Origin of the sequence: Streptosporangium lutulentum, from assembly GCF_030811455.1 — a bacterium.
Lineage (GTDB): Bacteria > Actinomycetota > Actinomycetes > Streptosporangiales > Streptosporangiaceae > Streptosporangium > Streptosporangium lutulentum.
The window spans coordinates 7,614,222-7,670,321 of the sequence record NZ_JAUSQU010000001.1; the positions used below are offsets into that span (position 1 = coordinate 7,614,222).

At 68.8% G+C, this 56,100-nt stretch carries 55 protein-coding genes, 1 tRNA gene and 1 riboswitch (2 of these 57 running past the window's edge); of the genes, 32 read left to right on the forward strand and 24 right to left on the reverse strand.

Annotated features, from left to right (window positions below):
* Positions 1–1,652: the 5' portion of a nucleotide-binding protein gene (locus J2853_RS34245; protein WP_307564838.1), read on the reverse strand. 922 nt of this gene lie to the left of the window's left edge; only the first 1,652 of its 2,574 coding nucleotides appear in the window; the start codon lies at positions 1,650–1,652; the stop codon falls past the left edge of the window.
* A gap of 117 nt (positions 1,653–1,769) precedes the next feature.
* On the opposite strand from J2853_RS34245, the gene J2853_RS34250 reads away from it, so the two are divergent.
* Positions 1,770–2,726, forward strand: a complete 957-nt coding sequence (locus J2853_RS34250; protein ID WP_307564839.1) for an NAD(P)H-quinone oxidoreductase — start codon at positions 1,770–1,772, stop codon at positions 2,724–2,726.
* A gap of 4 nt (positions 2,727–2,730) precedes the next feature.
* The gene (locus J2853_RS34255; protein WP_307564840.1) at positions 2,731–3,246 is read left to right on the forward strand and encodes a bacterial proteasome activator family protein; all 516 of its coding nucleotides are present in this window, start codon (positions 2,731–2,733) and stop codon (positions 3,244–3,246) included.
* A gap of 58 nt (positions 3,247–3,304) precedes the next feature.
* Here the strand turns inward: J2853_RS34255 and J2853_RS34260 are convergent, their stop codons facing one another.
* Entirely contained in the window at positions 3,305–4,102 is a 798-nt protein-coding gene (locus J2853_RS34260; RefSeq protein ID WP_307564841.1) for an HAD family hydrolase, read from the reverse strand.
* Between the two features lie 236 nt (positions 4,103–4,338).
* Here J2853_RS34260 and J2853_RS34265 point away from each other — a divergent pair, with 236 nt between their 5' ends.
* The 3 genes from J2853_RS34265 to J2853_RS34275 all read left to right on the forward strand — a co-directional run bounded on the left by J2853_RS34265 (position 4,339) and on the right by J2853_RS34275 (position 7,098).
* Positions 4,339–4,542: a cold-shock protein gene (locus J2853_RS34265; protein WP_012886943.1), complete on the forward strand. Its 204-nt coding sequence runs from the start codon at positions 4,339–4,341 to the stop codon at positions 4,540–4,542.
* A gap of 207 nt (positions 4,543–4,749) precedes the next feature.
* Positions 4,750–6,516 (forward strand): hypothetical protein, encoded by a 1,767-nt coding sequence (locus J2853_RS34270; protein WP_307564842.1) that lies wholly within the window; start codon positions 4,750–4,752, stop codon positions 6,514–6,516.
* A 219-nt stretch (positions 6,517–6,735) separates the two neighbouring features.
* The gene (locus tag J2853_RS34275; RefSeq protein ID WP_307564843.1) at positions 6,736–7,098 is read left to right on the forward strand and encodes a hypothetical protein; all 363 of its coding nucleotides are present in this window, start codon (positions 6,736–6,738) and stop codon (positions 7,096–7,098) included.
* Between the two features lie 60 nt (positions 7,099–7,158).
* On the opposite strand, the gene J2853_RS34280 is transcribed toward J2853_RS34275, so the two are convergent.
* Positions 7,159–8,802 (reverse strand): IS1182 family transposase, encoded by a 1,644-nt coding sequence (locus J2853_RS34280; RefSeq protein WP_307564844.1) that lies wholly within the window; start codon positions 8,800–8,802, stop codon positions 7,159–7,161.
* 41 nt (positions 8,803–8,843) lie between these two features.
* On the opposite strand from J2853_RS34280, the gene J2853_RS34285 reads away from it, so the two are divergent.
* A complete protein-coding gene (locus tag J2853_RS34285) occupies positions 8,844–9,005 on the forward strand; it encodes a hypothetical protein (protein WP_307564845.1) in 162 nt (53 codons plus the stop codon).
* Here the strand turns inward: J2853_RS34285 and serS are convergent.
* The 3 genes from serS to J2853_RS34300 all read right to left on the reverse strand — a co-directional run bounded on the left by serS (position 8,998) and on the right by J2853_RS34300 (position 12,621).
* Positions 8,998–10,260, reverse strand: coding sequence for a serine--tRNA ligase (serS, locus tag J2853_RS34290; RefSeq protein ID WP_307564846.1), 1,263 nt, complete (start codon positions 10,258–10,260; stop codon positions 8,998–9,000). The genes J2853_RS34285 and serS overlap by 8 nt on opposite strands.
* 105 nt (positions 10,261–10,365) lie before the next feature.
* Positions 10,366–11,286, reverse strand: a complete 921-nt coding sequence (gene pheA, locus J2853_RS34295) for a prephenate dehydratase (protein WP_307564847.1) — start codon at positions 11,284–11,286, stop codon at positions 10,366–10,368.
* A 99-nt stretch (positions 11,287–11,385) separates the two neighbouring features.
* Positions 11,386–12,621 (reverse strand): glycosyltransferase 87 family protein, encoded by a 1,236-nt coding sequence (locus J2853_RS34300; RefSeq protein WP_307568920.1) that lies wholly within the window; start codon positions 12,619–12,621, stop codon positions 11,386–11,388.
* Between the two features lie 68 nt (positions 12,622–12,689).
* On the opposite strand from J2853_RS34300, the gene J2853_RS34305 reads away from it, so the two are divergent.
* Positions 12,690–15,116: a hypothetical protein gene (locus J2853_RS34305; RefSeq protein ID WP_307564848.1), complete on the forward strand. Its 2,427-nt coding sequence runs from the start codon at positions 12,690–12,692 to the stop codon at positions 15,114–15,116.
* Here the strand turns inward: J2853_RS34305 and mptB are convergent.
* The 3 genes from mptB to J2853_RS34320 form a co-directional block, all read right to left on the reverse strand.
* The gene (mptB, locus tag J2853_RS34310) at positions 14,998–16,428 is read right to left on the reverse strand and encodes a polyprenol phosphomannose-dependent alpha 1,6 mannosyltransferase MptB (RefSeq protein WP_307564849.1); all 1,431 of its coding nucleotides are present in this window, start codon (positions 16,426–16,428) and stop codon (positions 14,998–15,000) included. The genes J2853_RS34305 and mptB overlap by 119 nt on opposite strands.
* A 286-nt stretch (positions 16,429–16,714) precedes the next feature.
* Positions 16,715–17,395, reverse strand: coding sequence for a glycosyltransferase (locus tag J2853_RS34315; RefSeq protein WP_307568922.1), 681 nt, complete (start codon positions 17,393–17,395; stop codon positions 16,715–16,717).
* On the reverse strand, positions 17,395–17,745 hold the full coding sequence (locus J2853_RS34320) for an STAS domain-containing protein (RefSeq protein ID WP_307564850.1): 351 nt from the start codon (positions 17,743–17,745) through the stop codon (positions 17,395–17,397). Before J2853_RS34320 ends, J2853_RS34315 begins: the two co-directional genes overlap by 1 nt.
* A 226-nt stretch (positions 17,746–17,971) precedes the next feature.
* Here J2853_RS34320 and J2853_RS34325 point away from each other — a divergent pair, with 226 nt between their 5' ends.
* The gene (locus J2853_RS34325; RefSeq protein WP_307564851.1) at positions 17,972–18,514 is read left to right on the forward strand and encodes a hypothetical protein; all 543 of its coding nucleotides are present in this window, start codon (positions 17,972–17,974) and stop codon (positions 18,512–18,514) included.
* Here J2853_RS34325 and J2853_RS34330 read toward each other — a convergent pair.
* Both J2853_RS34330 and J2853_RS34335 read right to left on the reverse strand, forming a co-directional pair.
* Entirely contained in the window at positions 18,501–19,658 is a 1,158-nt protein-coding gene (locus J2853_RS34330) for a sensor histidine kinase (protein ID WP_307564852.1), read from the reverse strand. The two genes, J2853_RS34325 and J2853_RS34330, sit on opposite strands and share 14 nt — an antisense overlap.
* Positions 19,655–20,350 (reverse strand): response regulator transcription factor, encoded by a 696-nt coding sequence (locus J2853_RS34335; protein WP_307564853.1) that lies wholly within the window; start codon positions 20,348–20,350, stop codon positions 19,655–19,657. Before J2853_RS34335 ends, J2853_RS34330 begins: the two co-directional genes overlap by 4 nt.
* A gap of 145 nt (positions 20,351–20,495) precedes the next feature.
* Here J2853_RS34335 and J2853_RS34340 point away from each other — a divergent pair, with 145 nt between their 5' ends.
* The 3 genes from J2853_RS34340 to J2853_RS34350 all read left to right on the forward strand — a co-directional run bounded on the left by J2853_RS34340 (position 20,496) and on the right by J2853_RS34350 (position 21,718).
* On the forward strand, positions 20,496–20,690 hold the full coding sequence (locus J2853_RS34340; protein WP_307564854.1) for a hypothetical protein: 195 nt from the start codon (positions 20,496–20,498) through the stop codon (positions 20,688–20,690).
* Positions 20,687–20,953, forward strand: a complete 267-nt coding sequence (locus tag J2853_RS34345) for a DUF6412 domain-containing protein (protein ID WP_307564855.1) — start codon at positions 20,687–20,689, stop codon at positions 20,951–20,953. Before J2853_RS34340 ends, J2853_RS34345 begins: the two co-directional genes overlap by 4 nt.
* A gap of 69 nt (positions 20,954–21,022) precedes the next feature.
* Complete coding sequence (locus tag J2853_RS34350; RefSeq protein ID WP_307564856.1) at positions 21,023–21,718, forward strand: YidC/Oxa1 family membrane protein insertase; 696 nt, start codon at positions 21,023–21,025, stop codon at positions 21,716–21,718.
* 152 nt (positions 21,719–21,870) lie between these two features.
* Here the strand turns inward: J2853_RS34350 and J2853_RS34355 are convergent, their stop codons facing one another.
* Positions 21,871–22,335, reverse strand: coding sequence for an ATP-binding protein (locus J2853_RS34355; RefSeq protein ID WP_307564857.1), 465 nt, complete (start codon positions 22,333–22,335; stop codon positions 21,871–21,873).
* A 156-nt stretch (positions 22,336–22,491) separates the two neighbouring features.
* A complete protein-coding gene (locus J2853_RS34360; protein ID WP_307564858.1) occupies positions 22,492–24,387 on the reverse strand; it encodes a sensor histidine kinase in 1,896 nt (631 codons plus the stop codon).
* Positions 24,388–24,513: 126 nt separating this feature from the next.
* Here J2853_RS34360 and J2853_RS34365 point away from each other — a divergent pair, with 126 nt between their 5' ends.
* Entirely contained in the window at positions 24,514–25,098 is a 585-nt protein-coding gene (locus tag J2853_RS34365; RefSeq protein WP_307564859.1) for a methylated-DNA--[protein]-cysteine S-methyltransferase, read from the forward strand.
* 90 nt (positions 25,099–25,188) lie between these two features.
* On the opposite strand, the gene J2853_RS34370 is transcribed toward J2853_RS34365, so the two are convergent.
* The 3 genes from J2853_RS34370 to J2853_RS34380 form a co-directional block, all read right to left on the reverse strand.
* Complete coding sequence (locus J2853_RS34370) at positions 25,189–26,532, reverse strand: purine-cytosine permease family protein (protein WP_307564860.1); 1,344 nt, start codon at positions 26,530–26,532, stop codon at positions 25,189–25,191.
* Positions 26,523–26,661, reverse strand: a riboswitch (TPP riboswitch). It overlaps the preceding gene by 10 nt.
* A 181-nt stretch (positions 26,662–26,842) precedes the next feature.
* Positions 26,843–27,166: a rhodanese-like domain-containing protein gene (locus J2853_RS34375; protein WP_307564861.1), complete on the reverse strand. Its 324-nt coding sequence runs from the start codon at positions 27,164–27,166 to the stop codon at positions 26,843–26,845.
* Between the two features lie 149 nt (positions 27,167–27,315).
* On the reverse strand, positions 27,316–27,921 hold the full coding sequence (locus J2853_RS34380; protein ID WP_307564862.1) for a TenA family protein: 606 nt from the start codon (positions 27,919–27,921) through the stop codon (positions 27,316–27,318).
* A 155-nt stretch (positions 27,922–28,076) separates the two neighbouring features.
* Here J2853_RS34380 and J2853_RS34385 point away from each other — a divergent pair, with 155 nt between their 5' ends.
* Entirely contained in the window at positions 28,077–28,739 is a 663-nt protein-coding gene (locus J2853_RS34385) for a GOLPH3/VPS74 family protein (RefSeq protein ID WP_307564863.1), read from the forward strand.
* Positions 28,740–28,906: 167 nt separating this feature from the next.
* Here J2853_RS34385 and J2853_RS34390 read toward each other — a convergent pair whose 3' ends face one another.
* Positions 28,907–30,223, reverse strand: a complete 1,317-nt coding sequence (locus J2853_RS34390) for an LCP family protein (protein WP_307564864.1) — start codon at positions 30,221–30,223, stop codon at positions 28,907–28,909.
* Positions 30,224–30,516: 293 nt separating this feature from the next.
* Between J2853_RS34390 and J2853_RS34395 the strand changes: the two genes are divergently transcribed.
* Both J2853_RS34395 and J2853_RS34400 read left to right on the forward strand, forming a co-directional pair.
* Positions 30,517–31,971, forward strand: a complete 1,455-nt coding sequence (locus J2853_RS34395) for a hemolysin family protein (RefSeq protein WP_307564865.1) — start codon at positions 30,517–30,519, stop codon at positions 31,969–31,971.
* Positions 31,968–33,002 carry a hemolysin family protein gene (locus J2853_RS34400; RefSeq protein ID WP_307564866.1) on the forward strand — a complete coding sequence of 345 codons (1,035 nt, stop codon included), beginning with the start codon at positions 31,968–31,970 and terminating at the stop codon, positions 33,000–33,002. The genes J2853_RS34395 and J2853_RS34400 overlap by 4 nt, the downstream gene beginning before the upstream one ends.
* A gap of 394 nt (positions 33,003–33,396) precedes the next feature.
* On the opposite strand, the gene J2853_RS34405 is transcribed toward J2853_RS34400, so the two are convergent.
* Positions 33,397–33,479: transfer RNA gene (locus J2853_RS34405), tRNA-Leu, on the reverse strand.
* Between the two features lie 237 nt (positions 33,480–33,716).
* Between J2853_RS34405 and J2853_RS34410 the strand changes: the two genes are divergently transcribed.
* The 7 genes from J2853_RS34410 to pknB all read left to right on the forward strand — a co-directional run bounded on the left by J2853_RS34410 (position 33,717) and on the right by pknB (position 42,524).
* Entirely contained in the window at positions 33,717–34,457 is a 741-nt protein-coding gene (locus J2853_RS34410) for an FHA domain-containing protein (protein ID WP_307564867.1), read from the forward strand.
* A gap of 17 nt (positions 34,458–34,474) precedes the next feature.
* A complete protein-coding gene (locus tag J2853_RS34415; protein ID WP_307564868.1) occupies positions 34,475–34,942 on the forward strand; it encodes an FHA domain-containing protein FhaB/FipA in 468 nt (155 codons plus the stop codon).
* Positions 34,939–36,231 carry a Stp1/IreP family PP2C-type Ser/Thr phosphatase gene (locus J2853_RS34420; protein ID WP_307564869.1) on the forward strand — a complete coding sequence of 431 codons (1,293 nt, stop codon included), beginning with the start codon at positions 34,939–34,941 and terminating at the stop codon, positions 36,229–36,231. The genes J2853_RS34415 and J2853_RS34420 overlap by 4 nt, the downstream gene beginning before the upstream one ends.
* Before the next feature lie 9 nt (positions 36,232–36,240).
* Complete coding sequence (locus J2853_RS34425) at positions 36,241–37,623, forward strand: FtsW/RodA/SpoVE family cell cycle protein (protein ID WP_307564870.1); 1,383 nt, start codon at positions 36,241–36,243, stop codon at positions 37,621–37,623.
* Positions 37,620–39,077 (forward strand): peptidoglycan D,D-transpeptidase FtsI family protein, encoded by a 1,458-nt coding sequence (locus tag J2853_RS34430; RefSeq protein ID WP_307564871.1) that lies wholly within the window; start codon positions 37,620–37,622, stop codon positions 39,075–39,077. Before J2853_RS34425 ends, J2853_RS34430 begins: the two co-directional genes overlap by 4 nt.
* Positions 39,074–40,570: a serine/threonine-protein kinase gene (locus J2853_RS34435; RefSeq protein ID WP_307564872.1), complete on the forward strand. Its 1,497-nt coding sequence runs from the start codon at positions 39,074–39,076 to the stop codon at positions 40,568–40,570. The genes J2853_RS34430 and J2853_RS34435 overlap by 4 nt, the downstream gene beginning before the upstream one ends.
* Positions 40,571–40,652: 82 nt before the next feature.
* Positions 40,653–42,524, forward strand: a complete 1,872-nt coding sequence (pknB, locus tag J2853_RS34440; protein WP_307564873.1) for a Stk1 family PASTA domain-containing Ser/Thr kinase — start codon at positions 40,653–40,655, stop codon at positions 42,522–42,524.
* Between the two features lie 190 nt (positions 42,525–42,714).
* Here the strand turns inward: pknB and J2853_RS34445 are convergent, their stop codons facing one another.
* The 3 genes from J2853_RS34445 to J2853_RS34455 are packed head-to-tail and all read right to left on the reverse strand — an operon-like array spanning position 42,715 to position 44,087.
* On the reverse strand, positions 42,715–43,287 hold the full coding sequence (locus J2853_RS34445; RefSeq protein WP_307564874.1) for an anthranilate synthase component II: 573 nt from the start codon (positions 43,285–43,287) through the stop codon (positions 42,715–42,717).
* 4 nt (positions 43,288–43,291) lie between these two features.
* Positions 43,292–43,450, reverse strand: a complete 159-nt coding sequence (locus J2853_RS34450; RefSeq protein ID WP_307564875.1) for a hypothetical protein — start codon at positions 43,448–43,450, stop codon at positions 43,292–43,294.
* A 22-nt stretch (positions 43,451–43,472) separates the two neighbouring features.
* Positions 43,473–44,087, reverse strand: coding sequence for a class E sortase (locus J2853_RS34455; protein WP_307564876.1), 615 nt, complete (start codon positions 44,085–44,087; stop codon positions 43,473–43,475).
* Between the two features lie 211 nt (positions 44,088–44,298).
* Here J2853_RS34455 and J2853_RS34460 point away from each other — a divergent pair, with 211 nt between their 5' ends.
* Positions 44,299–44,544, forward strand: coding sequence for a cell division protein CrgA (locus J2853_RS34460; protein WP_307564877.1), 246 nt, complete (start codon positions 44,299–44,301; stop codon positions 44,542–44,544).
* Positions 44,545–44,591: 47 nt separating this feature from the next.
* On the opposite strand, the gene J2853_RS34465 is transcribed toward J2853_RS34460, so the two are convergent.
* Positions 44,592–45,353, reverse strand: coding sequence for a rhomboid family intramembrane serine protease (locus J2853_RS34465; protein WP_307564878.1), 762 nt, complete (start codon positions 45,351–45,353; stop codon positions 44,592–44,594).
* A 236-nt stretch (positions 45,354–45,589) separates the two neighbouring features.
* On the reverse strand, positions 45,590–46,126 hold the full coding sequence (locus J2853_RS34470; RefSeq protein ID WP_307564879.1) for a peptidylprolyl isomerase: 537 nt from the start codon (positions 46,124–46,126) through the stop codon (positions 45,590–45,592).
* Between the two features lie 211 nt (positions 46,127–46,337).
* Here J2853_RS34470 and J2853_RS34475 point away from each other — a divergent pair, with 211 nt between their 5' ends.
* Positions 46,338–46,850 (forward strand): hypothetical protein, encoded by a 513-nt coding sequence (locus J2853_RS34475; protein WP_307564880.1) that lies wholly within the window; start codon positions 46,338–46,340, stop codon positions 46,848–46,850.
* Positions 46,851–47,101: 251 nt separating this feature from the next.
* Here J2853_RS34475 and J2853_RS34480 read toward each other — a convergent pair whose 3' ends face one another.
* The gene (locus tag J2853_RS34480; protein ID WP_307564881.1) at positions 47,102–48,421 is read right to left on the reverse strand and encodes an MFS transporter; all 1,320 of its coding nucleotides are present in this window, start codon (positions 48,419–48,421) and stop codon (positions 47,102–47,104) included.
* Between the two features lie 134 nt (positions 48,422–48,555).
* Between J2853_RS34480 and J2853_RS34485 the strand changes: the two genes are divergently transcribed.
* The 8 genes from J2853_RS34485 to J2853_RS34520 all read left to right on the forward strand — a co-directional run.
* Positions 48,556–48,852, forward strand: a complete 297-nt coding sequence (locus tag J2853_RS34485) for a type II toxin-antitoxin system Phd/YefM family antitoxin (RefSeq protein WP_307564882.1) — start codon at positions 48,556–48,558, stop codon at positions 48,850–48,852.
* Positions 48,853–48,902: 50 nt separating this feature from the next.
* Positions 48,903–49,769 carry an alpha/beta fold hydrolase gene (locus J2853_RS34490; protein WP_307564883.1) on the forward strand — a complete coding sequence of 289 codons (867 nt, stop codon included), beginning with the start codon at positions 48,903–48,905 and terminating at the stop codon, positions 49,767–49,769.
* Between the two features lie 900 nt (positions 49,770–50,669).
* Complete coding sequence (locus J2853_RS34495) at positions 50,670–51,086, forward strand: STAS domain-containing protein (protein ID WP_307564884.1); 417 nt, start codon at positions 50,670–50,672, stop codon at positions 51,084–51,086.
* A 255-nt stretch (positions 51,087–51,341) separates the two neighbouring features.
* Positions 51,342–51,938, forward strand: coding sequence for a hypothetical protein (locus J2853_RS34500; RefSeq protein WP_307564885.1), 597 nt, complete (start codon positions 51,342–51,344; stop codon positions 51,936–51,938).
* A 95-nt stretch (positions 51,939–52,033) separates the two neighbouring features.
* Positions 52,034–53,209 carry a sensor histidine kinase gene (locus J2853_RS34505; RefSeq protein ID WP_307568924.1) on the forward strand — a complete coding sequence of 392 codons (1,176 nt, stop codon included), beginning with the start codon at positions 52,034–52,036 and terminating at the stop codon, positions 53,207–53,209.
* Between the two features lie 104 nt (positions 53,210–53,313).
* Entirely contained in the window at positions 53,314–53,718 is a 405-nt protein-coding gene (locus tag J2853_RS34510) for a hypothetical protein (RefSeq protein ID WP_307564886.1), read from the forward strand.
* A gap of 215 nt (positions 53,719–53,933) precedes the next feature.
* The gene (trpS, locus tag J2853_RS34515) at positions 53,934–55,037 is read left to right on the forward strand and encodes a tryptophan--tRNA ligase (protein WP_307564887.1); all 1,104 of its coding nucleotides are present in this window, start codon (positions 53,934–53,936) and stop codon (positions 55,035–55,037) included.
* Between the two features lie 357 nt (positions 55,038–55,394).
* A protein-coding gene (locus J2853_RS34520) for a glycosyltransferase (RefSeq protein ID WP_307564888.1) crosses the window boundary here: on the forward strand, positions 55,395–56,100 show its 5' portion. Its footprint extends 236 nt past the window's final position; only the first 706 of its 942 coding nucleotides appear in the window; it begins with the start codon at positions 55,395–55,397; the stop codon falls past the right edge of the window.

Consider the following 56,100-nt stretch of genomic DNA (forward strand, 5'->3'; position numbering starts at 1 on the left):
TCCGCCGACTGCCGGGGAACACCCGGAACCTGCGGCCGGGACGGGGTGCTGAAGGCGGGTGGCGGAACCGGTGACTGGCGACGGCGTGCCTGGTACGGCTCTCGCGCGGGCGTGATCGTGTCCGGTCCCGGCGCGAAGGCGGTCTCCCTCTCCGGAGCGGAGACCGTGTCCCGGCCGGTCGGAACCTGTTCGGCCCGGTCAGGGGAGACCCGGTCGGCCCGGTCGAAAGAGACCCGGTCAAAGGAAGGACGATCGGCGGGGGAAGGCGTGTCCCGGCTGGGCCCGAAGGCCGTGTCCCGTTCGCGGCCGAAAGCCGAAGGCCCGGAGAAGCCGGAGAAACCCGGAGAGTCCTGAGGGCCGGAGAAGTCCGAGCCGAACGAACCCGGGGCAGAACGATCCGGGGCAGAACGATCCGGCGACGGGGCCGGCTGCGGCCTGTCGGCGCCGAAGGATTGAGGGGTCCGGAACGGCTCGACCGGCTCGGAGCCGAAATGCCCGGACGTCGTCCTGGGTGACTCCTTGGCCTCGGCCGGTTCGGCGGCCTTGAAGATGGACCGGTCTCTGTCGTGTTCGCCGCCGTCGGTGAACCCTTCGGAATCCGTGCCGCCGGAGGTGAACCGATCAGACTCGGCACCGCCGACCGCGAACTGGCCCGTGCCCGAGGCGGAATCCGTACCGCTGACCGCGAACTGACCCGTCCCCGAAGCGGAATCGGCACCATCGGAGGTGGACCGGCCGGAATCCACACCGCCGACCGCGAACTGACCTGTGCCCGAGGCGGAATCCGTACCGCCGACCGCGAACTGACCCGTCCCCGAGGCGGAATCAGCACCGCCGGGGGTGAACCGATCGGACTCGGCATCACTGACCGCGAACGAACCCGTCCCCGACGCGGAATCGGCGTCGCCGACCGCGAACTGACCCGTGCCCGAGGCGGAGTCCGTACCGCCGACCGCGAACTGACCCGTCCCCGAGGCGGAATCGGCGCCGCCGGAGGTGGACCGGCCGGAGTCCTTGCCGCCGAACTCCGAGCTGCCGAAGGTGAACCGCTGGGTTTCGGAGACCGTGGGCTCGAACGAGCCGGTGTCGGGGCCGAGGGGCCTGGCCGGAACGAGTTTGAAGGGCTCGGCCGGCTCGGCCGGACGGTGGGGTTGCTCGAACAGACCGCGGGACGGTTCCGGTTCGGGCTCCACGTACGGCGTGCGGATCGCGGGCTCGGTGAACTCACTCGGGGTGTAGGTGTCGGCGTCACCCGGCTCCTGGCGAGGTAACGGCTTGAGCGGCGCGAGGAACCCGTCGTTGTCCTGCTTGGTGGACGCGCTGGGGGGCGGCACGGTGAAGGCGCTCACCGTTTCGGAGACCTCCATCCACTCGGCCGCGTCGGCGTCTTCGGCCGGAGGAACGATCACGGTCGTGGATGCGCTCGCAGGCTGGTAGGCCGAGTCGACGGCCGCGCGGAACAGTGGCGACGACGTCGCGTCCGACTCGGTCGGCACCGAGCTCCAGGGGTCTTTCGGGTATGGCGAGATGACGGCGTCTTCCACCACGGCGGCGCTCTTCGCCGCGACGACAGGCGCCTCCTCCTGCTCCTTGATGGCGTCGAGCCATGCGAGCTGTTCCTCGAGAGATTCCTCACGATCGTGTCTTGCCACCGTGTTCCCCCTCGGGATGGGCATAAAAGGGCAGCAAACACATAGCAGGTTAACGCCTTGTGTTCTCGTCAACGCTCGCAACCACCAAGTTAGGGCTCAGCGGATACCTTTGGAAGCATGCGCGCCATCATGATCGACGAACCAGGTGGACCCGAAGTTCTGGTCTGGCGAGAGGTCCCCGACCCCCGGCCTGAGCGTGGCGAGGTCCTCATCGACGTGACCGCCTCGGCGGTCAACAGGGCCGACACGCTGCAGAGACAGGGTTTCTACAATCCGCCTCCCGGTGCCTCGCCGTACCCCGGGCTGGAATGCTCCGGCGTGGTCGCCGAGGTGGGTTCCGACGTCGAGGACTTCAAGGCGGGCGACCGGGTGTGCGCGCTGCTCGCCGGTGGCGGTTACGCGGAGAAGGTCGCGGTGCCCTGGCAGCAGGTCATGCGAATCCCTGACGGTGTGGACCTGGTCGAGGCCGCCGGACTGCCCGAGGTGGCGTGCACCGTCTGGTCCAACGTGTTCATGACCGCGCGGCTCAGGAAGGGCGAGACCCTTCTCGTTCACGGCGGTTCCAGCGGGATCGGGACGTTGGCCATACAGCTGGCGAAGGCGTTCGGCTCCCACGTGGTCGTCACCGCCGGCTCGGCCGAGAAGATCGCCCGCTGCCTGGAGCTGGGCGCGGACGAGGCGATCAACTACCGCGAGGAGGACTTCGCGGAAAAGGTCAAGGCCGATGTGATTCTCGACATCATGGGCGGCAAATATCTGCGGGGGAACGTGAAGGCCCTCAAGACCGGCGGACGGCTGGTCGTGATCGGGCTGCAGGGCGGCGCGAAGGGTGAGCTCGACCTGGGAGCGCTTCTGGCCAAGCGTGCCTCCGTGCACGGAACCACGCTCCGCGCGCGGCCCACCGACGAGAAGGGCGCCATCGTGCGCGGAACGGTGGACAACGTCTGGCCTCTCGTCGACGCCGGGGTGATCCGGCCCGTGGTGCACGCCCGGGTGCCCATGAGCGACGCCGCCGAAGCCCACAGGATCATGGAAACCGGAGACCACATCGGGAAAATCCTGCTAGTAAGTTGAGGTTATGAACGCTGAGGAGAGCACTCCGCACATCGTGGTCATGGGACCCCAGGGAGGTCAGAACGAGGAGGACGGCGGGGAGCGGTCCGTCGCCGACCTGGTCGAGCAGCCTGCCAAGGTGATGCGCATCGGCAGCATGATCCGCCAGCTCCTCGAGGAGGTTCGCGCGGCTCCGCTGGACGAGGCCAGCCGCAAGCGCCTCAAGGAGATCCACCAGAGTTCCATCAAGGAGCTTGAGGACGGTTTGGCGCCCGAGCTGGTCGACGAGCTTGAACGACTGTCGTTGCCCTTCACCGAGGACAACAACGGCACCCCGCCGAGCGAGGCCGAGCTGAGGGTCGCCCACGCGCAGTTGGTCGGCTGGCTTGAGGGGCTGTTCCACGGGATACAGACCACGCTTTTCGCCCAGCAGATGGCGGCTCGGGCTCAATTGGAGAACATGCGCAGGGCGCTCCCCGGCGGTGTGTCCCTCCAGCAGCAGGAAGGGCCGCAGGGCGGCAGTTCGGGTCCCTACCTGTAACAGGCCCCGCTCCCGGAAGCCTTTAGCCGCGAGAGCTCGTCGAGAGTCTCGGAAGGCCTTACCCGTAGAGCTCCTCAAGGACTCTGGCGACCCCGTCGTCGTTGTTGGCCGCGGTCACGTGATCGACCGCGGCCAACACCTTCGTGTGGGCGTTGGCGACCGCGTAGGAAGTACCGGCCCACTGCAGCATGGGCAGATCATTGGGCATGTCCCCGAACGCGATCACGTCGGCGGGTTTGATCTCCTGTGTCTCCGCGAGATCGGCCAGTGCCGTGGCCTTCGTGACGCCCAGCGCGCTCATCTCGATCAGAGCCCGGCCGCTGGAGTGGGTGGGGGTGACCAGATCACCGACCAGTTCGCAGACCGTCGCCTGGAGAATGTCGGGATCCATCCGAGGGTGCAGGGCCAGGAGTTTGGCGCAGGGCTGTGAGGTGAGTGTGGCCATTCCGACACGGAGCCCGACGACCTCCCGCCTATCCCAGCCCCCGAGACGGAAGTCCGATTCGTGAGCGAATCCGCCTTCGTATTCCACCGCGAAGGCCAGCTCGGGAACCTTTTCGCGGAGTCGTCTAACGACCTCTTCGAGCACGTCTGAGTGCATTAGATGGGATTTGACGATCTGTTCGGTGTGCAGGTCGTAGACAAGGGCGCCATTGGCGCATATGGCCAGCCCCCGATGGTGCACGACTGCCGCAACCGTGTGCATCCATCGAGGTGGCCTACCGGTCACGAAGACCAGCGTGGCCCCGGCGTTCTCCACGAGCGCGAATGCGGCTGCGGTACGAGGGGAGACGGTGCCGTCCGAGCGCAGAGCGGTGCCGTCAAGGTCGGTGGCGACAAGCTTGGGGCTTCCCATAACAGGTCCAGTCTGCACTGTGATCCTCACTGTGCCAGACCCGGGATCTCTGACAGAGGAATCTTCCTGATGGCGGGAACACGGTCTCTGCGGATAGTGTTAGATGTGATGGCGTTGTATTAGCTGAATCCCGTTGTGAAAACCAGTTTGACTGAGCCACCCCGGGGCCCGCTGTACGACACATGGGGTTCACGAGGTGTGATTCCCAAAGTTTCAAATCCTGAGGGAGAGCTTTAATGGCTCAGGGAACCGTCAAGTGGTTCAACGCTGAAAAGGGCTTCGGCTTCATCGCACCGGATGGCGGTGCACCGGATGTGTTCGTGCACTTCTCCGAGATCCAAGGCAACGGCTACCGTAGCCTCGAAGACGGCCAGCGGGTCGAGTTCGAGATCACGCAGGGCCAGAAGGGCCCGCAGGCCTCGCAGGTCCGCGCCGTCTGACGCATAGACCTCTAGTTGCCGGAGAAGGCGGAGTTCGCGTAAAGCGAACTCCGCCTTCTTCGTTCCCGGGGGCCCCTCACTCGTGGCCCGGGCCGGTGGGGCGCCGCCCCGGTGCCGTCTCACGGGTCGACCCGTCGAAGGGGCACGACCCGGTCACGAACGCCGCCTCACTCGAACCAGGTCGCATCGCGGCGGGTCTATTCGCCTATGGAGCATCCGCGCGGTTCCGTCCTCGTCTGGCTCGGGCACCCGGCGACCGTGGTCGCCACCTTCGTATTGCCGGTCAACGACCATCTCCTCAAGGCCCGGTGGCCCGGTCCGGTCACCGGCAAGCTGAGCGACGTCGCGGGGCTGATGGTCGCCCCGCCCCTGCTCGCCCTCGTCTTCTCTCTGGCTCTCGCCCTGTCCCGCCTTCCGACCCTCACCCTGTCCCGGACCGTCCCCTCTTCCCCTGCCCTCGCTCCTTCCCAGCCCGGCCCCCTCTTTCCCTCCCGAGCCGGCCCTCTCGATCTCTCCCGGATCGGCCCCCTCGTCGTCACCCGGTTCGCCGCCCTCGCCGCGATCATCACCACCGGCGTCGGCTTCATCCTGGTCAAGAGCACGGGGGCGGGCGCGGAGTTCGCCTCCCGGGTATGGACCCTGGTCGCGGGTCCCTCACGGGTCCTGGCCGACCCGACCGATCTGGTGGCCCTGCCCGCGCTCGGTGTCACCTGGCTGATCTGGCGCGGGTGCCAGACCGATCAGGCCGTACGGCGTGCCCGCGCGCTGATCATCGTCCCCGTCGCCCTGTTCGGGGTGACCGCCACCTCCGCCACCTCTCCGCCGTCCACCGCGAAGCAGGTCTCCGCGAACGATGAGGTCATCACCGTCGTCCGCGACCACGACTTCGTCTCCAACGAGACGGTCCTGTCCTACGACGGCGGCCGCACGTGGACCGTCCCTTCCCGGCCCGGCGCCGCACCGATCCCGGTGTCTCCGTTCTTCCCGACGCCCCCGAGCCCCGCAGGCCCCCCAAGCCCCCGGAGCTCTCCGTTCTTCCCCGACTCCCCGGACCCCGCGAACCCTCCGGACTCTCGCCGCCCCACGAGCTCGCCGTACTTCCCGAATTTCCCGGACTCCCCGGCTCCCGGTTTCCCGCGAGCCACGCCCCCGCCCCTCGCGCCCTCTCCCGCGACCCGGGTCTGCGTGCCCGGCGAGCCCCTGCACTGCTACCGCGTAGCCCCACCGCGATTCGCCGTGGACGAGTCATGGGACGGCGGAGCCACCTGGGAGACATCCTGGGGCGTCTCGGAACGACGGGAGAGAGCCCTGCGGCGGTTGAGCCCGGACAGGCCCCCGGTCGCCTGGGAGGGCTCTCAGGCGGTCGCGGTGCAGCGGGTGACCGGCGGCCACGTGGTGGTCGTGGCCAACGGCCGCGACGGCATCGCCGTACGCGACGCGCGGGGGACCTGGCGGCGACTCGGTTTCTCGGCCGAGGGCTTCTCCCCGGACACGGCGCCCCCGCTCCACCTGCCGGACGTCGACCTGGGGACGGAGCGCCTCATCGGCTTCTTCGTCGGCCTGATCGCCTTCATGGCCGGCATGGCCGGGGCCCGCCGCCATGAACCGCGGGTCAACGGCCTGGCCGTGTCCGCGTACGTCCTCGCCTCCGTCGGGTTCGTCCTCAGCCTGCCGTCCGGCGGCCCTCTGCCGTTCGTGCTCGGCATCGCCTGCGCCCTCACCGCGGCGGCTCTCACGGCGACGGCGGCGGTCCGGGCCCGCGTATCCGTCCGGACCTGGTTCGCGCTGCTCGCCCTCGCTCCTTGCACGTCGTTCGTGATCTGGGCGACCTTCTCCGTCTGGAGGTCGGGCACCCTTGAGGACTACTCGACGGCGGGGTTCCTCGCCTGGCTCGCCGGCGGCGCCGGGGTCGGGGCATCCGTCCTGGTCGGCTGGACGACCGCGAGGAAGGACGCGGGGCATCCGGCGGCATGAACGCGGGAAGGCCCCGCCGTGGGTGTGACACCGTTGGCGAAGTAGATAAGACAGAAGCGGCCCCGTGATCACTAATGTGATCACGGGGCCATTTCACGTGTTGGGGGGCGTGTGCCTGGCCAGCTTCACCGCTGGAGACCACCAAAACTCCTGTGACGACGGGGATGACAACCAGCTCAGGGATGCACGTCGGATCCGCGCGGCCTCTAGGCTTTGCCCGTGAAGACGGACGACTTAACCGGGCGCATCGTCGCCACTGTCGCAGTCCTGATTGGGGACGTGGCTCTGTTGGTGGCTACGAGCTTCGCGATCCGCTGGGCATTCAACCGGGGCGTGCTGTGCGACGGCGCCAGTGTGCTCTGCTCGGGCGGAGACCCCTCTCCCGCGCAGTGGCAGGCGGAGATGACCTTTCGCTCCACTGTCGCCTACGGTTCCTTCACAGTCATGGCCTTGATCTTGATCGTCACTGGGGTTGCTGCCTGGCGGCGCCGACGTCATGGCATCGTGGTCATGCAGCTCATGGCCTTCGCGGCCGTGGCGGCGCTCGCGGCCTTGTGGGAGCCGTACACTCCGCTGCACTGACAGGTCTTTGCTCTGACGACTGGTAACAGGAGTTGCAGACACCTTCTTAGTTGAATCTCATCATGCTGCCGGAAGCAGAGCGGCGAAATGCGAGGTGCGGGTCGGGGCCAGCGGCGTTCCGGTAAGCCATGCGTCGAGCCTGGTGAGGTTCATCGCCGCGGCGATGAGTAGGTGCTGGAGGTGGGTCTTGGCGGTCCCGCGGTAGCGGGATCTGCGCAGGCCAAAGCCTTTGACGCCTTGGGCGATGGTGCCCTCCACGCCTGCCCGGTGGGCATAGCGTTGCTGCCATTGGTCGGTGCTTTGCCGCTGCCGGGCGCGTTGCAGGGCTTCATGCTCCTGCTGTGGGCGCAGGGTGATGCGCCGACCTTTGGCCCCGCGGGTGCACAGGTCCCGGCTGAGACAGGCCTTGCAGTCACGCATGGAAAAGCGCACCCGGATGACCGGAGTTCCGCCTTGGTCGGTTTCGTTGGCCCAGGGCAGGCTGGTGGCTCCGGTGGGGCAGGTCATGGCGCGGTTGTCCCAGTCGATGGCGAAGTCGTTGACGGCAAAGCCGTTGCCCTCGGCGTTTTGCCAGGCATTGTCGGGCATCATCGGTCCCAGTAGTTCTATGCCGCGACGATCGGCGCGGGCGAGGTTGTGCGCGCTCATGTAGCCCTTGTCGGCCAAGTGCACCGCCGGTGTCAGCCCACGCGAGGCCAGGGCCTCCTGAACCTGGTCGGTGGCCTCGTAGTCGCTGCCGGGCGACGGCGCGGTGATCACGTTAGTGATCAAATGCGGGGCGTCGGTGTCGCACGTCTCGGTGAGGTGGACCTTGTAGCCGTCCCAGTGCGAGTCGCGCTTGGTACCGGATCGTGCGTCGCCGTCGTAGGGCGAGATCTGGCGGATCGTGCCTGGAGGCTGCTCGTCAGAAGTTAGCCAGCGCAGTTGATTGTCGATGGTGACGTACTGCTGGATCCACACGTGGCGCAGGGTCTGCACCGCGGGGATGTCGCGCAGCCATCCAGGAGCGGCCTGCGAATACACCGCGCACAGGACGCCGTTCCCGTCGGCGCCGATCTCGTGGCCGAAGTGGATGCGTTCGGCCTTGCTCTTGGGCAGTCGATAGTCCTCGACGCGGGCCTCATAACGTTCGAACCATCCGGGTTCGGCCTGAGCCAGCAGCCAGTCGGGTGCGGCGGCGGCCAGCGCGTTAAGCGCGGCGCGCACCGTTTCATGCACCTGCTCCAGCCGATTCATCGTGCGCATGGCCATGAGCACGTGGGTGGAGTCGGTCCGCTGCCGGCCCCCGGCTCGAAGCAGCCCGGCGGTCACGGCACGATCCAGGATCGTGTCCAGCAGGCTTTGTTCAAGCGATCCTGCGATCAGGCGAGCCCGAAACTCGCTGAGCACCGAGTAGTCAAAGCCCGCGTCGGTCAGCTCTAACCCGAGCGCGTACTTCCAGTCGATCCGCGCCCGCACGGCCTCGGCCGCCTGCCGGTCGGACAGTCCCTCGCCGAACTGCAGGATCGACACCAGCGCCAGCCGAGCCGGGGACAGCGCTGGACGGCCGCGGGCGGAGAACGCCGCGGCGAAGTCCCTGTCCTGGAACAGGACACCCAACGCATCTCGGATACGGATCGCCAGGCTGCCCTTCGGGAAGGCTGCCCGAGCTACCGCCAGAGTGGCCGCCGGAATCTGATCGGAACCAGTCGAACGCAGCGACACCCACGACTCCATCCGCGACCAAGAACGGCAGTAGCGGCCCCATGATCACAGACGTGATCATGGGGCCGCTACTTTTTGATCTACTTCGCCAACAGTGTCGGGTGTACGGCGGGGCCTTCACTGCGAACGGTTGCCGACGGGCCGACGTCGAGGTCGAGGTCGAGGTCGAGGTCGAGGTCGAGGTCGGCGAGGCGGCTACTTGACGGGTTCGAGGACGTCCAGGCCCACGTAGGGGCGCAGGGCCTCGGGGATCACGACGGAGCCGTCGGCCCGCTGGTGGTTCTCCAGGATGGCGACGATCCAGCGGGTGGTGGCCAGGGTGCCGTTCAGGGTGGCCACGTGCTGTGGCTTGCCGTTCGAGTCACGGAACCGCACGCCGAGGCGGCGGGCCTGGAAGTCGGTGCAGTTGGAGGTCGAGGTGAGCTCGCGGTACCGGCCCTGGCTGGGCACCCACGCCTCGCAGTCGAACTTCCGCGAGGCCGAGGACCCCAGGTCGCCGGCCGCGGTGTCGATCACCCGGTAGGGCAGCTCGACCTTGGCGAGCATCTCCTTCTCCCAGGCGAGCAGGCGCCGGTGCTCCTCGTGCGCGTCCTCGGGACGCGCGTAGGAGAACATCTCGACCTTGTCGAACTGGTGGACCCGGATGATGCCCCGGGTGTCCTTGCCGTACGAGCCGGCCTCGCGGCGGAAGCACGAGGACCATCCGGCGTAGCGGTACGGCAGCGCGGAACCGTCGAGGATCTCGTCGGCGTGGTAGGCCGCCATCGGCACCTCGCTCGTGCCGACCAGGAACAGGTCGTCCTCGGGCAGGTGGTAGACCTCGCTGGCGTGGGCGCCGAGGAAACCGGTGCCCTTCATCGACTCCGGCTTGACCAGCACCGGGGTGATCATCGGGACGAAGCCCGCCTCGATCGCCTGCTGCATGGCCATGTTGAGCAGCCCGAGCTGGAGCCGTGCGCCGACGCCCTTCAGGAAGAAGAAGCGCGAGCCCGAGACCTTCGCCCCGCGCTCCATGTCGATCGCGCCGAGCAGCTCGCCGAGCTCCAGGTGATCCTTGGGCGTGAAGTCGAAGCTCGGCTTCTCCCCGATCTCCTCCAGCACGACGAAGTCGTCCTCGCCTCCGGCCGGAACCCCCTCCTCCACGATGTTGGGCACCGTGTAGAGCAGATCGTCGAGCTCTCCGGCCAGGTTCTCGGCCTCGGCCTCGGCCGACTTGACATGCGTCGAGAGGTCTTTGGCCCGCTCCAGCAGGGCCGTCTTCTCGTCCCCTGAGGCACGGGACACCGACTTGCCGATGCTTTTCTGCTCGGCGCGCAGCGTCTCGAAGCGGTTCAGCGCGCCGCGCCGTCGCTCGTCGAGGTCAAGCAGCGTTTCGACGACAGAGTCGTCCTCACCGCGGGCACGCTGCGACGCCCGTAGCCGGTCGGGATCCTCACGAAGGGTACGCAGGTCAATCACAGCACAAGGCTACCGACGTACTGCCGACACCCGCACATACATTAGGCCCGACCGGCGCAGAACGGCCCCGATCTCCCGATCGGTCCTGAGATCCCGGCCGCCCGATCAGGCTTGACCGCCGCGGATCCTGGCGAGCCAGCCCTCGGCCTCGGCGAAGTCGGCGTCGGCCATACCGCGCTTGATCTGCGGGAAGAAACGGTCGGCGCGCGGGTAGCTGCCAAGGAAGCGCACATCGGTGCAGATCCGGTGGAGGCCGGAAAGGGCCTCGCCGACCCGGGCGTCGGCCACGTGGCCCTCGAAGTCGAAGTGGAAGAAATAGCGGCCGATGCCGTCGCCGGTGGGCCGCGACTCGATGCGGGTCAGGTTGACGCCGCGTACGGAGAACTCGGTGAGCATCTCCAGCAGCGCGCCCGGGTGGTCGTCGTTGAGGAAGGCGACCAGGGAGGTGCGGTCGGAGCCCGTGGGCTCGGGCATCGAGCCGGGACGGGACACGCGGACGAACCGGGTCACCGTGTCGGCGCGGTCACCGATGTTGGCCGCGAGCTCGACCAGTCCGTAGTGCTCTCCGGCGATGCGCGCGGCGATGGCCGCGTCGTACGGCGAACCGGGGAGGGCCACCTCCTGGGCCGCCGCCGCGGTCGAGGGCGCGGCGATCACCATGGCGTCGGGCAGCTCCCGGGCGGTGAAGCCGCGGCACTGGGTGATGGCCGCCGGGTGGGTGAAGACGCGCTTGATCTGGGCCATCGTGGTGTTCTTACGGACCAGGAGCGAGAATTCGACGGGAAGCAGCAGCTCGGCGGTGATGAGCAGCGGATCACCCCAGGCGAGCTCGTCCAGGGTCGTGGTGATGGCGCCTTCGAGCGAGTTCTCCAGCGGGACGACGGCTCCGTCGGCCTCACCGCGCCGGGCGGCGTCCAGCGCGGCGCTGACGTTCGCGCTCGGCAGGCGGTCGGCTTCCGGCGCCAGGATGCGCAGGGCCTCCTCGGTGAAGGTGCCCTCCGGTCCCAGGTAGGCGAGTTTGGGCATGGCCCCAGGCTATCCGGCGTCCGTCCGAAAGTGTGCACAGAACTCCACATTCGCGCAGCTCACCATCCTCACCCGCGCCGGGGAGGTGCTCGAAAAACGTCAGGGGAGCGCGCGGAAGGACTCTCGCCGTCTCGGCAGCCAGACTCCGAGCAGCCAGACCAGGACCAGCGCGCCCAGCCCGAACCCGTTCTGCACGATCTTGCCCAGCACGGGACTGAGCACCGGGATCTCAGCGGCTTTGATCGTCACTCCCCACCAGGGGATCGGCAGCACGTAGTAGAGCCAGACCCCGGCGGCCACCCGGATCCTCACCGGGTCGCGTCCGTCGCCGACCAGCGCGCCGAGCACCACGACCACCCAGGCCAGGTGGTGGATCCAGGCCACCGGCGACAGCAGCACGGCCATCAGGCCCACCAGCGCCACCCCGGTCACCGGGTGTCCTTCGAGCAGCGCCCTGCGGGCGTAACGGAAGCCGTACCAGGCGACCACCGCGACCAGGGCCAGCCAGAGCAGGCTGGTCAGCCAGTCCGGCATGTAGAGCCGGATGAGCATGCCGCGCATCGACTGGTTGGTGGTCGCCGCGTTGGCGCCGAGCCGTTCGGGGTCGAGCAGGGCGTGGAACCAGAACTCGACGGCGTCGTCCGGGATCACCAGGAAGGGCAACAGGGTCAGCAGCGCGGTGGTGAAGGCCGCCATGAAGAAGGTCTTGCGGTGTTCCTCCTTCGCGCCGGGGCCGAACCCGGCGATCAGGAAGTAGATCAGGAAGACCCCCGGGGTGAGCTTCAGCGCGGTGGCCAGGCCGATCAGCATGCCGCGCGGCCACACCGGGCGCCGGACCACGCAGTCCGCCAGGCAGAGCGCGACCAGCAGGATGTCCACCTGGCCGAAGCGGACCTGGTCCCTGATCGGCATCAGGTAGGTGCACGCCACCATCAGGAAGGCGAACGCCATCGGCAGCCACAGGCCGCTCGCCCGGTTCAGGGCGGCCCGGAAGCCGAATCCGACCCCGACCGCTAGCGTGACGAAGATCAGGATCGTCCACACCCACTGCGCCACCGGCCACGACATCGCCGCCAGGGGCGTGGCCAGCAGCGCCGCGATCGGCGGATAGGTGAACGGCAGAAGCTGAGGAGCGGGCGTCAGGAAGTCGTAGACCGGCCGCCCCTCCAGGATCGCCTCGCCGCCGGTACGGTACACATCCAGGTCGACCAGACGCTGGTCGTCGACGTTGCCCAGCCACTGGAACACCAGCGGGGCCACCGCCACCGCGACGAGCAGCAGCGCGAGCAGCCACATCCACGGGGGCCGCTTGGTCGTGGTCACCTCGCCAGTCATCACGACCAGGCAGGTTACCGTGGGCCTGGGAGAAACGACCGCCAACGGTCACGGATACGGGGGAACGGATGGGTTCGACGCACGGCGGTCAGGGAGTCGTCCGCCAGGGCGCCGGAAGATCACCCGCGCTCTCGCGGTCGCGCTCCGCGGTGATCGTCGCGCGTCGTGACGGCCGGAGATCCCTGCGGGCACGGCCTCGCCCCTGGGTCGTCCGCACCGCGCTGGTCACCGTGTTCCTCCTGCTTTCCGGGATATCCGGACTCCCTGGATTTTTCGGGCTCTTCGGAGCCGGTACGGCCGGCGCCTCGGCCACGGGGTCGCCCGCCGTCAGGGTCGTGGTGATCGGAGTCCCCGGGCTGGAGTGGAGCGACCTGGACAGGGCGCGGACCCCGAACCTGTGGAAGCTGGTCGATCAGGGCGGGGTCGCGTCGCTGTCCACGCGGGCGGTGCCGCCGCCGAATCGGGGCACCTGCCCGGTCGCGGGCTGGCTGACCGTCTCGGCGGGGCAGCGGGCGGGCGCGCCGGGGGCGAACTGCGCGCCGCCGCAGGCACCGAGGGCGACGCCGGACGGCGGGGCGAGCGTGCCGGACTGGGCGGAGCTGGTGGCTTTCAACGCGACCACCTCCTACCGGCCGGTGCTCGGGCAGCTCGGGCAGCTCGCGGTGGACGCCGGACGGAAGGTGGCGGCGGTCGGGCCGGGGGCCGCGCTCGGTGCGGCCGACAAAGATGGAAAAGTCGCGAAATACGCGGCGACCGTCGATGACCTCGGCGACCTGGCACCGTACGCGCTGATCGTGGTGGAGGCCGGGGACCTGACCGAGGCGTGGTCCAGGACGGGCCTCGACAAGGACGGCGACCCGATCCCGATGACCGGCCAGGCGAGGCGGGAGGCGGTGGCGGGGGTCGACCGCCAGGTGGGCGCGGTCCTCGACCGGCTGCCGCCGGGGGGCACGGAGGGACCGGGCGGCCCGGGGAGTCCGGAGACCACCGCCGGCCCGGGAACCGCGACGGGTCCAAAGAGCCCGGGGACCACGGTCCTGCTCGGGGGCCTGTCGGACACCACGATCGCGCCCCATCTGCACGTGGCGATCGCCCGCGGCGCCTCTCCCAGCGGGGAGCCGTACTCCCACGGCTACCTCACCGCCGCCTCCACCCGCCAGGACGGGCTGGTCACCAATACCGACCTGACCGCCACCGCGATCGGACTCCTCGGTCTGGAGACCCCGAACGGCGTCGTGGGCCGCGTCTGGCAGAGCGGCGAGCCGAGCACGGAGCAGGCCGCCGGAATGGTCGCGAACCTGGCCGACGACGATCTGGCCAGCCAGGTGCTGCGCGAGGTGCGGGGGCCGTTCTTCGCGGTGTTCGTGACCGTGCAGATCCTGTTCTACCTGCTGGCCGCCGTCGCGGTCCGGCGGGGCTGGGGCGGCTCGCGGGCGCTGGCGGTCACCCAGGCCGTCGCGACGGTCAGCGGTGCGATCGCGATCGCGACCTTCCTGGCCCAGCTCGTGCCCTGGTGGAGCCTGCCCGCCCCGATGGCCGGGGTGATCCTCACCATTCTCGCCGTCGCCTGCGTGATCGCCGGGCTGGCCTTCGCCGGGCCGTGGCGGACGCACGTGCTCGGCCCGCTGACCGTGGTCGCGGGGATCACCTCGGTGGCCCTGCTGATCGACGTGATGACCGGGTCCAGGCTCCAGGTGAACGCGGTCACCGGCTACGAGCCGGTCACCGGCGGGCGCTTCTACGGCTTCAGCAACATCGCCTTCGCCGTCTATTCGGCGGGGACGATCCTGGCCCTGGCCGGGGTGGCCCAGTGGCTGATCTCGCGCGGGCGGCGGACGCTCGCGCTCACGGTCTGCACGGCCTACGGCCTGTTCGCGATCCTCGTCGACGGCTGGCCGGCGTGGGGAGCCGACTTCGGCGGCGTCCCGGCCTTCCTGGTCGGGGTCGCCGTCCTCGTGATCCTGCTGTCCGGCCGCCGGGTCTCGCCGGTCAAGCTCGGCCTGGTCGGGCTGGCGGGCGTCCTGCTGATCGGAGCCATCGCGGTGGTCGACTGGCTCAAACCACCCAGCGCCCGCACCCACCTGGGCTCCTTCGTCCAGCAGGTGCTGGACGGCGAGGCCTGGACGGTGATCGGCCGCAAGTTCGGCGCGATGATCGGGGTCACGGTCGGGAACTGGTCGCTGACCCTGCTCTCACTGGTCGCGCTGGCCTTCCTCTTCCTGGTGCTGAACCGCCCCTCCCGCTGGGGCGCCCCCGCGCTGGGCCGGGCCTACGCGCTCGCCCCGGCGCTGCGTGCCGGGCTGATCGGCGCGCTGACCTGCGCGCTGATCGGGTTCCTGATGAACGACTCGGGGATCGCGATCCCGGCGATGGCTCTCACGGTGGCGGTGCCGCTGACACTGACGGCCTGCGTGCGCGCGCTCCGGCACTCGCCGCCCACCATGCCAGAGCGAGCGTCAGCGCCAGCAGGGACCACGGCACCACCCGCTCCCTGAGCAGGGTCTTCAGCCAGAGCAGGTCCTCCGGGCGCAGGGCCTCCCTGGCCGGGAGATAGCCCAGGGACAGGATGGTCACCCTGGCCACCATGAAGCCCTCCAGCGCGGGCCAGGAGGCCATGGCCAGCAGCGCGAAGGCCAGCCCGTCGTACCAGGGCAGCGCGTACGGCGCGGCGAACAGCCAGGCGACCACCATCACCGCGGCGACCGCCGGGGCGGTGCTCTCCGGCAAGGACCGCGGCAGTGCCCGCAGGAGCAGCCAGGCCAGTCCCGCCAGCAGGAGCAGTGAGCCGACCTGGATCCAGGCCGAGTAGGCCCCCGGCCCGAACACCGTCTGGAGCCCGCCCTTGGCCAGCTGCCACGGTGTGGCGAGCGAGACCTTCTTGCTGGCCGCGCCGACCTGGTCGAGCACGTGCGACCCGGCGAGACCGTAGATCACCAGCACGGTGGCCGTCGCGGTCCCCGCCACGACGGCGAGCCTGCCGGGCGAGCGGCGCAGCTCCCACGCGGGACCGAGCGCCACGAGCCCGGCGTTGAGCTTGACCCCGATCCCCACCCCCAGCAGCAGCCCCGATCCGGCTCCGCGAGCCATGAGCGCCGCGACCATGCAGGCGACGGCCAGGGTGTCCACGTGCATCCCCGCGGACAGGTGATAGATCATCAGCGGGTTGACCGCCCACAGGAGCGCCGCGCGCCGCTGCAGGTCCGCGTCCCCGCGGGTGAAGCGGTGCAGCAGCAACGCCGTGCCGATGAACGCCGCCGCGTTGACCAGCGCCATCGCGAAGATCGTCAGCCTGACCGAGTCGCCGCCGACGAGACTCGCCAGCGCCTGTACGGCGGTCGCCACCGGGCCGTAGACGCTGGTCACGCCCGCCCACTCCTCCACCGCGCCGGTGACGGGGTCGGCGGGCAGCGCGCTGGGAGCGACGGCGTAGGGGTCCTGGCCGAGCGTGACCAGGCGGCCGTAGGCGGCGTAGTTCAGATGGTCGGCCGAGCCCGACGGCGGCAGGAAGGCGAGCAGGGCGGCCGCCACGCAGCCCGCCGCGAGCAGCCATCGCGGATCCGGTCTCCACCGTGACCGCAGGGCGGCGGCGAGGCCGAGCCCGCCCAGCACGATCGCGGCCGCGGCCATGGCGATCACCAGGTGGCCGTCGGGGCGCAGGTCCAGCGAGTACGGAGGCTGCCAGGCCGGGCCCGCCAGCCGCGGAACCATGGCCGAGGGCCCCAGCAGCCCGATCAGGACCGTCAGTCCCACCGACAGCCCGATGGCCGTGAACGCGACGATGTCGAGCCCCCGCGGCGTGCCACGCACGGAACCCCGTCTGCCGTCGACAACCGGCGCATCCCAAGTCACCCGCAAATTTCAGCACACCCGGCGTGATGCCCGGAGCCGCGTCCCGCCGACCGGTCGCGCACCACCGGCGGGAACGGACCGGCGAGGACGCCCGGCCGCGTACGGCGAGCGGGAGCGGACCGGCGGACACCCGGCCGCGTACGGCGAGCGGGGCCGAACGGGCGCAGCCGTACAACCCGGCCCGCCCGGGTGAGCGGCCGTGACCCGATCCGCGTGAGAGCCGGGCGGGCGGCGGTGACCTGACCTATATGCGGACCGCCAGTGCCCGTGCGACGTCACGGAACTGCCTGGCCCGGTGGAGCTGGGCGTTCCAGTCGGTGCCGGTGGCCCGATGGGCCATCTCCACCTGGACCTCTCGCACACGAAAGCCCTTGCGGAGCAGGTCGATGGTGAGACCGGTCTCCACACCGAAGCCCCGGGCCAGGGGACGGGCCGACTCGAAGGCGGTCCGGGTCAGGCAGCGCTGGCCGTTCAGCGGCTGGGTGGGCGTCCATCCGGTGATGCGCTGGACACCCTCGCGCGCGAGCTTGACCACGAGTCCGTGGCCGCCGAGCTTCACCCGGGTGACGAACACGGCGATCGTCATGTCGGCCTCACCCGCCACGACGGGCTCGATCAGGGGCGCGGCCATGCGAGCGGTCTCGCCCAGATCCGCGTCGAGGAACAGCAGGTGCCGGGACTCGGTGCCGTCGAGCAGGCGCACCGCCTCCGCCCCGCTCTCCATGGCGGCCGCCTTGCCCCGGTTGCGGCTGTGCCGTACGACGCGGGCTCCGGCCGCCTTGGCCACCCTGCCGGTCTGGTCGGCCGAGCCGTCGTCCACGACCACGACGAGGTCGACGCCGGGCAGCGCCAGGGCCGCGGTCACGGTGGCGCCGATCCGGTCGCCCTCATCCTTGGCGGGGATGATCACCGCTACGCCGGTCATCATTGGGGCTCTGACGTCAGCAGCTCCTCGGGAACGGCTTTGTGCACGGTGAACACCGAGTCGAGACCCGTCACCTGGAGGATTTTCTGCACGGCGGGCGGCGGTGCCGCCAGCTCCAGCACGCCGCCGCGCTCCTTCAGCCGCTTGAGCACGGAGAGAAGCACGTTCAGGCCGGTGGAATCACAGAATTCCACCCCGGACATGTCGATGACCACGTGAGTGGTCCGGCTCTCCTCCAGCACCCGAGCGAACTCGGACTGCAGGCGAGGCGCGGTGTATAGGTCGATTTCGCCAACGATGGTCACGACGGTGTGCCCGGCATGAGATCGAGTTGAGACTTTTAGCTCCACAGCGGGCACACTAGCGGCGCGAGGGCCGCTGGTCACGTTCTCTCGAGCAACCCGAGTCGTCAGCCCTTTGTCCCCCGTTTCGGTCCCATGGAAACCCTGGGTGCGCGAAACTTAACACTGTGCGACACCGGCTTGGCCGGAACGGGGGGAGACCCGGCACCTCCCGACCATCACTGCGCTACGACAGTGGCGGCCGTTGAGTATAGAAACGGGCTCGAACGCAGCAATGAACACCGACCTACCTGAGGATTCACAACGACAGCGACTCCGAGATCGCCTGGAGTCCACGATCGCCCGCACCGAGAAAGCCACCTCGTGGCGCGATGCGGCCAACTCCCTCCGCGACCTGGTGAGCCACGAGGGCTACGTCCCGATCAGAACCCGCCTGTCCGGCGAGGATCTCGACTTCCTCGAAGGAGCGCGCGAAGAGCTGCTGGACTTCGCGACGCTCGGGATCAGGCTGCTCGACCTGCATCAACCCCGCGACGCGGGCGGCATCACCAGCGACGCGGCGCATCCCATCCTGCGCTGCCGAAGCTGCATGTGGCGGTGGCCGTGCCCGACCTTCCGCGCCATGTCCGAGTCGTACGACACCATGAGGACCCCGACGTCCTGCCAGCATGTCGAGATCGACCACGACCACGACGACCACGACGACGCCCGTACGACCCTCCTGCTCCCCGCGAAGGGCGAGGGCGACGTCACGACCCTGGTGACCCCGGCGGCCACCGGCGGGGTCTCCGAGAAGAACGGGGTCACCGGGACATGACGGCCTGAGGCCCCTCGGGCACGGACAGGGGGAGGCGGATCTCGAACCGGCACCCGGGGCCGGTGTTGACGACGTCTATGGCTCCCTGATGGGCCTCGACGATGCCTCGCGCGATCGCCAGACCGAGGCCCGCGCCGGCACCGTCGGCCCTGGGGGTCCGGGCCGCCTCCCCGCGGAAGGCGACGTCGAACACGCGAGGCAGGTCGTCGGCCGGGATGCCGCCGCAGCAGTCGGCGACCGACAGGCAGGCGACCCCGTCCTCCACCGCCGCGCGCACCCACACCGTGCCGTCGGCCGGGGTGTGCCTGATCGCGTTGACCACCAGGTTGCCCAGCGCCCGGGAGAGTTCCCCGGCGTCGGCCTGAACCGGGACCGCCACGTCGGCCTGCCCCTCCAGCCGTACGCCCCTGGCCCTGGCCAGTTGCTCCACCCCGGCCAGCGCGTCGGCGACCAGGTCGCTGAGACCGATTCGCCGCCGGGACAGGCGCAGTGCTCCCGCGTGGATCCTGGACAGCTCGAACAGGTCGTCCACCATGCCCGACAGCCGGTCCACCTCAAGGCGGATCTGCCGGTGATAACGGCTCACGGTCTGCGGGTCGGCGACCACCCCGTCCTCCAGGGCCTCGACCATGGCCCGCATGCCCGCCAGGGGGGTGCGCAGGTCGTGGCTGACCCAGGCGACGAGCTCGCGGCGGGCGATCTCCAGGGAACGTTCGCGTTCGTGGCCCAGGCTGAGGCGGCGATAGGCCTGCTCCAGGGTCTTCGCGATCGTGCGAAGCTCGGCGGGCAGGCCGTCGGGCGGCACGAACTCCCCCGTGGGCGACACCGCCTGCACGGCGTCGACGAGCTTGCGGCTGGCCGCCACGACCCGGCGGGCGAGCACCGCCGCCACGCCCAGGCCGACCAGCCCGCCGACCGCGACCACGCTGAGCACGATGTCCCTGGACTCGCCCTCGATGATCATTTTTAGGGTGACGGCGACCACGCCGCCCACCGTCGCCAGGACGGTCACCACGGCGACCACCGCGAGCATCACCCCGATCGACCGCCTGCGCAGCAGCCGCATCAGGCCCAGCCCGGCCACCGCGATCAGCAGGCCGAGCCCGGCCGTGACCGCGACGATCCGCAGCATCTCGGGGATCACGGCAGGACCAGGGGCTCGTAGCGGTAACCGACCCCCCACACGGTGACGATGCGCCGGGGGACGGTCGGGTCCGGCTCGATCTTCTCTCGAAGGCGGCGGACGTGGACGGTCACCGTGGAGGAGTCGCCGAAGGACCAGCCCCAGACCTGGTTGAGCAGGGCGGAGCGGCTGAAGGCCTGGCGGGGGTTGCGCATCAGGTGGGCCAGGAGGTCGAACTCGCGGGCGGTCAGCATGATCTCCTCCTCGCCGAGTCGCACCTCGTGGGCGCCGACGTCGACCGTCAGCTCGGCGTCCTTGAGCACGCCGGTGCCGGAGGGGGCCGAGACGCCGCGCGCCCGCCGCAGCACCGACTGGACCCGCAGGGCCAGCTCGCGAGGGCTGAACGGCTTGGTGACGTAGTCGTCGGCGCCGGTCTCCAGGCCGACGACCCTGTCCATCTCGTCGCCCAGCGCGGTCAGCATGATCACTGGAACCGGCCACCGTTCCCTGAGTTTCCTGCAGACCTGGAGCCCGTCCATCTTGGGCAGCATCAGGTCGAGGACCAGCAGGTCCGGCGGGTCGGCCAGGGCGCGCCTGAGCGCCTCCGCCCCGTCTCCCACGCACTCGACCGAGTGACCGTCGCGCTCCAGATAGCGGGCCACGACCTCGGCGACCATGGGATCGTCGTCGACCACCAGAATCCGTGCGCTCATATCCCCACGGTAGGCCCGGACGAGGCGGATCCCCACGTTCTGTCATCGGTCCGTAAGCACTCCACCGTCCTGTCACCGGCCCGTAAGACCCGATCGTTATGGTTCCGACTCTCGCCGTTTCGATCGAGGACGTACCGTTGGCCTCATGAGTCGTACCGTGATGGCAGTTCTGGGCGTCGTCCTCGCGCTCTACGTGGTTTTCGGGCTCCTGCTGCCGGCGCTCTTCGGGCTTCTCAAGTTCGTGTTCGTACTGGCGCTGGTGGCCGTCGTGGCCGTCGCCGCGGTCACCGTGGTCGGCAAGTTCGGCAAGTTCGGCAAGTTCGGCAAGTCCGGCAAGTGAACCTGCTCCTCGCCCTCCAGACGCTTTCCGTCTGGCTGCTCGGCGACGGCGGGTTCATGACGGCGACCGCCGTGGTCGGGCTGGGCGTGCTCCTGCTCGCCTGGGCACTGCGTTCGCTGCCTGTCACCTCGGAGGCGGAGCGGCGCTCGCCGCTGTCCCGGCGCGACCGGGCCAGGCGGACCATGTTCGTACGGCAGCGCGACCCCGACGCGGCCGGGAGGTCCCGGCCCAGAGCACCCTCGGCGGGCCCGGCGCCCGCGTAGACGACCAGACCCGTCCGGATCCGCGGGCGCCTTCTGTGCTGATTCCATTCCAGTCCAGAAGGGCCCCCCATGTTCGACTCCGTCATCGAGTTCACCGCCGATCTCATCAACGCGCTCGCCCAGCCCCTGAACTCCACCGCGCTGGCGATCGTCGTGTTCACCCTCGGCGTCCGGCTCCTGCTGTTGCCGTTCGGCGTCATGCAGGCCAGGGGCGAGCGGGCGAGGCTACGGCTCGCGCCCGAGGTTCGGAAGCTGAGGAAACGGCACGGCCGCGACCCCGAGCGCCTCCGGCGGGAGCTGTCCGCCCTCTACGCCAGGGAGAAGACCTCGCCGCTGGCCGGTTGCCTGCCGGGGGTCGCCCAGATGCCGTTCTTCATGGTGATGTACCAGGTCTTCATCTCCTCGACGATCGCCGGGAACGCCAACGTGCTCCTCACCCACGGGCTGTTCGGGGTGCCGCTGGGGCAGCAGTTCGCGAGCACGGTGGCCGGGTTCGGATTGCTCAGCGGACCGACGCTGGTCTTCGCCGGGCTCTTCCTGCTGCTGCTCGCTGTGGCATTTATCACATCACGCCGGATGCGGCGGACGATGAGCGACGAGGTGCAGCCGGAGGTCCTGCGCAGGATCATGCCGCTGCTGCCGTTCGGGACGCTGCTGGCCGCGGCCGTGCTTCCGCTCGCGGCGGGCGTCTACCTGCTCGTCACCACCGCGTGGGCGGCCGGTGAGCGGGCCGTTCTGCACCGTCCCGCACTCGCCGCGCACTGAAACCGTACCGAGCCGTACTGAGCCGTACCGTCTCGCCCGCACGGGCCGCTCCGCCGTCCGGCCTCGCCGGGTGTCCTGGTTCCGTCCGGTCTCGCCGGGGACCGGTCCGCGATGCCCTGTCTCGTCTCACGAGTCGTGAGACGAGACAGGACCTAACCGCACTCCCGCAGGGCGGGCTCGGCGACGGAAACCTTGCCGTTGCCCGCCTGGCCGTTACTGACCGTGCTGACGGCGGTGACCACCGCCCACACCGTGGTGGTCTCGCCCTCGTGCCTGACCCCCCACCTGGAGGCCACATACTCGACGATGCCGAGGCCCCGCCCTCCCAACGAGGAGAGGGTGGGGCGGCCTGCCCGAGGTTCGGTGGCGGCGCCACCGTCACTCACCGCAACCTCGACGTGTTCCTCGGCCCAGCGCCACGCCACTCTGATCTGCCCCGAGGGCAGCGGGTGCGCGTGACGAAGCGCGTTACTCAACAGTTCGCTGACCACGAGCACCGCGTCGTCTATCGCGGTTTCGTAAACGCCCCATTCCTGCAGGTCAGAGGAGAGGCGTTGACGTGCGACAGCGACGCTGGACGGTGCATACGGCAACAACACGACGCTCGACGCACTCACCTCCCCGTATCCCTGTTCCCCCTAAGGAACACACCCCTGTACGACCGAAATGCCCCGTTAGATGGTCTTAGAAACCGGGTGCCGGTTACAGCTTGTGCACATTCGACAATAGATCAGCTCATCCGTTACCGACTCGTTACCGCATCGGCGTGTCGGTTAGGTAAGGGGGTCGGGCGTGTCGGCAATACGCAGGGACAGCCGCATCCGGGTGCCGCCGGTGGGACGCGGATGGGCCGACACCTCGCCGCCCTGCGCGCGTGCCAGGCTGCGCACGATGTAGAGGCCGAGGCCGACCCCGCCGAATCGGCGGCGATCACCGCTGTCCCCCTGGACGAAACGATCGAAGACATGCTCCCGGCTGGCATGGGCGATCCCGACGCCGTCGTCGTCGACGACGAGCACCACCTGGTCACCGTCCACCCAGGCCTCGACCCTGATCAGGCCACCGTCCGGTGAATATTTGAACGCGTTTTCCAAGAGCTGGCCGAGCAGGATGTCGGTGGCGAACGCGTCACCGGAGACCAGAGGCAGGTCGTCGGGGATGTTCACCTCGATCCGGTGCAGGTCGGGCAGGACCGGCAGGCCCAGCGTGGCGGCCCGTACCAGCTCTCCGAGGTCGAAGCCCTCGATCTTCAGGGTGAGCTCGCCGGCTCCGGCCCGGGAGCCCAGCAGCAGGTGGTCCATGAGCCGGCTGAGGGAATGCGCCCGCTCGGCGATGGTGTGCACGGCGCCGCGCCGCTCGGCGTCGGTCATGCTGTCCCAGCGCGCGTCGAGCGTGCTGGCGAAGCCCCGGACCACGGTGATCGGGGTGCGCAGCTCGTGACTGGTGGTGGCCAGGAAGAGATCCTTGGCCTCCTCCAGCTCCTTGCTCCGGGTGATGTCGCGGAAGTCGATCACGACCTCGCCGGTCTCCACGATCTCCGCGCTGAGCACGTCCAGCCAGGTGCCCGAGGGAAGCTGGATGGTGAGCTTGTCGCCCGGCTCCGGCAGCCGGAACGGCGGCGGCCCGCCGATCACCTCGTCCGCGTGGAACCCGGTCAGCTCGGTGGCCGCGGGGTTCCACTGGGTGACCCTGCCCAGCTCGTCGAGGACCGCGATGCCGTCGGCGCTGGCGTCGAACACCGCTCTCTCGTGGGCACGTTGCCGTACGGCCTCCTGGTAGGCCATGGCGTTGCCGACGGCGATCCCGGCATGCCCGGCGAGCAGTTCCAGCAGCTCCAGCTCCAGATGGCCGACCTTGCGCTTGGCGAACAACGCGTACAGCGCGCCGTACGGTCTGCCGCCCATCGCGGCGAGGCCGAGCACGATGGTGTGCAGGCCGGGCACCTGCGACCAGATCAGCTCGTCCAGCCGGGCCTGGTCGCCGGTCTCCAGCAGCACGGTCCGGCCGCCGCGCAACAGCTTGCCGACCAGGCTGGTACGGAGGTCGGCGGTGGAGCCGCGCAGCGAGTCGGGGAGTTTGTGGCGGGCCACGAGGCGGAGCCGGTCACCCTCGATGCGCACGAACCCGCCCGCGTCGGCTCCGGTCAGGTCGGTGAGGCTGGCCGCGATCCGGTCGAGCACGGCGGGCAGCTCCCGCTCGGCGTTGATGTCGGCGACCACGTCGGCCAGCCTCCGGACGAGCTGCGCCCGGCGGGAGGTCCGGTCGTCGGCGGTCTCGTCGTCCTGGGCCAGGTGATAGACGCTGACGTAGCCGAGCAGGTCGCCGCTCTCCGAGCGCAGCGTGCCGGTGTCCACCCGCACGTCGAACAGGCTGCCGTCGCGGTGGAAGCGCTTGGTCCGCAACGACACCTGACCACCGGTGCGGACCCGTTCGAGAACCGCGTTGTGCTCGGCCACCAGTTCTTCGGGGACGACCGGCGCGCGGCGGCCGAGCACCTCCTCGGCGGACCAGCCGAACAGGCGTTCCGCGGCCGGATTCCATGTGAGAACGGTCTCGTCCCGGTCAAGGGCGACGATCGCGTTGGGCGCACCGGCGACGATCGCATGAGAAGCACCGGCGACGGCCACATGGCCGATGCCATCGTCACTGTCGGCCCTGTAGTACCCCACGTATCCATAGTGCCGTCTCAACCGGTCTGATCTTGGCACTTTCGGCCCGCACGTGTCGCCACTCGCCGGGGCGATCCGTCCGATACGCTGCGGTCACCACACACCTGGATACGAAAGGGTGGGGCCATGTCATCCGGCGACATCGATGCATTGCTACGGGTGACCTCGCCCAACTACATCGGGACGAGCCATCCGGACATCGCGTTCGGCACTCTCGACGGCCCGGTGGGACGCCTCACCCTCGCCGTGACGAACCGGGGCGTGGTGGCCTGCAGCTACGAGGACGAGAACATCGTCTTCGAGCGGGTCAGCAGGGAGGTCGGCACGTTCATCGGGCCCGACGCGCGCCGGCTCGACCCGGTCCGCCGGGAGCTGGACGCCTACTTCTCCGGCCGGCTGCGCGCCTTCACCACGACGATCGACCTGCGGCTGGCCACGCAGTTCGCCAGGACCGTGCTGCAGATGATGCTCGCGGTGTCGTACGGCACGGTGACCACCTACCGCGAGATCGCCGAGCGAATCGGCAGGCCACGGGCGCTGCGCGCGGTCGGCAACGCCCTGGGGAGCAATCCGGTGTGCGTGATCGTGCCCTGCCACCGGGTGGTCGAGAGCGAGGTCGTCCTCGGCGGCTACGCGGGAGGCCCGGCCGTCAAGGAGCGACTGCTGCGCATCGAGGCGAACGGCGTGAACCGCTCACCAGGCGGCTCGTAAACCTCGCCCGTTCAAGCCCGCGGACCTCGCCTGTCCTCGCTCCTACAGGCCCGCGGACCCCGCTCGTACAGGCCCGCGGACCCCGCTCGTTCACCGGCGGCGGAGCGCACCCAGGCCGAGTGTGACCAGGCCCGCGACGAGGAACGCGCCGATCGACGCGCTCATCCACGGCTGCGGGGTGAACCCGACGGCCCCCCTGACGCCGTCCCAGATCTCCGCCCACCACGACACGGCCGAGGGCGCGGCGAGCATCCACCAGGTGACGAAGCCGAGCACCCACGGGATCACCATGAGCCAGCGGGAGGGGGCGTTCTCGGAGGTGTCCCAGTTCCTCCCGCGGCCGAGCAGGAAGTAGTCGACCGCCAGCACGCCGAGCATCGGCACGAACACCGCACCGATGATGCTGAGGAACGCGCTGTAGGAGTTGACGTCGATGACAAGGGCCATGGCCGTGGTCAGCACGCCGATGGCCACGGAGAAGATCCGGCGGTCCACCCTCGGCATCAGGTTCTGCAGCGACATCGCCGTGGAGTAGACGTTCGCGAACGACTGGTCGGTTTCGCGCAGCACGAGGACGCCGAAGAACAGCGCACCGAGCGGGGCCGCCACGAACGGGGCGAACACGGCGGTCGGCTGCTCCAGCACCGCGCTGTGACCGGCGAGCGCCACCGCGTAGATGCCGACGGCCAGGCAGGCCACCTGGGCGATGGTGTAGCCGCCGACGACGCCGGTGAAGGCCGCGCGGCTGGAGCGCGAGTGCCTGGCGTAGTCCGCCGCGACCGGCACCCACGAGACGGACAGGGCGACCACGAAGTCCACGGCCGGCGCGAAGGCGTCCCAGGAGCCGCCGGTCTGGACGGGGGTGTCACGGAAGAAGACCACCGCGAACCAGGCCATCGAAACGATCACGCCGATCGTGACGAACCGCCGGATCAGCCGGATGGCTCCCAGAGGGTAGATGGTCAGCGCCGTCGTCAGGACCCCCGCCACGATCGCCCAGACCGTATAGGGGACCGACTGCCCGAAGATCGCCTGCGCGCCCATCGCGATGACCCACAGCTCGAACGCGCCCCAGCCGATCATCTGGATGATGTTCAGCACGGTCGGGACGTAGGAGAGCTTCGCGCCGAACAGCCCGCGCAGCAGCACCATCGCGGGCTGGCCGGTCTGCACTCCCGGAATCGCCGCGAGACCGACCATCGCGGTGCCGATCAGGCTGCCGACGAGGGCCGCGGTCAGGGCCGCGTTGAAGGTGAGCGGGTTCTCGTCGAGCAGCGGGTTGATCAGGAAGAGCGCGAAGGAGAAGCCGAGCAGGCTGACACCCAGGTTGGCCCAGAACGCGCCCTGGTCGAGCGCGCCAAGGGTCTTGGGGGGTGCCTCGTCGAGGGTGAGGGGTGCCTCGGTAGCGCTGGAATCAGTGATGGCGGGCGTCATTACACGCTCCCTACGCCGGCATTACCCGGACAGGTTCATGCGGTCGGCGGCGCGTCGGAGGATTCGAGTGATCCCCTGCGTGGTCCGCCCTCTCAGCCCGGTTACGCCCGAGCTCCCGCGGTAGACAATTCGCCTGATTATGTCATTCATTCCTCTCTTGGCAAGGACCGTATCCGGCCACGAGCCCTCGGCAAGGGCCACGTCAGGCTTCTGAGGAGAGGCCCGTCGGTTCGACGAGCGGACCCCGTCCCTCTCACCGCCGCCGGGCCGGGAACGGGTCTCCGCCGTCGCCGTCGCCGTCGCCGATCCGTCAGGCCACGAACGGCTCTCCGCCGTTCTCGCCGACCATGGGACGACCGGCGAGATTCCAGGACTGCATGCCGCCGCCGACGTTGATCGCGTCCCAGCCGACGTGGTTCAGCCAGGCCGCGGCGTTCGCGGAACGGCCTCCGAGACGGCAGATCACGTAGACGGGCGCGTCCTTGGGCACCTCGTCGACCCGTGCCTGCAGCTCGCCCAGCGGGATGTGGACGGCGGTGGGCGCGTGGCCGGCGAGCCACTCGTCGGTCTCGCGTACGTCGAGCAGGAACGCCCCGTCCGGAACGGCCTGCACTTCGATCTCAGGAACACTCATGAACCCATTGTCCCAAGTCCTTCACCGAATGTGGCCCAAAGCCGCTCAGAGGCCCTGCATCGGCCCTGCGTCCCGCCCGCTCGCCGCCTTCGCCGGATCCTCCCGCCGCCGTCCCGGCGATCCCTGAGCGGCGCCGTCCGGGTGGAGGGTCAGGGCACGTCCCAGAAGGCGAGCTCGTGGGCCATTCCCTCGGTGAACAGCTCCCTGGCCCGGCCGGGGTCCGGGGCGGCCTCGTCGATCATCACGGCGATGCGCTCGGTCAGCTCGGCGAAACCCGGGTGGGCGTAGGTGTCGACCCAGGCGCGGTAGCGCGGCTCGGCCGGGGGGTTCTCCGCGAGGATGCGGCCGAGGGTGGAGTAGCCCCACATACACGGGTAGAGCGCGGCCAGGCCGTCCGCGTAGCGGGCCGCGGAATCGAGCAGGAACGAGGTGTACGCCACGCAGGCGGGGCCTTTCCTCGCCCCCTCCAGGTCGGCGCCGAACTCGGCCGAGAGGGACCGGTGCAGGTTCAGCTCCTCGTGGAAGGTGGCGTGGGCCAGGTCCACCAGATCGCCCAGATGGCCGTCGGGAGCCTGCCACGCCAGCCGGGAGAACACGCGCACGTAGTCCAGGAGGAACAGGTAGTCCTGCTCCAGCCAGGACCGGAACACCCGATCGTCCAGGTCTCCCTTCGCGATCCCCGCCACCGTCGGGTGGGCGAGCTGCGCGTCGACGAGGGGGCGGCCAATGGCGTGCAGTTCCGCAGAGATGCTCATAAATTGAGCATTGTCTCAAGCCAGGGCCGCGGCGCCGAAGCACCCGCACCGGATGGTGGCGGAGCGGTCCCCCGATCCTCACGGCGTCGGGACCGAGGGCGCCCCGGGCTTTCGCGCCCGGCCCTCACGTGGTGCTCACGACGTAGGGTCGAGCGATGACAACGATCGCTGAGGAAGTACTTCTCCTCGCCTACAGCGAGGTGGAGGGCAGGCAACTGATCGGCTCCTCGGAGCTGGACGCCGCACTCGGCGGCGCCGTACTGGCGGAGCTGGCGATCCACGACCGGATCGACCTCGCGGGCAAGCAGGTCACCGTCCGCGACGCGACCCCCCTCGGGGACGAGGAGCTCGACGCGGCGCTGGCCAGGATCGCCGAGGAGCCGAAGGGGCGCAAGCCCGAGTGGTGGGTCCAGAAGTTCCATTCGACCAAGCTCCGCAAGCGCCTGCTCTCCCGTCTGGCGGAGCGGGGCGTGCTGCGCGAGGAGCAGCACAAGATCCTTGGGGTCTTTCCCTCCTCCCGCTACCCGGAGCGGGATCCGAGCGTCGAGCGGGGCATCCGCGAGCGCGTCCAGAGCGTGCTGTCCGGGACCGACCCCGACGAGCGGATCGCCGTGCTGATCGCCGTACTGCATGCGGCCAAGATCGACCGCAAGGCGTTCCCCGGCGCGAGCGGGGACCGCATCCGGGAGATCACCGAGGGCGAGTGGGCCGGCGAGGCGGTCGCCAAGACCATCGCGTCGATCAACGCCGCGATCATGGTGGCCGTGATGAGCGGGGCCATCGCCGGCGCCTCCTCGGCGGGCTCCTCCGGCCAGTAGCGTCTCCGCCGGCCGGACCGCCACTGACCGCCGACGAGACACGGGCCCTTGGCGTCTCCGCCGGCCGAACCGCCGAGACGCGGGCCCTTCCCCCGACGTGAAGCCGGGGGAAGGCCCGCGCCCGGTGCGGGCGGGAGGCGTCTTCGGCGTTCGCGCCGCGGACGGGGCTACTTCTTCGGGAGGACGTCCTTGGGGACGGGCTTGTCCTGGGCCAGCGCCCTGAACATGCGAAGGGCCTTCTCCGTGTCCCACTTGACGACGGCCTGGCCGTTGATGGTCGGCAGCGAGCCGATGGGGACGACCGTGGTGACCGGGTTGCCGCCCATCGCGAGGCCGAGGGAGAGCAGGTCAAAGGCTCCGCTCTCGTCGCCGACGGACACGGAGTCGGTGGCGCTCAGGGCGAGCGGGACGGAGCGGAAGGGGTTGATCAGAACCCCGGGGCTCGCGGCCTGCTTCACGACCGCGGAGAAGAACTGGCGCTGGCGCTGGGTCCGGTCGAAGTCGGGGATGGCGCCGGTGGCACGGGTGCGGACGTACCCGAGGGCCGTTCCGCCGTCCATCACCTGCGGGCCCTTCTTCAGGTTGATCCCGGCCTTGCGGTCCTTGATGGCCTGCGGGACGTTGATCTCGACCCCGCCGATGGCGTCCACGATGCCCACGAAGCCGCCGAAGCCGATCTCCATGTAGTGGTCCAGCCTCAGACCGGTGACCTGTTCCACGGTCTTGGCGAGCAGCTTGGGGCCGCCGTCAGAGAAGGAGTAGGCGGCGTTGAGCTTGTCGCTGCCGTGGCCGTCGATCGGCACGTAGGAGTCACGCGGGAGGCTGACCAGGGTCGGGCGGCCGTCGCCGTCCGGGATGTGCAGCAGCATCATCGTGTCGGTCCGGCGGCCGACCGCCGAGCCGGTGGCGAGTTCCTTGCGCTGGGCCTTGCTCAGGCCCTCACGGCTGTCGGAGCCGACCAGCAGCCAGTTGGTGCCGGCGGTGTCCGCGGGACGGCCTTCGTAGTCGCCGAGGACGGGGATCTTCTCCAGCCTCGAATTGATCACGAAATATCCGCCGATGGCCAGCACCAGCAGCACCACGAGCAGGCCGATGAGGATCCGCACGATCAGCCTGCCGGGCCGCTTGGGCCGCCAGCCGCGGCTCGGCGCCCGCAGGCCGCCCCTCCCGCCCGAGGACCCCCCGAAAGAACCCGGGGACCCGGCGGGGGAACCCGCGGCGGAGGAGCCGCCCATGAACGCGGTGGGGGCGTCCCCGGGGGACGAGGGCAGGGGCTTGACGGGGCTGGAGCCCGACCTCGCCTTGCCGTACACCCGGGAGGATCCACGGGGGCGCGCGGCGCCCGCCTCCGCCTCCCGTCCGGGCTCCACCCGTCTGCCCGGCACCGGGTAGGCGGGCTGCCCCGCCGCTCGCGGCGCTATGGGCGCGGGCGTGGGCGATCGCAGCTCACGAGTGCGATCGTCGTCTTCCGGCCAGTCAGCCACGTCGTGTTCCGCCACTTCTCGATCTCAGGATGAGAACGTCATTATCGACGCTACGTCGCCTCTCCCGTGTGCGCAGACGGGTCTTAAAGGTTTCCCTGCGTAAAAGTACTCAGAAGGGTACTTAACCATCCGTAATGCGATCGTCAGCCGATCCGGAAACATCGACCCCCATCGGGATCGTTACGGTAGAGACGACCGCCGCTAGAAAGGAAGATCGTGTCCACTTCGGACCCGTGGAGTACGTGCCCGTGCGAATGCACGGGAATCGCTGATTCAGCCGGGAGAGCAACCCGGTGAACACGGCTCTTGGCCTGCTGGCCGTACTGCTTCTCACCCTGGCCACCGGATACTTCGTCGCCCAGGAGTTCGCCTTCGTGGCCGCCGACCGCGGCGCGCTACGCGGACAGGCCGACACCGGTGACGCCGCCGCCAAGCGGGCGCTGGAGGTGACGGGACGCCTGTCGTTCATGCTGTCGGGCGCGCAACTCGGCATCACCGTCACCGCCCTGCTGGTCGGCTTCATCTCCGAGCCCGCCATCGCCACGGTGATCCGCCCGTGGCTGCGGACGGCGGGCGTGCCCGAGAGCGCCGTGCCGGGCATCTCCGTGGCACTGGCCGTGGCGGTCGCCACGATCATCCAGATGGTGATCGGCGAGCTGGCCCCCAAGAACCTGGGCATCTCCCGTCCCGAGCCGGTGGCCAAGTTCCTCTCCGGCTCGACCCTCGTCTATCTCAGGGTCGCCGGACCGGTCATCCGGCTGTTCGACTCCGCCGCCACCGGCCTGCTGCGCCGGGTGGGCGTGGAGCCGGTCGAGGAGATCGAGCACGGCGCCAGCCCCGAGGAGCTGTCCCGGATCATCTCCGAGTCGGCCACGGCCGGCGACCTTCCGCCGGGGCTGTCGGAGCTACTGGAGCGCGCGCTGGAGTTCGGCGACCGCACCGCCGAGGACGTCATGGTTCCCCGGCCCCGCGTGGTGCTGCTCAGGGACGAGCGCCCGATCTCCGACCTGCTCGACGCGGTCCGCGAGCACGGTCACTCCCGTTACCCGGTGCTCTGCAACGAGAACGGCGACGACGTGGTCGGCGTCACCGGCGTGCGGGAACTGCTCAGATCCGGTCTGTCCGACGGCTCGTTGAAGAAGATCACCCGTCCCGCGCTCCTGGTCCCGACCTCGCTGCCGCTGCCGCTCGTGCTGGAGCGCATGCGCACCGCCCACGACGACATGGCCTGCGTCATCGACGAGTACGGCGGCCTGGCCGGCGTGGTCACCATCGAGGACCTCGCCGAGGAACTCGTCGGCGAGCTCATGGACGAGAACGACCCCGAGCCGGCGGGGGTCGTCGCGGGCGACGACGGCACCTGGAACCTCCCGGGCACGCTGCGCCTCGACGAGATCGAGCGGGCCACCAAGCTGTCACTCCCCGAGAGCGACGACTACGACACCGTCGCCGGCCTCGTGCTCGCCGTCCTCGGCCGGATGGCCGAACCCGGTGACCAGGTCACCGTCACCCTGACCATGGAGAACGACCCCTTCGAGGACGACGGCGCGGGCGAGGCCGACGCGGTGCTCACCGTGCTGTCGGTGCACCGCAGGGTCCCCGAGTGGGTACGGCTGGCGCCCACCGCGCCCGGGGAGGCCGTACCCGAGACCGAGAAAGAGGACGAACCGGTGACGACCGCGCCGCGAATGATCGAGCGTGGCCCCGACGCACCCATGATCGAGCGAAGCGCGGTGGAGAGACGATGAGCGCCACTCCCGCCCTGTTGCTCGGCGTCGTCCTGCTGATCGGCAACGCCTTCTTCGTCGCCGCCGAGTTCGCGGTGATCTCGGCCCGCAGACACCGTCTGGAGGAGCTCGCGGGCAAGGGCGGCCGGTTCACCCGGATCGCCGCCCGCACCGCCGTGCGAGGGGGCAGGGAGCTCCCCCTGATGCTGGCCGGAGCGCAGCTCGGCATCACCCTGTGCTCACTCGGCCTGGGCATGGTGACCGAACCGGCCATCGAGCACCTGCTGGAGCCCGTCTTCGCGGCGATCGGCGTGCCCGACTCGCTGCGGGTCCCCATCGCGCTCGTGATCGCGCTGGCGCTGGTCACCTTCCTCCACATGGTGATCGGCGAGATGGCTCCCAAGTCGCTGGCGCTGACCCACCCCGAGCGCGCGGCGCTGGGACTGGCCCTGCCGTTCCGTGGCTTCACCTGGGTGGTCCGGCCGATCCTCGCCACGCTCAACGGCCTGACCAACGCGATGCTCAGGCTGTTCGGCGTGCACACCAGGGACGAGCTGGCCACCACCAGGACCCCGGTCCAGCTGGCCATGCTGGTCGGCGAATCGGGCCGGATGGGCCTGCTCGACCGCAACGAGCACGACCTGCTCACCAGGGCCCTGCGGGTCCACCAGCAGCCGGTCGAGCGGCTGATGCTGCCCCTCGCGCGGGTCACCTGCGTGACCGGGAACGCCACGGGCGCCGAGATGCGCAGGATCGCCGCCGACAGCGGGCACCTGCGCCTGCTGGTCAACTCGGGCAGGCCTAGCGACGTCCTGGGCGTGTTGCACGTCAGGGACATCTTGATCCGGCCCGACGCGAAGCCCTCGGAGCTCGCCCGGCCGGCGCCCCGGCTGCAGAAGACCACGACGATCCCCGAGGCGGTGTCCACCCTTCAGGACGCCCACGCCCACGTGGGCATCGTCACGGACGCGGGCGGCGAGGTGGTCGGGATGGTGAGCCTCACCGACCTGCTCGGCGAGCTTCTGGACGTACGGGCTCTCGCCACGCGCTAGCGAACAGGGCGGACGGGCCGGGGAGAAATCTTTCCCGGCCCGTTTTCTCTGTCTTCCCCCGCCCGTTCTCTGTCTTCCCCCGCCCGTTTTCTCTGTCAGCGTAATCACATCGGCCCTCGCCGCCGAGGCTGCAAGTGATCCGAAAGTGATCGGCAAGCAAGGAGGGTTAGAAACGGGGCACACGCCACAGTTGGTCCAAAACACAAAAGGACCGTGTGTAACGCCTGGGACTTCTCTATAACGGAGCGAACGGCTACTTTGATCGATGATCGCCTGACCGGCTCACCCGACTCGACACCTCACGGACGGCCCCGATGACCGCGCAGCTTCCGAGAAACCAGCAAGGCCCCGACGCGCTGTTCGCGCGACCGGGGCCCTACGTGACTGCTGTGAGTGGGCGAGGAGGGATTTGAACCCTCACGTCCTTTCGGACACACGGACCTGAACCGTGCGCGTCTGCCGTTCCGCCACCCGCCCTTGTTGGGTGCGGTCGAAACATTAGCACGAATCGGCCGGTACCCATGAACCCGGATACGATCCTCCTAGATGCGAAGCGGAGGGTGCGGGTGCAGGAGAGCGAGGAACGAGCCAACGAGTGCCCGGATGCCCGCGATCATGCAGGCGAGCGGAGGAGCCGGGTGCGGGAGAGCCACGACCGAGCCGACGAGTTCCCAAGCGGCCGCGACCAGATAGACGGAGGAAGGGAGGTACCCGGTGGGAGTCCTTCAGCGTTTCGAGCGAAGGCTCGAAGGCTTGGTCGAAGGCGCCTTTGCGCGGGCGTTCAAATCTGACCTTCAGCCGGTAGAGGTCGCCAGTGCGGTCCAACGGGAGATGGATGAGCGGGCTGCGATCGTCGCGCAGGGGCGCACGCTCGTCCCCAACGACTTCGTGGTGGAACTGTCCACGACCGACAGTGAGCGCCTGGAGGTCTATGCCGACAGCATCAGCCACGAGCTGGCCAACCTCGCCAGGGAGTACGCCAAGGAGCAGGGTTACTCGTTCGTGGGACCGGTCAGGGTCCGTTTCGAGACCGCCGACGATCTCGCGGTCGGCCTGTTCCGCATCCGCTCGGGAGTGATCCGCGGCGCGACGGTCGAACAGGACGAGATCCGCCAGCCGGTGAGCGACGTCCCCACGCCCAAGGCGCATCCCTTCGGAGGCCGGCCCCGTCTGCTGGTCTCGACCCAGGACGACCCTCAGGGACAGCGGTCCTACGATCTGACAACACCGGTGACGCTGCTCGGCAGGGGCACCGACTGTGATCTACGGCTGGTCGACCCGGGTGTTTCCCGGCACCACGCCGAGCTGCGCGTGGAGGGTCCCCAGGTCGCGCTCGTCGACCTCGGCTCCACGAACGGCACCTTCGTCAACGGCCAGCCGGTTCGCCGGGTCGAGCTCCAGAACGGCACTCGTGTGACGCTGGGGCGAACGACTCTGGTTTTCCGGCGCGATTAAAGGTAAACAGACGGTCCATGTCCGAGCTCACGCTGCTGCTGATCCAGCTCGCATTCCTCGCGGTGCTGTGGTTCTTCGTGATTGCCGCGGTCGGTGTGATCCGGACAGACTTGTTCGGATCACGCACAGCCGCCGCCGTCCCCGCGCGCAAGGCCCCCAAGCCCGCCAAACCCGCGGTCAAATCCAAGAAGGGGGAACCCCGGCAAATGGTCGTCACCGGTGGTCCCCTGGAAGGCACCACCATTACCCTCTCGGAGACGCCAATCACCATCGGCCGAGCAACCGACGCCACGCTGGTAGTCAGCGACGACTACGCATCCACCCGGCATGCCCGGCTCTTCCCCCAGGACGGTCAGTGGATCGTGGAAGATCTCGGTTCGACTAACGGCACCTACCTCGACCGTTCCAAAGTCACCCGTCCGACTCCGGTGCCGCTCGGTGTTCCGATCCGCATTGGCAAAACCGTCATCGAATTGCGCAAATGACCATCGCACTCCGTTACGCCGCCCGCTCCGACGTCGGCCTCCTCCGCGAGGGCAACGAGGACTCGGCCTACGCCAGCGGCCGCCTGCTCGCCGTCGCGGACGGCATGGGCGGTCACGCACACGGTGAGGTGGCCAGCTCGGTCGCCATAGCCGCGATGTCCTCCCTCGACGAGGACACCCCGGGTGGTGATCTGCTCAGCGCCATCGAGGCGGCTGTACGCGACGCCAATCGCAGGCTGCACGAGATGGTGTCCCGGGACGCCAGCCTCAAGGGCATGGGCACCACCCTGACCGCCATGCTCTGGTCCGGCACCAGGGTCGCCCTGGTCCACGTCGGCGACTCCCGCGCCTATCTGCTGCGCACGGGAGAGCTCTACCAGATCACGCACGATCACACCCTCGTGCAGTCCCTGGTGGACGACGGCCGGATCACCCTGGAGGAGGCCGCCACCCACCCGCAGCGCTCCATCCTGCTCCGGGCGCTCGACGGCAGCGGCGAGGTCGACCCCGACCTGTCCCTGCGCGAGGCCCAGGTCGGCGACCGCTACCTGCTCTGCTCCGACGGACTGTCCGGGGTGGTGACCGCGGAGACGATGCATCACACGCTCTCCACGATCGAAGACCCCGACACGGTGGTCCGCACGCTCATCGACCTGGCCAACCGCGGTGGCGGTCCCGACAACATCACCTGCGTCCTCGCCGACGTGCTGGAGGTGGACGAGGCGCTCGCCCCGCTCACCGAGGCAGCGGTGGTCGGCGCGGCCGGGTCGACCCTGTCGCGGTCATCGGCGCCGGACGCCCCGGCGGGGCAGGCGGGCGCGATCACGATGCCCCAGCCGGTCATCACGGACGAAGATCTCGAGGAGCCGGTCGCCAGGGCCACAGGGCGGCCGGCCAAACGCCGTCGGCTGTGGCCACTTCTGGTCGTCGTCGGAGGCGTCGTCGTCATCGGCGGCGCCCTGGGCTGGTACTTCGGGAACCAGTACCTCGATGATCAGTACTTCGTGGGCGCCCGGGGCGACGAGATCGTGGTTTTCCAGGGCGTGAAGACCAACCTCGGCCCCTTCGAGCTCTTCGACGTCGCCGAGAGCACCGCCGAGTCGATCACGGTCCTCGACGCGTTCCAGCAGGGCCAGGTCCGTGACGGCATCCCCGTCGCCAACGTCGACGCGGGACTGAAGAAGATCGAAGAACTCAAGTCGTCGGCGACCCCCGACGGGAAGGACGAGCCGACCCCCCAGCCCAGCGTCTCGCCGAGCGCCACCCCGACCCCAAAACCCTCAAGGTAGCGGTAACCCATGAGCACCCCAAGCGCCGAGCCCGTTCTCCTGCCCGCCAAGCGGCGGGTGGCCCAGTTGGCGATGCTCGCTTTCGCGGTCGTGATCGTGATGATCGCCTACGCCAACGTGGGGCTCGCGATCGACGACAAGATCCCCTCCGGCATGCTCACCTACGGCCTCGGCCTGGGCGGGCTCATGCTGGCCGCCTACCTGGTGCTGGCCAAGTTCGCCCCCTGGGCGGACCCCCTGATCCTGCCGCTGGTGACGCTGATCAACGGCCTCGGGCTGGTGATGATCTATCGCCTCGAACAGGCCGGCGCGTTCGGCGCGTCGGCCAGCACCCAGCTCCTGTGGACGGCCATCGGGGTCGTCATGTTCTCCGTGACGCTGATCGTGCTGCGCGACCACCGCGCGCTGCAGCGGCTGACCTACACCGCGGGAGCCGTCGGACTCTTCCTGCTGATCTCGCCGCTGCTGCCGTTCATCGGCGTAGAGGAGAACGGCGCGCGCATCTGGATCGGCATCCCCGGCGTGGGCCAGCTCCAGCCCGCCGAGTTCGCCAAGCTCGCTCTGATCGTCTTCTTCGCCGGCTACCTGGTCGCCAAGCGCGACGTGCTGGCCCTGGCGGGACGCCGGCTGCTCTTCATCGACCTGCCCCGCGCCCGCGACCTCGGCCCGGTCCTCATCACCTGGGGTCTCAGCCTGGGCGTGCTGATCATGCAGAAGGACCTCGGTTCGTCATTGCTGATCTTCGGCACGTTCATCGCGATGCTCTACATCGCCACCCAGCGCACCTCGTGGGTCCTGATCGGCATTCTGCTCTTCATCGGCGGCGCGATTCTCGCCGGGTTGCTCTTCGATCACGTGTACGCCCGTTTCGAGGTCTTCCTCGACCCGGGTAACAAGGAGCTCTACGCGCGCGAGCTCGGCGGCAGTGAGCAGCTCATGCAGGGCCTGTTCAGCATGGCCAGCGGCGGGATCTTCGGCACCGGACTCGGCCAAGGCCACCCCGACCTGATCCCGCTGGCCATCTCCGACTTCATCTTCCCCGCCACCGGCGAGGAGCTCGGCCTGGCCGGGCTGATGGCCCTGCTGATGGTCTACGCCCTGCTGGTGGAGCGCGGCCTGCGCACCTCGATCGCGGCCCGGGACCCGTTCTCCAAGCTGCTGGCGGGCGGCCTGTCGTTCATCCTGGCCTGGCAGGTCTTCATCATCGTCGGCGGCGTGACCAACCTGATCCCGCTGACCGGCCTGGTCACGCCCTTCATGTCCCAGGGTGGTTCGGCTCTGCTGGCTAACTGGATCCTTATCGCATTACTGGTACGCATGTCGGATGCGGCGAGGAAGCCGCCGCCCCAAGCAATCCAGGACGAAGGAATGACGCAGGTGTTCCAGCGATGAACGGCCCCCTCAAGCGCGCCGCCCTGGCCTGCCTGGTCATGTTCGGCCTGCTCATGATCAACGTGAACTACCTGCAGACCGTACGAGCGGAGGGTCTGCGCTCGGACTCGCGCAACTTCCGCAACTTCTACGACCGCTATGAAATCGACCGCGGCCGGATCACCGCGGGCAACAAGGTCCTCGCCGAGTCCGTCGACACCGGCTCCAACGACTTCCGGTTCGAGCGGAAGTATCCCGGCGGCAAGGTCTACGCGCCCATCACCGGCTACTTCGCGCCGGAGAGCGAGCGCGACATGGAGCTGGCGGAGAACAGCCTGCTCAACGGAACGAGCGCCGACCTGCTGATCCGGCGCAGCCTCGACCTGTTCTCCGCCAAGCAGTCCAAGGGCGCCAACGTCGACCTGACGATCAACCCCAAGGCGCAGGAGGCGGCCTACAAGGCGCTGGGCGCCAGCGGCAAGAAGGGCGCGCTGGTCGCGATCGAGCCGAAGACCGGGGCGATCCTCGCCATGGTCTCGATCCCCACCTACGACCCCAACCTGCTGTCCAAGGCGAACAAGGACACGGTCAACCAGGCCTACAACAAGCTGGACAAGGACCCGGACAAGCCGCTGGTCAACCGGGCGATCGAGCGCAGCTACCCGCCGGGCTCGACGTTCAAGGTGGTGACCCTGTCGGCGTATCTCGAGAGCGACGACACCATCGGCCCGGAGACCCAGGTGAACGCCCCGACGGTGCTCGACCTGCCCAACACCACCGACGACCTGCCCAACTCCGGCGGCGCGGCGTGCGGCAGCGGGCGGGTGACGCTGTCGTTCGCGCTGGAGCAGTCCTGCAACACGCCGTTCGCCCAGATGGGCATGGATCTCGGCTACGACGCCATCCAGGAGCAGGCCAAGAAGTACGGCATCGGCGGCGAACCGCTGGAGATCCCGCTGCCGGTGGCGGGCAGCTCGATCGGCAAGCGCGAGGACCAGGCCGCGCTCGCCATGACCTCGATCGGCCAGCGCAGCAACCAGATGACCCCGCTGCAGATGGCCATGGTCGCCGCGGGCATCGCCAACAACGGCGTGGTCATGAAGCCGTACCTGGTGAACAAGATCGCGGACTCGGAGGGCGACGAGATCCAGAGCGCCGACCCCGAGGAGCTGTCCACCGCGACCAGCGAGGACACCGCGCGCAAGCTCAAGGAGATGATGATCAATGTCGTCGCCAAGGGCACCGCGACCGCCGCGCAGGTCCCGGGGGTGACCGTCGCCGGCAAGACCGGCACCGCCGAGACCGCCACGGGTCAGGCCCCGCACGCGTGGTTCATCTCCTTCGCCCCCGCCGAGGACCCCAAGGTCGCCCTTGCCCTGATCGTCGAGTCCGGGAGCGCCGGAGGCGAGGCCTCCGGCGGCCACACCGCCGCCCCCATCGCCAAGAGCGTGATTGAAGCGGTGCTGGGTAAATGACCGACGCCTTGCTCGGGGGCCGATACCGTCCGCTGGGACGTATCGCGACGGGCGGCATGGGTGAGGTGTGGCGGGCCAAGGACGAGCTGCTCGGCCGCGAGGTGGCCGTGAAGCTGCTCCGGCGGCACGTGGCGGCGGATCCGGCCTTCCGCGAACGCTTCCGCTCCGAGGCCCGGATCGCGGCGAGCCTCGCCGACCCCGGCATCGCCCAGGTCTTCGACTACGGCGAGGCCGACGGCATCGCCTATCTGGTGATGGAGCTCGTTCCCGGCGAGTCGCTGGCGGGCATCCTGGCCCGCGACGGCAGGCTGAGCGTCGAGGTCACCCTCGACGTGGTCCAGCAGACCGCCGGGGGCCTGCAGGCCGCGCACAACTCGGGGATCATCCACCGGGACGTCAAGCCCGGCAACCTTCTGGTCACCGAGGCCGGCGTGATCAAGATCACAGATTTCGGCATCGCCAGGGTTCTGCAGGCCGCGCCGGTGACCCAGACGGGCATCATGCTGGGCACCGCCCAGTACGTCAGCCCCGAGCAGGCGTCCGGGCTCCCTCTGACCCCCGCCACGGACCTCTACTCGCTCGGCGTGGTGGCCTACGAGTGCCTGGCCGGACGTCCGCCCTTCGTCGCCGAGACGCAGGTGGCGATCGCGCTCATGCACCTCAGCGAGCCGCCTCCGCCGCTGCCGGGAGACGTTCCCGCCGCGGTGCGCAACCTGATCATGGCGTGCCTGTCCAAGGACCCCGAGCGGCGCCCGGCCAGTGCCAGGGAGGTGGCCGATCGGGCGAACCTGCTGCTTGAGACGCTCGCCGCCGGCGGCGCCACGGGCCTGAGCATGCTCACCGATCCTGCGGGGTGGCGGCTGGAACCGGCGACCGAGTGGCCGGAGGAGATCGCCCCGATCCTGGCCCCGCTCCCAGGTCAGGATCAAGGTTCGGGCACGGGTTCGGGCGCGGGTCAGGGCTGGGGTTCGGGCTCGGGTGCGGATCCGGGCTCGGGTGCGGGTCCGGGCTGGGGTTCGGGCTGGCGCTCGGACTCGGGTCCGGCGAGCACCGTGGGGCCCCCTACGAGGCGGTCCGGCCTGCGCAGGACGACGGTGATCGCCGCGGCGGTCGCGAGCTGCGCCGCGGCCGTCGGGCTGGGTGCGGTGGTGATCCACGACCTGACGGAAAGGCCGAGCGTCAACAAGCCGGAAGAACCGGTGATCAGGTCGAGCCCGGTCACCAAACATCCGACGGCCCGGCCGACCAGAACCAAGCCCGCGACGAGCAGACCGCCGGTCACACCGACGAAGTCGCACCGCCCATCGGTCACGCCGTCGGCTACGGTAAGCACATCGGCCACGCCTACCATCCGGCCGAGTACGTCGCCACCGCCCAGCCCCAGCCCGACTATTTCGACCCCAACGCCCACCACCCCGACGGCGACACCGAGCCTCACACCAAGCACCACTCCCGGCCCCGGCGACACATCCCCGTCGAATGGGGAGACGTGATGCGGCAACGGGTCGATGATGGACACCGGTGGCCCAAAAGCCCGCCGGCACCCAAGATGAACGGTAAGGGACAGTGCAGGAAATGACTCAGCCCCGACGCCTCGGCGATCGCTACGAGCTTGACGGCGTCGTCGGGCGTGGCGGCATGGCCGAGGTCTATCGCGCCCGAGACATCCGGCTGGATCGGATCGTCGCCATCAAGACCCTTCGCGCGGATCTGGCGAGGGACCACATCTTCCAGGCGCGGTTCCGCCGGGAGGCGCAGTCCGCCGCGTCGCTGAACCACCCCTCCATCGTCGCGGTCTACGACACAGGCGAAGACGTGTCCGAGGGCGCGCCGGTGCCGTACATCGTGATGGAGTACGTCGACGGCCGCACGCTGCGCGACCTGCTGCGGGCCGACCGGCGCCTGCTGCCGGAGCGCGCGTCCGAACTGGTCGACGGGATCCTGCGCGCGCTGGACTACAGCCACCGCGGCGGCATCGTCCACCGGGACATCAAGCCCGCGAACGTCATGATCACCCGCAACGGCGACGTCAAGGTCATGGACTTCGGCATCGCCCGTGCGATGGCCGACTCGGCCGCGACCATGACGCAGACCGCCCAGGTGATCGGCACCGCCCAGTACCTCTCTCCCGAGCAGGCCAGGGGCGAGCGGGTGGACGCCCGCAGCGACATCTACTCCACCGGCTGCGTGCTGTACGAACTGCTGACCGGGCAGCCGCCGTTCACCGGCGACTCCCCCGTCGCGATCGCCTACCAGCATGTGCGCGAGGAGCCGATCCCGCCGTCGCAGATCGATCCCGACATCCCCAAGTGGGCCGACGCCATCGTGCTCAAGGCGATGGCCAAGGACCCGGCGCACCGCTACCAGAACGCCGGCGAGATGCGGGCCGACATCCAGCGGGCGATGTCGGGCATGCCGATGGACGCCCAGACCATGGCCCTGGCCAACAACTACGGCTCGGCCACGCGGACCATGCAGCCGCAGGCCGGCGGCCCGGTCACCCAGCGCACCACCGCCGTCCCCGCGTACGAATACGGCACGGAGGAGGGCGGGCGCGGCGAGCGCGGCCGTCGGCGGCAGCAGCAGAGCAGCGGCAACGCGGCGGTCAAGACCGCGGCGTGGATCCTGATCCCGCTCCTGGTCATCGGCGCCTTCATCGGCGTGGGTTACATGTTCCTGAGCTCCCCCGGCGACCCCACCACGAGTGCCAAGGTGACGGTCCCGCTGCTGACCTCCCAGACCGAGAAGGCGGCGACCGCCGCCCTGACGGCTCTGGAGCTGAAGGTCAAGACGGAGGAGGTCTACGACGAGGAGATGCAGAAGGGCACGGTGATCGAGACCGACCCGGCGGCCGACGTCGAGGTCGACAAGGGCACCGTGGTCACGCTCAAAATCTCCAAGGGCGTGGAGAAGGTCGAGGTGCCCGACGTGGTCAACATGACCATCGAGGAGGCCACGGCGGCGCTTGAGGCGAAGGACTTCAAGGTCAGCGTGCAGTCCAAGCCCTCCGGCCGCAAGCAGGGCATCGTCTTCGAGACCTCGCCCGCCGCGGGGAAGAGCGCCACCAAGGGCAGCTCGGTCCGGATCTCCGTGCCCACGGAGTCCGTGGAGGTTCCGAACGTCGCCACCCTCACGATCGACGACGCGAAGACCGCGCTCAAGGAAGCCGGATTCAAGGCCAAGGAGGTCAAGCAGCCGAGCGACCTGCCGGAGGGCACCGTGCTGAGCCAGTCTCCCGAGGCCGGCGGCAAATACCAGCCGGGGACCACGATCACGCTGATCGTGTCGAGCGGCGAGCCCCCGGTGCCGACGGAGCAGCCGACCTTCGAGACCGACGAGCCGACCTTCCCGAGCGACGAGCCCACGGAGCCGGATCCCTTCGAGACCGACGACGGCGGCAACGGCGGCCAGATCTTCGACAACCCGGCGCCCGGAGACGGGAACTGAGTTCGTGCCCCCATGACCGGGGGCACGAACCGGGACCGGCCCCCTGAGAAGCAGAGACCCCCGCGATGTCGCGGGGGTCTTCTTCGTGGGAACCCTGGAGGATTCCTCCGCGAAAAGGGGAGAGCCCTTCCGTCACTCGGGGGCGATGACGGAAGGGCTCACTGGTCAATCGTTCAGACCATGGGCGGCGTTACACGATTCCGGCGAGCCAGTTCCCGAGAAGCCGATGGCCGTGCTCTGAGATCACCGATTCGGGGTGGAACTGCACACCCTCGACGGGGGCGGTGCGGTGACGCAGGCCCATGATCACGCCATCGGCGGTGGTCGCGGTGACCTCAAGGGCCGCGGGGACGGTCTCGGGCAGGACCGCCAGCGAGTGGTACCGCGTCATGGTCGCCGGAGACGGCAGTCCGGCGAAGACGCCGCGCCCGTCGTGCGCGATCGCGCTGGTACGGCCGTGCACCAGTTCGGGAGCCCGTGCCACGGTCGCGCCGTGGGCGATCGCGATGGCCTGGTGGCCCAGGCAGACGCCGAGCAGTGGAAGGTCGCGGGCCTCGCAGTAGCCGACGAGCGGGACGCTCACCCCCGCGTCCTCGGGTGTGCCGGGGCCGGGGCTGATCAGGACCCCGTCGAAGCCGGCCGCGTCGTCGACCGCCACCCGGTCGCGCGGGCGCACGTCGCAGGTGGCGCCGAGCTCGCGGAGGTACTGGACGATGGTGTGGACGAAGCTGTCGTGATTGTCCACGACAAGGACTCGGATCATCGGCTCATCGGTTCAGGATGCTCTGGTCGAGCGGGATGCGGGGTTCAAGCCAAGGGAACACGACATACCAGAGTACGGCCACCGCCAGCCCGGCCAGCACCGCCGCCGTGAACATCCGGGCCGCGAGGCCGCCGGGGAGCAGCCGCCAGATCCAGCCGTACATGGGACTCCTTGTCTGCTTGCCGTTAGGTGCGGCGCTCCTCGCGCCGGTCCAGCTTCCCGAAGACGATGAGCCGCTGGGCGGCGGAGTACTCCGGGTGGCAGGTGGACAGCGTGATCAGGGCCTTGGCCGGCTCGCGTCCCGGCTGGCCGGGGACCGGGGCCATGACGTCCACCTCGGTGGGCTCGACGACGCGGGTGCGGGTGACGCTGTAGGTGTAGCGGGCCTCGCGCGCCTCGACCACGATGTCGTCGCCCCGGCGAAGCTCGCCGATGCGCTTGAAAGGCGCGGCATAAGTAGTTCGATGCCCCGAAAGCACGAAATTTCCGACTTCTCCTGGCATGGCGGTTCCGGGATAGTGGCCCGGTCCCATCCGCAGCCGATCCCGGTCGGTGCCCTCCACGACGGCGTACCGGTAGTCGTCACCGAAACGGGGAATCTTGAGCATCGCCACCGCCCCGCCCAGCTGGATCTTGCCGAGCAGGCGGGGTTCCTTCTTCTCGAGGAGCTGCCTCTGCAGCAGCACCTGCTGCTCCATGGTGTAGGAGCCGGTCCCCCAGAGAAGGTAGGCGCAGAAGAGCAGCAGGATCAGACCCGCCGTGATGCTCAGCTCCCCCAAAGCTCTCAGCGTGGCTCTCATGGGGCCAGGCTAGTGACGGCCGGACACACCCGACGGGCGACGATCAGGTCGTTGAACCAAGGTTTGCCCCGTAATGGTTCCTCACGGAATCGCCACGGCCCACATGACCCGACTATTCTTAATCAGGTCATCGCTCACCAGCGATTACGCTAGCCAACATGGCCTGCGCATGATCCGGATCGCGCAGGGTTGACGCAGGAGAAGAAACCCAGTGCCCAAGCCCAACACCCGCAAGAAGGCGGTTTACACTCCGCCGCAGACGTCGCAGCAGGTCAAGATGAGCCCGCGCTGGTTGGCGCCGGTCATGGTGACCTCCTGGATCATCGGGATCCTGTGGATCGCCACCTATTACGTGGCACCCAGCGCACCCCTCCTTGGCACCCTCCAGAACTGGAACCTGTTGATCGGGTTCGTTTTCATCATCTTCGGTGTGGTGTTGTCCACCCGCTGGCGTTAGTTTTTTCCACAGTGTTTATCCACACCCTGGGGACGCCAGGGTGTGGATCAGCCGAAGAGGCCGGTGAGCTGAGCCTGGACGGCGAACGGCGGCAGCAGCACGACCATCGCGACCAGCACCACGCCGAGCGCCACGCAGCCGCCCCACTGGACGGCGTTGCGGCTCTTGGGCGGGGCGAAGGCGAGGATCACGGCGACCAGACCACCGGCGATCAGGCCGCCGAGGTGACCCTGCCAGCTGATGTTGGGGACCACGACGGTGAGCACCGCGTTGATGCCGATCAGCCAGAGCACGCCGCGGACGTCGAAGCCGAGCTTCTTGGCGAGCACGAACAGCGCGCCGAACATGCCGAAGATCGCACCTGAGGCGCCCACCGCGACGGACCCGAACAGGTAGATCGCGACGGACCCGCCGAGCGCGGAGAGCATGTAGAGGGCCAGGAACCGTGCGTGGCCGAGGCGCCGTTCCAGCTCCGGGCCGATGGCGTAGAGCGCCCACATGTTGAACAGGATGTGGGTCAGGGCGAAGGAGCCGCCGCTCAGCGGCTGGTGCAGGAAGGCACCGGTGATCAGACGCCACCACTCGCCGTCGTAGGCGACGTTGTAGGCGCTCATCGCGAAGTTGTTGATCACCCAGTTGGTGCTCACGGTCTCCGCGAGGTAGGCCAGGACGTTGATGACGATCAGCGTCCAGGTGACGCGGGGGACGGTGACCGCCCGGCCGCCGAAGGTCGCCTGCGCCTGGCGCATCGTCCTGTTGCCCTCGGCGACGCACTCGGGGCACTGGAAGCCCACCGAGGCCTCGCGCATGCAGTCAGGACAGATGGGACGGTTACAGCGCTGGCAGCGCACGTAGGTTTCGCGCCCGGGGTGCCGGTAGCAGGTGGGAATGGCCGCAGTGTCAGGCTCGCGGGGTGGCTGACTGGTCATGACGTGTGGCTGGCCCTTCGAGGGTGGTGTTATCCACAGACTGCCAGCCTATTCATGATCCCGAGTACCCGCACACGCGAACGGCGACCTCCCTGGGGAGGCCGCCGGGCGAATGATCAGCTCTGGACGCGCTCGATCGTGACCGACTCCAGGACCACGGGCTCCTTGGGACGGTCGCGGTCGTCGGTGTCGGTCTTGCCGATGGCGTCGACGACGTCCTGTCCTTCGACCACCTCACCGAAGATGGTGTGCTTGCCGTTGAGGTGCGGCGTGGGCACCACCGTCACGAAGAACTGCGAGCCGTTGGTGCCGCGGCCGAACTGGATGCCGGCGTTGGCCATGGCCAGCAGGTACGGACGGTTGAAGTAGAGGTCGGGGTGGATCTCGTCGTCGAACTTGTAACCGGGGCCGCCGACACCCTGGCCCAGCGGGTCGCCACCCTGGATCATGAAGCCGTCGATGACCCGGTGGAAGACCGTGCCGTCGTAGAGCTTGTCGGTGGTCTTCTCCCCGGTCTCCGGGTGCACCCACTCGCGGGTGCCTTCGGCCAGTTCGACGAAGTTACGCACGGTCTTGGGCGCGTGGTCCGGGAATAGCTGGACCTTCACGGTGCCGCGGTTGGTCTTCAGATTCGCAATCAACTTCTCAGCCACGATCGGACTGCCCCCTTCAGGTCAGCCAGGCAAAGCCTGTGTATAGCGGTGCTTCTGTGATCTTCTGACTATTACGGCCGTAGCCGATCCACCAAGCATCCTCCCACGGCTCGTCATGATTGAGCCGCCTTCGAGCGGGAAGGGGTGGCGACGGGGCCCCAACAGATCTGGGGAGGTTGTCGTGCCTCTAGTACTATTCGGAAAACGCAACATGAAGATCGTGATTCCGGAAACGCGGCTGAGCCAGGTAAAGGCTCAGGCCGTCCGAACCGCGGATCGGGTCGGCCCAATGGCCACCCAGGCCCGTGACACCGCCAATGAGAAGATCGTCGTCGCACGAGGATGGGCAGCACCTAAAATCGACGCTGCCGCCCATTCCATCGCGGAGGAGATCGCGCCGAAGATCAGCGCGATGATGTCCCAGGCAGCCGCCAGAATCGACCCCGCTCCCGTCGCGAAGTCCCGCAGCAGAGGGCCGATGCTCCTGCTGTTCATGGGGCTTGCGGTCGGAGCCGTCGGCTATGCGATGTACCGCAAGAACGCCGATCAGTGGGCGGACACGATGAAGGACAGTGCGTCCGACGCATCGCAGTGGGTGGGACAGAAGACGGATGCGACGGCCGACAAGGCCTCCGGTGCGACGCAGGACGCCGCGTCGAAGGTCAACGAGTTCGGAGGCAAGACCGACTCGAAGGCGGACCAGATCTCCAAGAAGATGTCCTGATTCATTGACGTGCGGCCCGTACCCATCGATGGGTACGGGCCGCACGTCAATGAGAGGACGGTTCCCGCCTCCGCCTCGCCTCGAACGCGACGGCATGAGCACGCGCATCCACCACCCCGAGGTTCCCCTCGGGCCGAGTACGAGATCGGCGGGCTCGGCCGCGGTCTCGCCCCGCTGTTCGCCCCCTCGCCGGTTGGGCCACCACCGACCTCGGCAAAGCCGATCGGGCCCGGAACGACGACGACACCGGTTCAGCCCGGCGGCACGTCCCGGATCTCACCTCGGCCGGCGTCGTCCGGTGTCTCCCCGGTCGCGCGCGCCGCGTCGGCCAGGGAGGGCATGTGCCTGATGGTGCGACTCGCGGTGGTGCCCGCGGCCACGATCAGCATGACGACTCCGATCGCCGACAGGGCCGCCGCCGGACCCCACCGCTCGATGATCGACCCCGCTGCCACGGGGCCCACGGGGCCGGCCAGGCTTCCGATGAGCGCGAGGCTGCTGATCACCCGCCCCTGGAGACGGTCGGGTGTGACGGCGACCTGGTAGGAACCGAGGATGACGTTCGCCGCCGGCATCAGGAAGAGCATGGCGGCCAGTGCCGGAGCGATGACGGCGATCGTGGGACTGATCGCCATGAGAGGGACCAGCGCCGCACTGACCCAGAACACCCCGAGGATGACGACCACCGGGCTGAAGCGCAGAAGACGGGGGGCGGTCAACGCGCCCAGCAGGCCGCCCACGCCGGAGACGCCCAGCATCAGGCCCACCTCGGCAGAGGTGGCTCCCCCCTGTTCGACGATGACGATCACCCCGAAGGTGAGGGCGGAGAACACGAGGTTGACTCCTGCCGCGGCCAGGAGCATCACTCGCAGCAGCCGCTGGGCCCAGGTCCATCGAAGGCCCTCGACGATGTCCTGGAGCAGGCTTCCGCGCTCCTCCTCCCGCTCCTGGACGTCCATCGGAGTCCGGATCGCCAGTATGGCGAGGAAGGAACAGAGGTAGGCCAGAAGCTGCCCCGCGAACGGAACCGCCTGTCCGAGGCCGTAGAGCAGACCGCCCAGGGGAGGCCCGGCGATCGTCGCGACCTGATCACGCGCCTCGTTCAGCGCGAAGGCCTGCGGTAGGCGGCCGGTCGGCACGATGCGTCGCAGCGCGGACATCTGGGCCGGGTGGAAGAAGACCGCGCAGGTGCCGCTGATCACCGCCGCGCCCAGCAACATCCAGAAGGTGAGCCGTCCCGAAAGCAGGCCGGCGACGACGGCGAGGAGCAGCCCGGCGCGCAACAGGTCACAGGCGAGCATGGTCCGGCGCCGGTTCCACCTGTCCACCAGAGCTCCGGCGGGCAGCCTGAACACGATGTGCGTGATCAGGGTCGCGGACCCGATCAGCCCCGCCTGTACGGCCGACCCCGTCAGGTCCAGGGCGATGAGGGGATAGGCGAGGGAAGAGATGTTCGCCCCCAGGACGGAGCCGACGTTGGCGCTCCACAGCAGGACGAAGTCCCGGTTGCGTCGTAACGGTTCCGAGGTCGCCCCGGACGCTCTCTCGTCGATCTGATCCGTGCCGCTCACTGGCCCTCCGTAGATGTCGCCACGCTCGAACAGGCGGGATCACCCCGTCGAACGGGAAGATCGCTTGGTCATTATGTACAGAATTTAAATTTTGTACAATTAAGAGGCGTACAGAACTGCAGTACTGTGCAGCTATGAGCGTGGAGACAGTGCCCTTCACGGTGGCGCGCGGCCAGTTGGCCGAGTTGATGGGGCGGGTGGCGTACGGCGGCGAGAGGATCGTGCTGAGCCGCCACGGCAAGCCCGCCGTCGCCCTGGTGTCCATCGCCGACCTGGAGAGACTTCAGGCGATGGCGGAGCGGGAAGAGACGTCCCAGGTCATGACCTTGGGAAAGACGTCATTCGACCTTGCCGAGCCGTCCCGTCAAGGAGAACCCCGCCGTTTCGACATCGCGGCCGAGCAGGTCCCCCCTGGCGACCTCGCCCCCTGATCGAGCCGCGTCCTTCGCGGGGCGGCTCCGAATGATCCACAATTGATCGCATGCCGACGATGCGGGTCAACGATGTGGATCTCGCCTACGACGAGGCGGGAGACGGTCCCGCGGTGGTGCTCGTGCACGCCGGATGCGCGGACCGGCGGATGTGGGAGCACCAGTTCCAGGCCCTGGCGGCGGACTTCCGGGTGATCCGATACGACTGGCGTGGATACGGCGAATCCGCCGACGCGACCGGCGACTTCGCGCACCACGAGGATCTGACGGCGCTGATGGACGCGCTGGAGATCGATCGGGCGGCGTTGGTGGGCAGCTCCGACGGCGGCAAGATCAGTCTGGATGCCGCGCTCACCTCGCCCGGAAGGATCACCTCGCTCACGTTGGTCGCCCCCGGGGTCTCCGGGCACGACTGGCCGTCGTCGATGACCTCGCTCTACCGGGAGCGCGTGCACGACGTGCTCGGCCTCGACCGGCTGCGACGGTACAGGACCGGGGAGGCCGACGGCATCGACGCCGCGGAGTTAGACGCCTACTCCGAGGCCGAGACGGAGTTCCTGGTCGCCGGGCCGAGCCGTACCCGTGAGGATCTCGACCCCGAGGTGTGGCGGCTGGCGCTCGCGATGGACCGGCGCTTGAACCAGCGGGCCTGGTCCAGGCCGCAGACCCCCTCGCGTACGGCGCGGCCACCGGCGATCACCCGGCTCCACGAGGTCGAGCTCCCCACGCTGGTGGTCACCGGACTGGCCGACGTGCCCGAGATCCTCGCGCTGTCGAACCTCCTGGTGGAGGGCATCAAGGGGGCTCGCGGGGTCGAGTTCCCGCGGACCGGGCACCTGCCGCCGCTGGAGCGCCCGGACGAGTTCAACGCGGCCCTGCTGGACTTTCTCCGGGAGCCGGGGACGGCCGGCCACTGACGGACGGCGTGCCGGCCGCGTACTCCCCCCGGTACCACCATCCGCCCTGCATCGCGAAGGTCCGCCCGACCACCTCGAAGGTTTCACGTGAATCATCGGCCGAGCTCTCATCGCCGCAGCGCGGAGCGGAAGGCCGTGACGCGGCGAAATCCGCGTGCCCGCGACCGGTCGCCGACGCGCGGTCCGTCCCTCGGCGGTCACCGAGGAACGTCCGCGATCCATCCCTCGGCGGTCACCGAGGAACGTCGGCGGTCCGCCCCTCGGCGGCCATCGACGAACGTCGGCGGTCCGCCCCTCGGCGGTCGCCGAGGACAGCGGTGTCGCGACGTCATGAGCGCCACATTCCCAGGGATTTCCCAGGCGGTTCGCAGGGAGTTCCCGAGGGTCGGCGCGCACACTGGACGGACTTACATGTCCTCGACCGGGGTCCGGTCGTCGACGGTCGTTCGGATCCGCTGCCCACGCTCTTTGCTCACCGATGACACCACCTCGCCAGAGTGGCGCATATCCTGGGAGAAATACTGACTCCTCCGGACAAGAGTCTTCATGCGGGCCCGCCTCGGAGAAACGCGACGTCCCGGATGCGGCCGCGGCCCCGACAATGTGATCACCGGTAAGTGATTACCGACGACGTGGGATTTCGCCGCCGATCTCGTCCGCGCCTCGCCCGCGGACGTTTTGCTTTCACGATGAATGCGAAAAATTACATTTACAGTCGATCGCTAATACCTTTCATCACTGAACGCTATGATTTGTACCGTCCGAAGCGCATGAACATGGCGAGTTTCAGGGTCACCCAAAGCCCTGCGGCATCGATGCGATTGAATGATCGTGACTGACACCTCGATGTCGTTCCGTCGCCTTCGCACACCTGCATGCGACACCGGCGAGGAGGTGACAGTGGACACCCTGCAGTTCACGACTGAGAGCATGACCGGTTGCGTGCTGGTCTCGGTCTCCGGCGAACTCGACATAGCCACCAAGCCAGAATTTCTCTGCTACCTGAACCCCATCCTCAGCACTCGCGTCGACATGGTCGTCCTCGACCTCAGCGGGATCACCTTCATCGACGCCCAGGGCCTGAGCGCACTCATCATGATCAAGCGTCAGGCTCAGCTGTCCGGCGCGGAACTCCTGCTCGCCGCGGCACCACCCGTGGTCCTGTCGCTTCTCAGAATCACCCGCTTGGACGGGCATTTCCGCACGTTTCCCCAAATCGAGCCGGCAGACTGCCTACGGCTCGTCGACCGCCTCACCGAGCGATCCACGCCTGAGCAGAACAGAAATCGATACATGGCAGGACAGGGCGGGAAATAAGTGTGACGGGTGGAAACACCTGATTCAAGATCGCCCCCATGACGCACCCCGTGGGATCTGTGGTGAAGACGGCCTTCGCGGGGCCAGAGGCGGAAGACCTCCGTACCGACCCGCGCCGACCGCGGCCTCACCGGTGCGAGGGAGACGCACTCCCTCGTGAGGGGGACTACCGAGATCGCTCTCCTCGGCGATTACTTCCGGGCCGGATGAATCCAGGCTTGAGGCACAAGCAAGCGCCACCGAGGAGCCTCCCGAATGAACCCCCGCATCGCATTCATCGCAGCCCCCCTGCTCGTCATGGCCTACGGGGTGATCCGAATCCTCGACGGACTCGACGGCAGCCGAGGCCCCGGCCTCGCCTGGACCTCCGGCCACCTCGCCTTCATGGCGGCCCTGATCCTGTTCGTCTCCACCTTCCTGCAGATGCGCCGGATGGCCGGCGGGAACGTCCTCTCCACCGTGACCACCGGGCTCGGCGTCTTCGGCATCCTCACCCTCTTCGTGCAGTTCGGCATCGACCTGGTGGTCGGCTTCATGTCCGCCGACCACGCCGCGATGAGCGTCCTCTTCGATCAGGTCCAGGCCGTTCCCGGCGTCCCCATCCTGATCTACCAGGGTGGTCCGCTCCTCTTCTTCGCCGCTCAGACCGCGATCGTCGCCCAGCTCGCCGTCCAGCGCCGGGTCAAGGCCTGGACGCCCGTCCTGGTCCTGCTCGACTGCGTCCTGCCGTTCGCCAACAAGGACCTCATGCCGCTCGGGGCCCTCTTCCTGCTCATCTCCTTCGTCCCCCTCGCCGGTCAGGTCTCCCGTACCGCCAAGCCCGGCTCCGCTCCCGCACCCTCCCTCGTGTGACGGGGCGCCGACCGGCAGGCCAGGTGGCCTGCCGTTTCGCGTTCCCCTCACTCACCGTTCCGGAAGGCCGGGAAAAGGATGCAGGATTGGATCTCGTGTCCGATCTGCCGTTTTTCGCCCCCCTTCGCGCCCGATTGAAGGCCCTTCCCCCTCTGTGGGTGGACACGGCGCTCGCCGTACTCGTGATGGTCGCGCAGCTGGGGCCGTTCCTCTCCCGCCACACCCCCGGCGCCGGGCCGTGGCACTGGTGGGGATACGTGGTCGTGATCGCGACCGCCGTACCGCTGGTATGGCGACGACGGGCACCCGTGGTCGTGCTGATGGTCACCCTCGTCGTGGGCGCCCTCTACGACCTCGCGGACAACCTCCCCTCGCAGCCGATCTGGTACGGCGGGCTCATCGCGCTCTACACGGTCGCCGCCCACTCCTCGCGCCGGCCCCGCGTGGCCATGCTCGTCTTCTCGTGCGGCGGTGGCCTGCTCCTGGTCGGCTCCTCGGAGACCGCGCTGCGCGGCATCGTGCAGTTCATCGCCGCGTACGCGATCGGCCGCGCCGCCGCCGCCGCCCGCGCGTACGCCACCGCCCTGGAGGAGCGAGCCTCCCGGCTGGAGTACGAGCGCCGGATCGAGGCCGAACGGGCCGCCGAGCGCGAGCGAGCCCGGATCGCCCGCGACATGCACGACATCCTCGCCCACGCGGTCAGCCTCATGGTGGTACAGGCCGAGGCCGGTCCCGTCGTGGTCAGAAGCGACCCGGCCCGCGCCGAAGCCGCCTTCGACGCGATCGCCTCGGCCGGGCGCGACGCCATGGTCCAGCTCCGCCGCATGCTGGGCGCGCTCAAGGATGACCCGGGGCCGCGCTCGCCGCAACCGACCATCGTCGACCTGGCCAAGCTGGCCGACGGGGTCTCCGGAACCGGGCTCGACGTGACCTACTCCGTCTCGGGTGAGCCCAGGCCGCTGCTCCCCGACGCCGAGGTCGCCGCCTACCGGATGACCCAGGAAGCCCTCACCAACGTCGTCAAGCACGCGGGCGCCACCCGCGCCGACATCCGGCTCCTCTGGCAGGACGACACCCTCATGATCAGCGTCATCGATGACGGCCACGGCTCAGGATCCCCCTTTCCCGCCGGCGGAAACGGCCTGATCGGCATCCGCGAGCGCGCCGCCGCCTTCGGCGGCTCCACCACCGCCGGACCCCGCCCGGACGGACCGGGCTTCCAGGTGCTCGTACGGCTGCCGCTGGCACAGGCGACGACGGCATCACCGTGAGAAAAACGGATCGACCCGGACTCCGGCCGGCGGGTCCATAACGTCTTGATCACCACGCCTCGGCGATCACGAGGCGGCCGGAGGCGGTACGGCAGGATCCTCCTGTGGAACGTGATCTGGTGGAACTGCGCATCCGTGACGGAGACCTCGCCGACTCCGGGTCCTGGGTCTACGTCTGGACGCTCGAAGGCCAGGTGATCTACGTCGGTACCACCGGTCTTCCCCCGGAGGTCAGAACCTGGCTCCATCTTCACGACCCGGACCCCGACGTCGGCCGGGTGAGAGCCCGCCACCCGGAGATCGGCTCGCTCGACGTGATCGCTTTCCGGCTGCCCGAGTCCGTGCCGCGCCCGCGGGTCAAGATCGCGGTGATCGACCGCCTCAGCGCCCTGGGACTGCTCTCCGAGCACTACGTGGGCGATCCGCCGCGCCACGAACCCATCGGAGACGAGTGGTCTCCCCTTCTCCTTTCGATCACCAGCCGGATCGAACGATCCGGGACCGGATGATCTAGCCCGTAGCGGCTGCAACCGCCTCTGCCCGGCGGGTTAGGATGGGCCCATGCATCGTTTGTCATGTCTGAGCTGGTGGCGCTCCTCATAGGAGCGGCCACCTCTCGCGCATGACCCCGGGCCGTTCGAAACGGACGGCCCTTTTGTGTTCTCTCCCTGAATGAAGGGGCCGCTGTCAGGACGGCGGATCACCCAGCACTCAGGAGAACCTCATGAGCACCGTCCTCGGCGTTGAACAGCCCGTCCTCTCCTCTCCCCCCGACGTACCGGGGGTGTCCGCCGCCCAGCGCCGCAGTGCCTCGCTGGAGGAGGCGATCCGCCGGGATCCCGGGCGGTTCCGCGTGCTCACCGGAGACCGTCCCACAGGCCGGCTGCACCTGGGCCACTATTTCGGCACCCTTCACAACCGGGTCCGCCTGCAGAACCTCGGCGTGGAGATGTTCCTGGTCATCGCCGACTACCAGGTCCTCACCGACCGGGACGTCGCCGATCACCTCACCGAGTACGTCGAGGGTCTGGTTCTGGACTACCTGGCCGTCGGCATCGACCCCGACCGGACCACGATCTTCGCTCACAGCGCGGTCCCCGCTCTCAACCAGTTGCTGCTGCCCTTCCTCAGCCTGGTCTCGACCGCGGAGCTGAGCCGCAACCCCACCGTCAAGGACGAGATCGCCAACTCCCGGCAGTCGTCCGTCAGCGGTCTCATGTTCACCTACCCCGCCCATCAGGCGGCCGACATCCTGTTCTGCAAGGCCAACCTCGTCCCGGTCGGCCAGGACCAGCTGCCCCACCTGGAGGTCACCCGTACCGTCGCCCGCCGTTTCAACGACCGTTACGGCAGCGGCGCGGCGGTGTTCCCCGAGCCCGACGCCCTGCTGTCGGCCGCGCCGCTGCTGCTGGGCACCGACGGCACCAAGATGAGCAAGAGCCGCGGCAACGCCATTTCCCTGGCCTCGAGCGCCGATGAGACCGCCAAGCTGATCCGGGGCGCCAAGACCGACGCCGACCGGCACATCACCTACGACCCGGTCACCCGGGCCGAGGTCTCCAGCCTCGTCCTCCTGGCCGCGCTCTGCCTGAACCGCGACCCCCACCGGGTCGCCGAGGACATCGGTGCGGGAGGGGCCGCCGCCCTGAAAAGAACCGTCACCGAGGCCGTCAACGAATACCTGGCTCCGATGCGGGCACGCCGCGCCCGGTACGCCCAGGAGCGCACCTATCTCCGCCACATCCTGCGCGAGGGCATCGGACGCGCCAACGCCGTCGCCGAGAGCACTCTCGACGAGGTGCGAACCGCCATGAACGCCCTTTACTAGGACCTGTCGCGGGGGCGATCTCCATCGGAGATCGCCCCCGCACCCCGGTCGTCAGACCGGCGGTCCTTCTCAGCCGAGGAGCTTCTCCCCGTGAAGAGCGCCCCCGCGCTCCGCCGCTCCCGCTCGAACTCGGAAGCGCGGCCGTATCGCGCGGTGAATAGATGAATAACCCTTGACCACCGGCAAAAGAATTGCCGCTGCTTTTGCTACGCTCGATGAATGTTTCGTTCTCGGCGCAGGCTCACATCAAGTGAGCCATCGCCCTTACGAGTGCACGTGGTGTCGGAGACCACTTTCACCATACGTGGCCACGGCGTGCACAGCGCCTATGAAGAGTGCCTTCGGGCGGTTGACGAAATGCCTGACGTGGAGCAGGTCAAAGGTCTCCGGGCTTATGGAAGATCTGTCATTCTTCACGTGCACACGATGGGCCCCGTGGCGGTGCTTCGAATGCTGGCCCACCGCGGCCCACGACTGATCACCGCCCACGTCACACCGGCGTCACTCATCGGGAACATCAGAGGCGCCGACCTGTTTCCCGGTTTCGCCCGGTGGTACATGAAGGTCGTCTACAACCTGGCGGACCTCGTCCTGTCGGTCAGCCAGGCGACGACGGCGGAGCTTGAGGAGATCGGCGTCCGGAGCCGGATTCTCCTCACGGTCAACGCCATCGACGAACGACGGATCCACCTGCTCTCACGTCAAAGGAAGAGCCTGCGCCAGAGGTTCGGCTGGGATGACGAACTGGTCATACTCGGCGTTGGCCAGATACAGGCGCGCAAGGGCGTGGAGGAGTTCGTCGCGTGTGCCGGAATGCTGCCGCACCTGCGGTTCGTCTGGGTGGGCGGGATGCCGTTCGGCGTGCTGTCGGACAGGCGGAACGAGCTCGTACGTCTATGTGAGACCGCACCGGAAAACGTGAGGTTCACCGGGCTGCTCCCTCGGGACAAGGTGTTCGAATACTACGCGGCCTCCGACGTTTTCTTTCTCCCGTCCAAACACGAGACATTCGGACTGGCCACCCTGGAGGCGGCCACCGCCGATCTTCCCCTGATCCTCAGCG

Excerpts from the sequence above, each read along its gene's own strand:
- J2853_RS34400 (WP_307564866.1), top strand. The coding sequence starts at position 31,968 with ATGAGCGCCACTCCCGCCCTGTTGCTCGGCGTCGTCCTGCTGATCGGC.
- J2853_RS34485 (WP_307564882.1), top strand. The coding sequence starts at position 48,556 with ATGAGCGTGGAGACAGTGCCCTTCACGGTGGCGCGCGGCCAGTTGGCC.
- J2853_RS34435 (WP_307564872.1), top strand. The coding sequence starts at position 39,074 with ATGACCGACGCCTTGCTCGGGGGCCGATACCGTCCGCTGGGACGTATC.
- J2853_RS34425 (WP_307564870.1), top strand. The coding sequence starts at position 36,241 with ATGAGCACCCCAAGCGCCGAGCCCGTTCTCCTGCCCGCCAAGCGGCGG.
- J2853_RS34490 (WP_307564883.1), top strand. The coding sequence starts at position 48,903 with ATGCCGACGATGCGGGTCAACGATGTGGATCTCGCCTACGACGAGGCG.
- J2853_RS34265 (WP_012886943.1), top strand. The coding sequence starts at position 4,339 with ATGGCTCAGGGAACCGTCAAGTGGTTCAACGCTGAAAAGGGCTTCGGC.
- J2853_RS34375 (WP_307564861.1), bottom strand. The coding sequence starts at position 27,166 with ATGAGTGTTCCTGAGATCGAAGTGCAGGCCGTTCCGGACGGGGCGTTC.
- J2853_RS34380 (WP_307564862.1), bottom strand. The coding sequence starts at position 27,921 with ATGAGCATCTCTGCGGAACTGCACGCCATTGGCCGCCCCCTCGTCGAC.
- J2853_RS34365 (WP_307564859.1), top strand. The coding sequence starts at position 24,514 with ATGTCATCCGGCGACATCGATGCATTGCTACGGGTGACCTCGCCCAAC.
- J2853_RS34350 (WP_307564856.1), top strand. The coding sequence starts at position 21,023 with ATGTTCGACTCCGTCATCGAGTTCACCGCCGATCTCATCAACGCGCTC.
- J2853_RS34465 (WP_307564878.1), bottom strand. The coding sequence starts at position 45,353 with ATGCGCGAGGCCTCGGTGGGCTTCCAGTGCCCCGAGTGCGTCGCCGAG.
- J2853_RS34420 (WP_307564869.1), top strand. The coding sequence starts at position 34,939 with ATGACCATCGCACTCCGTTACGCCGCCCGCTCCGACGTCGGCCTCCTC.
- J2853_RS34270 (WP_307564842.1), top strand. The coding sequence starts at position 4,750 with ATGGAGCATCCGCGCGGTTCCGTCCTCGTCTGGCTCGGGCACCCGGCG.
- J2853_RS34415 (WP_307564868.1), top strand. The coding sequence starts at position 34,475 with ATGTCCGAGCTCACGCTGCTGCTGATCCAGCTCGCATTCCTCGCGGTG.
- J2853_RS34260 (WP_307564841.1), bottom strand. The coding sequence starts at position 4,102 with ATGGGAAGCCCCAAGCTTGTCGCCACCGACCTTGACGGCACCGCTCTG.
- pknB (WP_307564873.1), top strand. The coding sequence starts at position 40,653 with ATGACTCAGCCCCGACGCCTCGGCGATCGCTACGAGCTTGACGGCGTC.
- J2853_RS34500 (WP_307564885.1), top strand. The coding sequence starts at position 51,342 with ATGAACCCCCGCATCGCATTCATCGCAGCCCCCCTGCTCGTCATGGCC.
- J2853_RS34475 (WP_307564880.1), top strand. The coding sequence starts at position 46,338 with ATGAAGATCGTGATTCCGGAAACGCGGCTGAGCCAGGTAAAGGCTCAG.
- J2853_RS34450 (WP_307564875.1), bottom strand. The coding sequence starts at position 43,450 with ATGTACGGCTGGATCTGGCGGCTGCTCCCCGGCGGCCTCGCGGCCCGG.
- J2853_RS34445 (WP_307564874.1), bottom strand. The coding sequence starts at position 43,287 with ATGATCCGAGTCCTTGTCGTGGACAATCACGACAGCTTCGTCCACACC.
- J2853_RS34315 (WP_307568922.1), bottom strand. The coding sequence starts at position 17,395 with ATGACCGGCGTAGCGGTGATCATCCCCGCCAAGGATGAGGGCGACCGG.
- J2853_RS34340 (WP_307564854.1), top strand. The coding sequence starts at position 20,496 with ATGAGTCGTACCGTGATGGCAGTTCTGGGCGTCGTCCTCGCGCTCTAC.
- J2853_RS34305 (WP_307564848.1), top strand. The coding sequence starts at position 12,690 with ATGGGTTCGACGCACGGCGGTCAGGGAGTCGTCCGCCAGGGCGCCGGA.
- J2853_RS34285 (WP_307564845.1), top strand. The coding sequence starts at position 8,844 with ATGATCACAGACGTGATCATGGGGCCGCTACTTTTTGATCTACTTCGC.
- J2853_RS34325 (WP_307564851.1), top strand. The coding sequence starts at position 17,972 with ATGAACACCGACCTACCTGAGGATTCACAACGACAGCGACTCCGAGAT.
- J2853_RS34455 (WP_307564876.1), bottom strand. The coding sequence starts at position 44,087 with ATGAGAGCCACGCTGAGAGCTTTGGGGGAGCTGAGCATCACGGCGGGT.
- J2853_RS34250 (WP_307564839.1), top strand. The coding sequence starts at position 1,770 with ATGCGCGCCATCATGATCGACGAACCAGGTGGACCCGAAGTTCTGGTC.
- pheA (WP_307564847.1), bottom strand. The coding sequence starts at position 11,286 with ATGCCCAAACTCGCCTACCTGGGACCGGAGGGCACCTTCACCGAGGAG.
- J2853_RS34385 (WP_307564863.1), top strand. The coding sequence starts at position 28,077 with ATGACAACGATCGCTGAGGAAGTACTTCTCCTCGCCTACAGCGAGGTG.
- J2853_RS34255 (WP_307564840.1), top strand. The coding sequence starts at position 2,731 with ATGAACGCTGAGGAGAGCACTCCGCACATCGTGGTCATGGGACCCCAG.
- trpS (WP_307564887.1), top strand. The coding sequence starts at position 53,934 with ATGAGCACCGTCCTCGGCGTTGAACAGCCCGTCCTCTCCTCTCCCCCC.
- J2853_RS34430 (WP_307564871.1), top strand. The coding sequence starts at position 37,620 with ATGAACGGCCCCCTCAAGCGCGCCGCCCTGGCCTGCCTGGTCATGTTC.
- J2853_RS34335 (WP_307564853.1), bottom strand. The coding sequence starts at position 20,350 with ATGAGCGCACGGATTCTGGTGGTCGACGACGATCCCATGGTCGCCGAG.
- J2853_RS34300 (WP_307568920.1), bottom strand. The coding sequence starts at position 12,621 with ATGACTGGCGAGGTGACCACGACCAAGCGGCCCCCGTGGATGTGGCTG.
- J2853_RS34370 (WP_307564860.1), bottom strand. The coding sequence starts at position 26,532 with ATGACGCCCGCCATCACTGATTCCAGCGCTACCGAGGCACCCCTCACC.